At 51.4% G+C, this 50,675-nt stretch carries 42 protein-coding genes, 1 tRNA gene and 1 pseudogene (1 of these 44 only partly in view); 31 read left to right on the top strand and 13 right to left on the bottom strand.

Annotated features, from left to right (window positions below; all coding sequences use genetic code 11):
* Window positions 1-56: 56 nt before the first annotated feature.
* Window positions 57-1,382: a type III secretion system effector NleA gene (nleA, locus tag HEN33_RS08480; protein WP_001025672.1), complete on the bottom strand. Its 1,326-nt coding sequence runs from the start codon at window positions 1,380-1,382 to the stop codon at window positions 57-59.
* A 572-nt stretch (window positions 1,383-1,954) separates the two neighbouring features.
* On the opposite strand from nleA, the pseudogene HEN33_RS27080 reads away from it, so the two are divergent.
* The 4 genes and pseudogenes from HEN33_RS27080 to HEN33_RS08460 form a co-directional block, all read left to right on the top strand.
* A pseudogene (locus tag HEN33_RS27080) lies at window positions 1,955-2,044 on the top strand (DUF1175 family protein); the annotation flags it as partial.
* A 23-nt stretch (window positions 2,045-2,067) separates the two neighbouring features.
* Window positions 2,068-6,582 carry an MG2 domain-containing protein gene (locus HEN33_RS08470; protein ID WP_183083423.1) on the top strand — a complete coding sequence of 1,505 codons (4,515 nt, stop codon included), beginning with the start codon at window positions 2,068-2,070 and terminating at the stop codon, window positions 6,580-6,582.
* Window positions 6,583-8,232 (top strand): DUF2300 domain-containing protein, encoded by a 1,650-nt coding sequence (locus HEN33_RS08465; RefSeq protein WP_176263204.1) that lies wholly within the window; start codon window positions 6,583-6,585, stop codon window positions 8,230-8,232.
* Between the two features lie 4 nt (window positions 8,233-8,236).
* Window positions 8,237-9,013, top strand: a complete 777-nt coding sequence (locus HEN33_RS08460; protein WP_032184657.1) for a YfaP family protein — start codon at window positions 8,237-8,239, stop codon at window positions 9,011-9,013.
* Between the two features lie 9 nt (window positions 9,014-9,022).
* On the opposite strand, the gene HEN33_RS26800 is transcribed toward HEN33_RS08460, so the two are convergent.
* A complete protein-coding gene (locus HEN33_RS26800) occupies window positions 9,023-9,148 on the bottom strand; it encodes a hypothetical protein (RefSeq protein ID WP_255233127.1) in 126 nt (41 codons plus the stop codon).
* Window positions 9,149-9,287: 139 nt separating this feature from the next.
* Here HEN33_RS26800 and rcsC point away from each other — a divergent pair, with 139 nt between their 5' ends.
* Window positions 9,288-12,137: a two-component system sensor histidine kinase RcsC gene (rcsC, locus tag HEN33_RS08455; RefSeq protein WP_032303395.1), complete on the top strand. Its 2,850-nt coding sequence runs from the start codon at window positions 9,288-9,290 to the stop codon at window positions 12,135-12,137.
* A 198-nt stretch (window positions 12,138-12,335) separates the two neighbouring features.
* On the opposite strand, the gene rcsB is transcribed toward rcsC, so the two are convergent.
* Both rcsB and rcsD read right to left on the bottom strand, forming a co-directional pair.
* Entirely contained in the window at window positions 12,336-12,986 is a 651-nt protein-coding gene (gene rcsB / locus HEN33_RS08450) for a response regulator transcription factor RcsB (protein ID WP_001061917.1), read from the bottom strand.
* A gap of 16 nt (window positions 12,987-13,002) precedes the next feature.
* Window positions 13,003-15,675, bottom strand: coding sequence for a phosphotransferase RcsD (gene rcsD, locus HEN33_RS08445; RefSeq protein ID WP_176263205.1), 2,673 nt, complete (start codon window positions 15,673-15,675; stop codon window positions 13,003-13,005).
* A gap of 738 nt (window positions 15,676-16,413) precedes the next feature.
* Between rcsD and ompC the strand changes: the two genes are divergently transcribed.
* From ompC to mqo, 6 genes are all read left to right on the top strand, one after another.
* Entirely contained in the window at window positions 16,414-17,517 is a 1,104-nt protein-coding gene (gene ompC / locus HEN33_RS08440; RefSeq protein ID WP_000865555.1) for a porin OmpC, read from the top strand.
* Window positions 17,518-17,628: 111 nt separating this feature from the next.
* Window positions 17,629-18,684, top strand: coding sequence for an FAD:protein FMN transferase ApbE (gene apbE / locus HEN33_RS08435; RefSeq protein ID WP_096251351.1), 1,056 nt, complete (start codon window positions 17,629-17,631; stop codon window positions 18,682-18,684).
* 73 nt (window positions 18,685-18,757) lie between these two features.
* Window positions 18,758-19,822, top strand: a complete 1,065-nt coding sequence (ada, locus tag HEN33_RS08430; RefSeq protein WP_176263656.1) for a bifunctional DNA-binding transcriptional regulator/O6-methylguanine-DNA methyltransferase Ada — start codon at window positions 18,758-18,760, stop codon at window positions 19,820-19,822.
* Window positions 19,822-20,472, top strand: coding sequence for a DNA oxidative demethylase AlkB (gene alkB / locus HEN33_RS08425; RefSeq protein WP_176263657.1), 651 nt, complete (start codon window positions 19,822-19,824; stop codon window positions 20,470-20,472). Before ada ends, alkB begins: the two co-directional genes overlap by 1 nt.
* Before the next feature lie 75 nt (window positions 20,473-20,547).
* Complete coding sequence (yojI, locus tag HEN33_RS08420) at window positions 20,548-22,191, top strand: microcin J25 efflux ABC transporter YojI (protein WP_176263658.1); 1,644 nt, start codon at window positions 20,548-20,550, stop codon at window positions 22,189-22,191.
* A gap of 217 nt (window positions 22,192-22,408) precedes the next feature.
* Window positions 22,409-24,055 carry a malate dehydrogenase (quinone) gene (gene mqo, locus HEN33_RS08415; RefSeq protein WP_176263659.1) on the top strand — a complete coding sequence of 549 codons (1,647 nt, stop codon included), beginning with the start codon at window positions 22,409-22,411 and terminating at the stop codon, window positions 24,053-24,055.
* Window positions 24,056-24,204: 149 nt separating this feature from the next.
* On the opposite strand, the gene eco is transcribed toward mqo, so the two are convergent.
* Complete coding sequence (eco, locus tag HEN33_RS08410; RefSeq protein ID WP_000849212.1) at window positions 24,205-24,693, bottom strand: serine protease inhibitor ecotin; 489 nt, start codon at window positions 24,691-24,693, stop codon at window positions 24,205-24,207.
* Between the two features lie 133 nt (window positions 24,694-24,826).
* A complete protein-coding gene (locus HEN33_RS26795) occupies window positions 24,827-24,991 on the bottom strand; it encodes a hypothetical protein (protein ID WP_032269211.1) in 165 nt (54 codons plus the stop codon).
* A gap of 108 nt (window positions 24,992-25,099) precedes the next feature.
* Here HEN33_RS26795 and napF point away from each other — a divergent pair, with 108 nt between their 5' ends.
* From napF to ccmH, 15 genes are read left to right on the top strand one after another with little or no spacing between them, the layout of a single operon-like run.
* Window positions 25,100-25,594: a ferredoxin-type protein NapF gene (gene napF, locus HEN33_RS08405; protein ID WP_000686723.1), complete on the top strand. Its 495-nt coding sequence runs from the start codon at window positions 25,100-25,102 to the stop codon at window positions 25,592-25,594.
* Window positions 25,584-25,847: a chaperone NapD gene (gene napD / locus HEN33_RS08400; RefSeq protein WP_000557378.1), complete on the top strand. Its 264-nt coding sequence runs from the start codon at window positions 25,584-25,586 to the stop codon at window positions 25,845-25,847. Before napF ends, napD begins: the two co-directional genes overlap by 11 nt.
* Entirely contained in the window at window positions 25,844-28,330 is a 2,487-nt protein-coding gene (napA, locus tag HEN33_RS08395; protein WP_176263395.1) for a periplasmic nitrate reductase subunit alpha, read from the top strand. Before napD ends, napA begins: the two co-directional genes overlap by 4 nt.
* 6 nt (window positions 28,331-28,336) lie before the next feature.
* The gene (gene napG / locus HEN33_RS08390) at window positions 28,337-29,032 is read left to right on the top strand and encodes a ferredoxin-type protein NapG (protein ID WP_000091291.1); all 696 of its coding nucleotides are present in this window, start codon (window positions 28,337-28,339) and stop codon (window positions 29,030-29,032) included.
* Window positions 29,019-29,882 (top strand): quinol dehydrogenase ferredoxin subunit NapH, encoded by an 864-nt coding sequence (gene napH, locus HEN33_RS08385; protein ID WP_176263394.1) that lies wholly within the window; start codon window positions 29,019-29,021, stop codon window positions 29,880-29,882. Before napG ends, napH begins: the two co-directional genes overlap by 14 nt.
* On the top strand, window positions 29,879-30,328 hold the full coding sequence (napB, locus tag HEN33_RS08380) for a nitrate reductase cytochrome c-type subunit (protein WP_000835174.1): 450 nt from the start codon (window positions 29,879-29,881) through the stop codon (window positions 30,326-30,328). The genes napH and napB overlap by 4 nt, the downstream gene beginning before the upstream one ends.
* Window positions 30,329-30,337: 9 nt before the next feature.
* Window positions 30,338-30,940 (top strand): cytochrome c-type protein NapC, encoded by a 603-nt coding sequence (gene napC / locus HEN33_RS08375; protein ID WP_000528376.1) that lies wholly within the window; start codon window positions 30,338-30,340, stop codon window positions 30,938-30,940.
* Window positions 30,941-30,952: 12 nt separating this feature from the next.
* On the top strand, window positions 30,953-31,576 hold the full coding sequence (gene ccmA / locus HEN33_RS08370) for a cytochrome c biogenesis heme-transporting ATPase CcmA (protein ID WP_105276855.1): 624 nt from the start codon (window positions 30,953-30,955) through the stop codon (window positions 31,574-31,576).
* Window positions 31,573-32,235: a heme exporter protein CcmB gene (ccmB, locus tag HEN33_RS08365; protein WP_176263396.1), complete on the top strand. Its 663-nt coding sequence runs from the start codon at window positions 31,573-31,575 to the stop codon at window positions 32,233-32,235. Before ccmA ends, ccmB begins: the two co-directional genes overlap by 4 nt.
* Before the next feature lie 41 nt (window positions 32,236-32,276).
* The gene (gene ccmC, locus HEN33_RS08360) at window positions 32,277-33,014 is read left to right on the top strand and encodes a heme exporter protein CcmC (RefSeq protein ID WP_001295447.1); all 738 of its coding nucleotides are present in this window, start codon (window positions 32,277-32,279) and stop codon (window positions 33,012-33,014) included.
* Window positions 33,011-33,220 (top strand): heme exporter protein CcmD, encoded by a 210-nt coding sequence (gene ccmD, locus HEN33_RS08355; RefSeq protein ID WP_000186536.1) that lies wholly within the window; start codon window positions 33,011-33,013, stop codon window positions 33,218-33,220. Before ccmC ends, ccmD begins: the two co-directional genes overlap by 4 nt.
* Window positions 33,217-33,696 (top strand): cytochrome c maturation protein CcmE, encoded by a 480-nt coding sequence (gene ccmE, locus HEN33_RS08350; protein WP_176263393.1) that lies wholly within the window; start codon window positions 33,217-33,219, stop codon window positions 33,694-33,696. Before ccmD ends, ccmE begins: the two co-directional genes overlap by 4 nt.
* A complete protein-coding gene (gene ccmF, locus HEN33_RS08345; RefSeq protein WP_000982447.1) occupies window positions 33,693-35,636 on the top strand; it encodes a cytochrome c-type biogenesis heme lyase CcmF in 1,944 nt (647 codons plus the stop codon). The genes ccmE and ccmF overlap by 4 nt, the downstream gene beginning before the upstream one ends.
* Window positions 35,633-36,190 carry a thiol:disulfide interchange protein DsbE gene (dsbE, locus tag HEN33_RS08340; RefSeq protein ID WP_000824445.1) on the top strand — a complete coding sequence of 186 codons (558 nt, stop codon included), beginning with the start codon at window positions 35,633-35,635 and terminating at the stop codon, window positions 36,188-36,190. The genes ccmF and dsbE overlap by 4 nt, the downstream gene beginning before the upstream one ends.
* Window positions 36,187-37,239, top strand: a complete 1,053-nt coding sequence (ccmH, locus tag HEN33_RS08335; protein ID WP_176263392.1) for a cytochrome c-type biogenesis thiol:disulfide oxidoreductase CcmH — start codon at window positions 36,187-36,189, stop codon at window positions 37,237-37,239. Before dsbE ends, ccmH begins: the two co-directional genes overlap by 4 nt.
* A 212-nt stretch (window positions 37,240-37,451) precedes the next feature.
* Here the strand turns inward: ccmH and narP are convergent, their stop codons facing one another.
* Entirely contained in the window at window positions 37,452-38,099 is a 648-nt protein-coding gene (gene narP / locus HEN33_RS08330; protein WP_001113637.1) for a nitrate/nitrite response regulator protein NarP, read from the bottom strand.
* Between the two features lie 319 nt (window positions 38,100-38,418).
* Between narP and yejO the strand changes: the two genes are divergently transcribed.
* Window positions 38,419-41,013, top strand: a complete 2,595-nt coding sequence (yejO, locus tag HEN33_RS08325) for an autotransporter YejO (protein WP_176263391.1) — start codon at window positions 38,419-38,421, stop codon at window positions 41,011-41,013.
* A gap of 101 nt (window positions 41,014-41,114) precedes the next feature.
* On the opposite strand, the gene HEN33_RS08320 is transcribed toward yejO, so the two are convergent.
* The 3 genes from HEN33_RS08320 to HEN33_RS08310 all read right to left on the bottom strand — a co-directional run bounded on the left by HEN33_RS08320 (window position 41,115) and on the right by HEN33_RS08310 (window position 43,273).
* A tRNA-Pro gene (locus HEN33_RS08320) sits at window positions 41,115-41,191 on the bottom strand.
* 74 nt (window positions 41,192-41,265) lie between these two features.
* Window positions 41,266-43,026 carry an LPS biosynthesis-modulating metalloenzyme YejM gene (gene yejM / locus HEN33_RS08315; protein WP_176263390.1) on the bottom strand — a complete coding sequence of 587 codons (1,761 nt, stop codon included), beginning with the start codon at window positions 43,024-43,026 and terminating at the stop codon, window positions 41,266-41,268.
* 19 nt (window positions 43,027-43,045) lie between these two features.
* Window positions 43,046-43,273: a YejL family protein gene (locus HEN33_RS08310; protein WP_001135667.1), complete on the bottom strand. Its 228-nt coding sequence runs from the start codon at window positions 43,271-43,273 to the stop codon at window positions 43,046-43,048.
* A 181-nt stretch (window positions 43,274-43,454) separates the two neighbouring features.
* Here HEN33_RS08310 and yejK point away from each other — a divergent pair, with 181 nt between their 5' ends.
* Window positions 43,455-44,462: a nucleoid-associated protein YejK gene (yejK, locus tag HEN33_RS08305; protein ID WP_000050789.1), complete on the top strand. Its 1,008-nt coding sequence runs from the start codon at window positions 43,455-43,457 to the stop codon at window positions 44,460-44,462.
* Between the two features lie 140 nt (window positions 44,463-44,602).
* On the opposite strand, the gene rplY is transcribed toward yejK, so the two are convergent.
* The gene (gene rplY / locus HEN33_RS08300) at window positions 44,603-44,887 is read right to left on the bottom strand and encodes a 50S ribosomal protein L25 (protein WP_000494197.1); all 285 of its coding nucleotides are present in this window, start codon (window positions 44,885-44,887) and stop codon (window positions 44,603-44,605) included.
* 124 nt (window positions 44,888-45,011) lie between these two features.
* Window positions 45,012-46,772 (bottom strand): DEAD/DEAH box helicase, encoded by a 1,761-nt coding sequence (locus HEN33_RS08295; RefSeq protein ID WP_176263389.1) that lies wholly within the window; start codon window positions 46,770-46,772, stop codon window positions 45,012-45,014.
* 149 nt (window positions 46,773-46,921) lie between these two features.
* Between HEN33_RS08295 and rsuA the strand changes: the two genes are divergently transcribed.
* The 3 genes from rsuA (at window position 46,922) to HEN33_RS08280 (ending at window position 49,512) form a co-directional block, all read left to right on the top strand.
* Window positions 46,922-47,617, top strand: coding sequence for a 16S rRNA pseudouridine(516) synthase RsuA (gene rsuA / locus HEN33_RS08290; protein ID WP_175118844.1), 696 nt, complete (start codon window positions 46,922-46,924; stop codon window positions 47,615-47,617).
* A gap of 27 nt (window positions 47,618-47,644) precedes the next feature.
* On the top strand, window positions 47,645-48,835 hold the full coding sequence (gene bcr / locus HEN33_RS08285; RefSeq protein ID WP_000213385.1) for a multidrug efflux MFS transporter Bcr: 1,191 nt from the start codon (window positions 47,645-47,647) through the stop codon (window positions 48,833-48,835).
* Window positions 48,836-49,167: 332 nt separating this feature from the next.
* Window positions 49,168-49,512: a YejG family protein gene (locus tag HEN33_RS08280; protein ID WP_000202798.1), complete on the top strand. Its 345-nt coding sequence runs from the start codon at window positions 49,168-49,170 to the stop codon at window positions 49,510-49,512.
* A gap of 3 nt (window positions 49,513-49,515) precedes the next feature.
* Here HEN33_RS08280 and yejF read toward each other — a convergent pair whose 3' ends face one another.
* Window positions 49,516-50,675, bottom strand: the 3' portion of a protein-coding gene (gene yejF, locus HEN33_RS08275) for a microcin C ABC transporter ATP-binding protein YejF (protein WP_160523892.1). It continues 430 nt past the right edge of the window; 1,160 of the gene's 1,590 nt are visible here — the last part of the coding sequence; its start codon lies beyond the right edge, outside the window; its stop codon occupies window positions 49,516-49,518.

The raw sequence follows: 50,675 nt of genomic DNA, 5'->3' as shown, positions 1-50,675 counted from the left end.
ATTAATAATAGCTGCCATCCATTTCAGCTATTATTTTAAAATAAACAAGTTAAAGCTTAGACTCTTGTTTCTTGGATTATATCAAAGATATCAACATGATTTGATGGATTATGATGTGGTAAGCCATTGCTTTCGATATCGATTACCACATCCTCTGGATTTGGATGCCGCTGTCCAACAGGGATACCTTCTTCCATTGCGCGTATATCAGCACCTGTGGCATGTTCAATATCTGCTTTATTGGGGAAAATAGCTCCTTCTCTTGCGTGCCACCATATACGAGGATAGTCAGTGAATCTAGCTACTTCAAACTCGGCCTTGTTTAAATCGGCAGCCCCCAGTGTCGCACCAGCCCACCATAAAATAGTGTCTGGCTTTAATCCAGGGGTATTATACTGTATGGCATGCCCTGCTGCTTGCCCAACCATTGCACCGATATGAGGACTTAACATTGGATCTGTACTAGCAAATCTGGATACTGCAAATCCCCCTAAAGCACCAAGCGCATTTGCGGCAGCATTGGTAAGAACGGCATATTTAGTATTAGGGTTATCTAAATCCCACTTGAAATGTGCGCCAAACTCCAGCCCTAGAGTTGCCTGTAATGGAGATGCACCATATTTAAAATCTGCTTCTCCCGGTCTGATAACCCACTCCTCCGTGTAATTTGCTTTCGGCCCATCAGGAGTAAGTGGTGTTTCTCCAACAAGCTTCCATCCATTTTCAGTTTTGACTATAGGAAGTTCTACACCATGATTACGAACCACTTGAGCTGTTAATCCAAACCATGGTATTGGGTCTTTTGGCTCGGTGGTTACCGTCGAAGTAGTGGCTGATGTTCCAGTCGATGCAATAGTCGACACTGCAGTGGTTGATATATTACTGTTGCTTAATGCATTTTTTAACGGGCCAGGAAGGTCTTTAAAATTAAAACCTATTTCATCATGCAGAGGGAATATCTGTAAAAAATAATTACCTGATGTAGGATGAATATCTGGTTTTACAATGTTTAGCTGGACACCATATTTACCAGAGATGCCTGAAACGGAACTAGGTATCTCTAATGCCATTTGGGTAACATTGAATAAACCAAACATATCCAATGTTTTTTTTCCTATGGATCCTTCTTCAAGGTGAGGAGCTATATATTCGTCTAGCCCTGAGAGCAGACCTTTATCTTTTATCAAGCTCAGTAGAGCTGTTGTTTCACCGCATTCCGGTGCATGTTGCTGTATATCATCTGGAATATTAACAACAAATCCAGCTTGGCATCCTAGAGGTAATTCGGATTGCGGTATTTGTGTAGAGGGTATTTGTTCTGTTTGATGATGTTGATTGTTTTGTGAGGTGATTCCAGATTGTATGGTCGGTTGAATGTTCATAATAAATCCTTATTACATGTTTATATCCATTAATAATATCAATCCATTGATACTATTAGTGTCACATATCCGATGTGGACAGCTTTAATATATAACTGTTTGAATGCTTGATTGATGTGACTTAGATCTCAAAATTAAGTTGTTAAATTTACCAGTTTATCGCTTGAACACTTAAAATAAATTATAAATGTTTCTGTTATTGTTTTTTATAGTTTAAATTATTGTTGGTTGTATAAGCTGATTACATTTTTACTCTAAGTGTTATAAATATTTTATACTGATATTAGTCTTATTATATATTTTTTTAATGAAAATGAGCATAAAACTAAGACATATAATGCTTGGCAGCTTTATGCTCTTCTGATTGGCTGTATGTTTGATGACAAAAAATTAGCGCAAGAGGACAAAAAATCACCTTGCGCTAATGCTCTGTCTCAGGTCACTAATCACATCTAACTCATTGATTAATTGTGACTCTAAATGTAGTGTTTTGTCGCGTTTTGCAGTCTATCATTTAATCAATTGTATAAATAACATAATGATTTTTAATGTGTTTTTGTGATTTTATCCTCCTTCTGACATGGAAGGACACCCGATGGATACCCAACGATTCCAATCCCAATTTCATTGGCATTTATCGTTTAAATTTTCTGGCGCGATAGCAGCGTGCTTGTGCCTGTCTCTTGTGGGAACAGGGCTTGCTAATGCTGATGATTCGCTTCCTTCCAGTAACTATGCGCCGCCCGCCGGGGGAACATTCTTTTTGCTCGCTGACAGCAGTTTTAGCAGCAGTGAAGAGGCGAAAGTGCGACTGGAAGCGCCGGGGCGTGATTATCGGCGTTACCAGATGGAAGAGTACGGCGGCGTGGACGTTCGCCTGTATCGTATTCCTGACCCGATGGCATTTTTGCGCCAGCAGAAAAACCTGCATCGCATTGTGGTGCAACCGCAATATCTGGGCGACGGGCTGAACAATACGCTAACCTGGCTGTGGGATAACTGGTATGGCAAATCTCGCCGTGTAATGCAGCGTACTTTCTCTTCTCAGTCACGGCAGAATGTGACTCAGGCGTTACCCGAATTACAGCTCGGTAATGCCATTGTTAAACCTTCCCGTTATGTACAGAACAGCCAGTTTTCACCGCTGAAAAAATATCCACTGGTGGAACAGTTCCGCTATCCACTATGGCAGGCAAAACCGGTCGAGCCGCAGCAAGGGGTAAAACTGGAAGGCGCATCCAGCAATTTCATCTCGCCGCAGCCGGGCAACATCTATATTCCTCTCGGCAAACAAGAGCCGGGACTGTATCTCGTCGAAGCGATGGTCGGTGGGTATCGGGCAACGACGGTGGTGTTTGTTTCCGATACCGTGGCGCTTAGCAAAGTGTCAGGCAACGAACTTCTGGTGTGGACTGCTGGCAAAAAACAGGGTGAAGCGAAGCCAGGCTCAGAGATCCTGTGGACTGACGGTCTTGGCGTGATGACTCGTGGTGTGACCGATGACAGCGGTACCTTGCAGTTACAACATATATCGCCGGAACGTTCATACATTCTGGGTAAAGATGCAGAAGGCGGCGTTTTTGTCTCAGAGAATTTTTTCTACGAAAGTGAAATCTACAATACCCGCTTGTATATCTTTACTGATCGCCCGCTATATCGCGCAGGCGATCGTGTCGATGTTAAAGTGATGGGCCGCGAGTTCCACGATCCGTTGCATTCATCCCCTATCGTCAGCGCACCGGCGAAACTTTCAGTGCTGGATGCTAATGGCAGCCTGTTGCAAACCGTCAATGTCACGCTGGATGCGCGTAATGGCGGGCAGGGGAGTTTCCGCCTGCCAGAAAATGCCGTTGCCGGAGGTTATGAATTACGTCTTGCTTACCGCAATCAGGTCTATAGCAGTAGTTTTCGCGTAGCCAACTATATCAAGCCACATTTTGAGATTGGTTTAGCTCTCGACAAAAAAGAGTTCAAAACAGGCGAAGCGGTTAGCGGCAAACTGCAACTGCTTTACCCGGATGGCGAGCCGGTAAAAGATGCCCGCGTGCAGTTAAGTTTGCGCGCTCAGCAATTATCAATGGTCGGTAACGATTTGCGTTATGCCGGACGTTTCCCGGTGTCGCTGGAAGGCAGTGAAACGGTTTCCGACGATAATGGTCATGTGGCGTTAAATCTCCCCGCCGCCGATAAACCAAGCCGTTATTTGTTAACTGTCTCCGCCAGTGACGGCGCGGCGTATCGTGTCACCACCACCAAAGAGATCCTCATTGAACGTGGTCTGGCGCATTACACTTTGAGCACCGCCGCACAATACAGCAATAGCGGTGAATCGGTTGTTTTCCGTTATGCTGCGCTGGAATCTTCAAAACAGGTTCCTGTTACGTATGAGTGGTTGCGTCTGGAAGACCGCACGAGCCACAGCGGAGATCTACCTTCTGGCGGCAAATCCTTTACCGTCAATTTCGATAAACCAGGCAACTACAACCTGACGTTACGCGATAAAGACGGCTTAATTCTCGCTGGGTTAAGCCATGCCGTCAGCGGTAAGGGCTGCACGGCGCATACTGGTACGGTAGATATCGTGGCGGATAAAACGCTGTACCAGCCAGGCGAAACCGCGAAAATGCTGATTACCTTCCCGGAGCCAATTGATGAAGCGTTATTGACGCTGGAACGCGATCGCGTGGAACAGCAGTCGCTGCTATCGCATCCGGCAAACTGGCTGACGTTACAACGTTTAAACGATACCCAGTATGAAGCCCGCGTACCGGTGAGCAATTCCTTTGCGCCTAACATCACTTTTTCGGTGCTGTATACCCGTAACGGTCAGTACAGTTTTCAGAACGCCGGGATCAAAGTTGCCGTTCCCCAGTTGGATATTCGGGTGAAAACGGACAAAACCCATTACCAGCCAGGTGAACTGGTCAATGTCGAATTAACCTCGTTGCTGAAAGGTAAACCAGTTTCTGCGCAGTTAACGGTTGGCGTGGTCGATGAAATGATCTACGCGCTGCAACCGGAAATCGCGCCGAATATCGGCAAATTTTTCTATCCGCTGGGGCGTAACAATGTGCGCACCAGTTCCAGCCTGTCATTTATCAGCTACGACCAGGCGCTCTCCAGCGAACCTGTTGCGCCTGGCGCGACTAACCGCAGCGAGCGGCGAGTGAAAATGCTGGAACGTCCACGGCGTGAAGAGGTGGATACCGCTGCCTGGATGCCGTCACTCACAACCGATAAACAAGGCAAAGCGTATTTCACGTTCCTGATGCCTGATTCATTAACCCGCTGGCGCATCACCGCGCGTGGGATGAACGGCGACGGGCTGGTCGGGCAGGGGCGTGCTTATTTGCGTTCGGAAAAAAATCTCTACATGAAGTGGAGTATGCCAACGGTATATCGCATGGGTGACAAACCGGCGGCAGGACTGTTTATCTTCAGTCAGCAGGATAACGAACCGGTGGCGCTGGTGACTAAATTTTCAGGCGCGGAGGTGCGTCAGACGCTGACGTTGCATAAAGGGGCGAATTATATTTCGCTGACGCAGAATATTCAGCAATCTGGCTTGTTAAGTGCAGAACTCCAACAAAATGGGCAAGTGCAGGACAGTATTAGCACAAAACTGTCTTTTGTGGATAACAGCTGGCCCGTTGAACAGCAGAAAAACGTCATGCTCGGCGGTGGCGATAACGCGCTGATGTTGCCCGAGCAGGCGAGCAATATCCGGCTACAAAGTAGCGAAACGCCGCAGGAGATTTTCCGTAACAATCTTGATGCGTTAGTCGATGAACCGTGGGGTGGCGTGATCAACACCGGTAGCCGTCTGATCACGCTCAGTCTCGCCTGGCGTTCACTTGCCGATCATCAAAGTGCCGCCGCTAACGACATTCGTCAGATGATTCAGGATAACCGTTTGCGGCTGATGCAACTGGCGGGGCCAGGAGCGCGCTTTACCTGGTGGGGTGAAGATGGCAATGGCGACGCATTCCTCACGGCATGGGCATGGTATGCCGACTGGCAGGCCAGTCAGGCGCTCGGCGTAACGCAACAACCGGAATACTGGCAGCATATGCTCGACAGCTACGCGGAGCAGGCGGATAACATGCCGTTATTGCATCGGGCGCTGGTGCTGGCGTGGGCGCAGGAGATGAATCTGCCGTGCAAAACGTTGTTGAAAGGGTTGGACGAAGCTATCGCCCGGCGCGGAACTAAAACTAAAGATTTCTCTGAGGCAGACACCAGCGATATCAATGACAGTCTGATCCTCGATACACCTGAATCTCCACTGGCAGATGCGGTGGCAAACGTCTTAACCATGACGTTGCTGAAAAAAGCGCAGTTGAAGTCCACTGTGATGCCACAGGTTCAGCAATATGCATGGGATAAAGCGGCAAACAGTAACCAGCCGCTGGCGCACACGGTTGTGCTGCTCAATAGCGGAGGCGACGCCACCCAGGCTGCCGCTATTTTAAGTGGTTTAACCGCTGAGCAATCCACCATTGAGCGCGCGCTGGCAATGAACTGGCTGGCGAAATATATGGCGACGATGCCTCCGGTTACGTTACCTGCTCCTGCGGGCGCATGGGCCAAACATAAGTTAACCGGAGGGGGTGAATACTGGCGTTGGGTTGGTCAGGGCGTGCCGGATATTCTCTCTTTTGGTGACGAATTACCGCCGCAAAACGTGCAGGTTCGCTGGCGTGAACCGGCAAAAACGGCTCAACAAAGTAACATTCCGGTGACCGTTGAACGACAGTTGTATCGGCTTATCCCGGGTGAAGAGGATATGAACTTTACCTTACAGCCTGTCAACAGCAATGAGATTGACAGCGATGCGCTGTATCTCGATGAAATCACGCTTACCAGCGAGCAAGATGCAACTCTGCGCTACGGCCAGGTAGAAGTACCGCTGCCGCCGGGAGCCGATGTTGAGCGTACAACCTGGGGCATTTCGGTCAATAAACCGAATGCCGGAAAACAGCAAGGACAACTGCTGGAAAAAGCGCGCAATGAAATGGGCGAACTGGCCTATATGGTGCCGGTAAAAGAACTGACGGGAACGGTCACCTTCCGCCATTTGCTGCGTTTCTCGCAAAAAGGGCAATTCGTTCTGCCGCCTGCCCGTTATGTGCGTTCCTATGCACCTGCACAGCAAAGTGTTGCGGTAGGGAGCGAATGGACCGGGATGCAGGTGAAATAAGTGAACTGGCACAGAATCGTCTGGCTATTAGCGTTGGTTACTCTGCCAACGCTGGCGGAGGAAACGCCGTTACAACTGGCGCTGCGGGGCGCGCAACACGATCAACTGTATCAGCTGTCGTCATCAGGCGTGACCAAAGTCTCGGCATTACCTGACACACTCACCACGCCGTTAGGGAGTTTGTGGAAACTGTATGTTTACGCCTGGCTGGAGGATACCCATCAACCGGAGCAGCCCTACCAGTGTCGCGGAAACTCCCCGGAAGAGGTTTATTGTTGTCAGGCTGGGGAGAGCATAACGCGCGATACCGCGCTGGTACGCTCCTGTGGACTCTATTTTGCGCCGCAACGGTTGCATATTGGTGCAGATGTTTGGGGGCAATACTGGCAACAGCGTCAGGCACCTGCGTGGTTAGCGTCTCTTCCGACGCTGAAGCCAGAAACCTCGGTAACGGTTAAATCGCTGCTTGATTCATTAGCGACGTTACCCGCGCAAAACAAAGCTCAGGAAGTCTTACTGGATGTGGTGCTGGACGAGGCGAAAATCGGTGTCGCATCCATGCTCGGTAGTCGGTTACGGGTGAAAACCTGGAGCTGGTTTGCCGATGATAAGCAGGAAATCCGTCAGGGTGGTTTTGCTGGCTGGTTAACCGATGGTACACCGCTGTGGGTTACTGGCAGCGGCACCAGCAAAACGGTACTGACCCGTTATGCGACGGTACTTAATCGGATTTTGCCAGTGCCGACGCAAGTTGCCAGTGGGCAATGTGTAGAGGTGGAGCTGTTTGCCCGCTATCCGCTGAAGAAAATCACAGTGGAAAAGAGTTCGACGGCAGTAAAACCCGGCGTACTTAATGGGCGCTATCGTGTGACGTTTACCAATGGTAACCACATTACGTTTGTCAGCCACGGTGAGACGACCTTACTGAGCGAAAAGGGCAAACTGAAATTGCAGTCGCATCTTGATCGTGAAGAGTACGTTGCCAGAGTACTGGACCGCGAGGCGAAAAGTACGCCCCCTGAGGCAGCGAAAGCTATGACCGTGGCGATTCGCACTTTCTTACAGCAAAACGCCAATCGGGAAGGCGATTGCCTGAACATCCCCGACAGCAGTGCCACGCAGCGTGTTTCTGCTTCGCCAGCTACCACGGGGGCGCGAATGATGACCGCCTGGACGCAGGATCTCATCTATGCGGGCGACCCGGTCCATTATCACGGCAGTCGCGCTACCGAAGGGACGCTTTCCTGGAGGCAAGCCACCGCCCAGGCGGGGCAGGGAGAGCGTTACGATCAGATACTCGCGTTTGCTTATCCCGACAATAGCCTTAGCCGCTGGGGAGGGCCACGCTCAACCTGCCAGTTATTACCTAAAGCGAAGGCCTGGCTGGCGAAAAAAATGCCGCAGTGGCGGGGTATGTTACAAGGCGAGACGGGGTACAACGAACCAGACGTGTTTGCGGTCTGCCGTTTAGTCTCAGGTTTCCCCTATACCGATCGGCAGCAGAAACGGCTGTTTATTCGTAACTTCTTTACGCTTCAGGATCGGCTTGATTTAACCCATGAGTATCTGCACCTGGCCTTTGATGGTTATCCCACCGGGCTTGATGAGAACTATATCGAAACGCTGACCCGACAATTATTAATGGACTAATGCTATGCGAAAGATTTTTTTTCCGTTGTTACTGGTGGCGCTTTCGCCTGTCGCTCACAGTGAAGGTGTACAGGAAGTCGAGATTGATGCACCGCTCTCTGGCTGGCATCCTGCGGATGGTGAAGATGCCAGCTTTTCACAATCGATCAATTACCCCGCGTCGTCCGTCAACATGGCAGATGATCAAAATATCTCAGCGCAGATCCGCGGCAAAATAAAGAATTATGCGGCGGCGGGTAAAGTTCAGCAGGGCCGGTTGGTGGTCAACGGTGCCAGTATGCCGCAGAGAATTGAATCCGATGGTTCATTTGCACGCCCTTATATTTTCACTGAAGGCAGCAACAGCGTGCAGGTCATCAGCCCAGATGGGCGAAGTCGACAAAAAATGCAGTTTTACTCAACGCCGGGGGCTGGAGTGATTCGCGCGCGTTTACGGCTGGTTCTCTCGTGGGATACGGACAATACCGACCTCGATCTTCATGTTGTCACGCCGGATGGTGAACACGCCTGGTACGGTAACACGGTGCTGAAAAACAGTGGTGCACTGGATATGGATGTCACGACGGGGTACGGACCGGAGATTTTCGCCATGCCAGCGCCAGTTCACGGGCGCTATCAGGTATATATCAACTACTATGGCGGACGCAGTGAAACGGAATTGACGACCGCCCAACTGACGCTGATCACCGATGAAGGATCGGTTAATGAGAAACAGGAAACATTTATTGTACCGATGCGTAATGCTGGCGAACTGACGCTGGTGAAAAGTTTTGACTGGTGATCCATCCTTTCACACAACCTGGCTCTCTCTTTTTTCAGATAAGACTGCTGGGCGATCTGCCGACGCCAGGATATAACCATTAACAAGCGTCGGCAGATTGGTCATTTCTTGTTGTTCGTACTGAAAACTGTCCATTTACTCCGGCTTTCCTGATTAAGGCAATGGTTTCTAAGCGATACGCATTATTGCAATGGTGACAGAACATTGCGGTAACACGCTTTTACCGCTACCTTAACCACACTCCATCGGTCACCTGAGGCGGAGCTTCGCCCCTTTGAAATACCTTGCTTCTTTTCGTACAACCCTGAAAGCCTCGCGCTACATGTTCAGAGCATTGGCGTTAGTGCTCTGGCTGTTGATTGCTTTTTCATCCGTTTTTTACATCGTTAATGCGTTGCATCAGCGAGAATCGGAAATTCGTCAGGAATTTAATCTGAGTTCCGATCAGGCTCAGCGCTTTATTCAACGCACCTCTGATGTGATGAAAGAGCTGAAGTACATCGCTGAAAATCGCTTATCGGCAGAAAACGGTGTGCTTTCGCCGCGTGGACGAGAAACGCAGGCAGATGTGCCTGTGTTTGAACCACTGTTTGCCGACTCCGATTGTTCCGCAATGAGTAACACCTGGCGAGGTTCTCTGGAGTCATTGGCGTGGTTTATGCGCTACTGGCGCGATAATTTCTCTGCGGCTTACGATCTCAACCGGGTATTTTTAATCGGCAGCGATAACCTCTGCATGGCCAATTTCGGTCTGCGTGATATGCCAGTGGAACGCGACACCGCGTTGAAAGCTTTGCATGAACGCATCAATAAATATCGAAATGCACCACAAGATGATAGCGGCAGTAACCTCTACTGGATCAGCGAAGGTCCGCGCCCTGGCGTCGGGTATTTTTACGCATTAACGCCAGTTTATCTGGCGAACCGGTTGCAGGCGCTTTTAGGTGTTGAGCAGACCATCAGGATGGAGAACTTCTTCTTACCTGGTACGTTGCCGATGGGGGTAACCATTCTTGATGAAAATGGTCATACCCTGATTTCGCTTACCGGACCGGAAAGCAAGATTAAGAGCGATCCTCGCTGGATGCAGGAACGTTCCTGGTTTGGCTATACGGAAGGGTTCCGGGAGCTGGTGCTGAAGAAAAATCTGCCACCCTCATCGCTAAGCATCGTTTATTCGGTGCCGGTTGATAAGGTGCTGGAGCGCATTCGCATGTTGATCCTTAACGCGATTTTACTGAATGTGCTTGCCGGAGCCGCGTTGTTTACTCTCGCACGGATGTACGAGCGGCGTATATTCATTCCGGCGGAAAGCGACGCCCTGCGACTGGAAGAACATGAGCAGTTTAATCGCAAGATTGTCGCCTCCGCGCCAGTGGGTATCTGCATTTTGCGTACCGCTGATGGCGTTAATATTTTAAGTAACGAACTTGCGCATACCTATCTCAATATGCTTACGCATGAGGATCGCCAACGACTGACGCAAATTATCTGTGGTCAGCAGGTCAATTTTGTTGATGTCCTGACCAGCAACAATACCAATCTGCAAATCAGCTTCGTCCATTCGCGCTATCGTAATGAAAACGTGGCTATTTGTGTGCTGGTGGATGTTTCTTCGCGCGTGAAGATGGAAGAGTCGTTGCAGGAGATGGCACAAGCAGCGGAACAGGCGAGCCAGTCAAAATCGATGTTCCTTGCCACCGTCAGTCATGAGCTGCGAACGCCGCTGTATGGCATTATCGGTAACCTGGATCTGTTGCAAACCAAAGAGCTGCCAAAAGGCGTCGATCGTCTGGTGACGGCAATGAACAACTCTTCCAGCCTGTTGTTGAAAATTATCAGCGATATTCTCGATTTCTCGAAAATTGAATCAGAACAGTTGAAGATCGAACCGCGTGAGTTTTCACCGCGTGAAGTGATGAACCACATCACCGCCAACTATTTACCGCTGGTGGTACGCAAGCAGTTAGGCTTGTACTGCTTTATTGAACCGGATGTGCCAGTGGCCTTAAATGGCGACCCGATGCGTTTACAGCAGGTCATCTCCAACCTGTTGAGTAACGCCATAAAATTCACCGATACCGGCTGTATAGTTCTGCATGTTCGCGCTGATGGCGATTATCTCTCTATCCGCGTTCGCGATACCGGCGTAGGGATTCCGGCGAAAGAAGTGGTGCGCTTGTTTGATCCCTTCTTCCAGGTCGGCACGGGCGTACAGCGTAACTTCCAGGGGACTGGTCTGGGTCTGGCGATTTGTGAAAAACTGATCAGCATGATGGACGGCGACATCTCGGTAGATTCAGAACCGGGAATGGGCAGCCAGTTTACCGTGCGTATTCCGTTGTACGGCGCTCAGTACCCGCAGAAAAAAGGCGTGGAAGGGTTGAGTGGTAAACGCTGCTGGCTGGCGGTCCGCAATGCGTCGCTCTGTCAGTTCCTGGAAACCAGTTTGCAGCGCAGCGGCATCGTCGTTACAACATACGAAGGGCAGGAACCAACTCCCGAAGATGTGTTAATCACCGACGAGGTAGTGAGCAAAAAATGGCAGGGTAGAGCGGTAGTGACCTTCTGTCGTCGCCATATTGGTATTCCGCTGGAGAAAGCGCCAGGGGAGTGGGTACACAGTGTGGCTGCACCGCATGAGCTACCGGCATTGTTGGCGCGTATTTATTTGATCGAGATGGAGAGCGATGATCCTGCTAACGCTCTGCCGTCGACGGACAAAGCGGTCAGCGATAACGACGATATGATGATTCTGGTCGTGGATGATCATCCGATTAACCGGCGTCTGCTTGCAGATCAGTTGGGATCGTTGGGCTATCAATGTAAAACCGCGAATGATGGCGTCGATGCGCTTAATGTACTTAGCAAGAATCATATTGATATCGTGCTTAGCGACGTCAACATGCCAAATATGGATGGTTACCGCTTGACGCAACGTATTCGTCAGTTGGGGCTGACGTTGCCGGTAATCGGAGTAACAGCTAATGCGCTGGCTGAAGAGAAGCAGCGGTGTCTGGAGTCCGGTATGGACAGCTGCCTGTCGAAGCCGGTAACGCTGGATGTGATAAAACAGACGCTGACGGTATATGCCGAGAGGGTCAGGAAATCGCGGGAATCGTAGGCTTATAAGACATTTACGCCGCATCTGGCATTCAGTGCAAATGCCAAATGCGACGCTGGTGCGTCTTATCTGGCCTACTTTGTTGTAATCCATTGAAATAATGGGAATCGTAGGCCGGATAAGGCGTTTACGCCGCATCCGGCATTCAGTGCAAATGCCAGATGCGACGCTGACGCGTCTTATCTGGCCTACAGATGATTAGTCTTTATCTGCCGGACTTAAGGTCACAGAAGAGAGATAATTCAGCAGAGCAATATCGTTCTCGACACCCAGCTTCATCATCGCAGATTTCTTCTGGCTACTGATGGTTTTGATACTGCGGTTCAGCTTTTTAGCGATCTCGGTCACCAGGAAACCTTCCGCAAACAGGCGCAGAACTTCACTCTCTTTTGGCGAGAGACGCTTGTCACCATAACCGCCAGCACTGATTTTTTCTAACAGGCGAGAAACGCTTTCCGGGGTAAATTTCTTCCCTTTCTGCAGCGCGGCGAGAGCTTTCGGCAGATCGGTCGGTGCACCTTGTTTCAGCACGATCCCTTCGATATCCAGATCCAATACCGCACTAAGAATCGCCGGGTTGTTGTTCATGGTCAGAACGATGATCGACAGGCTTGGGAAATGGCGCTTGATGTACTTGATTAAGGTAATTCCATCGCCGTACTTATCGCCAGGCATGGAGAGATCGGTAATCAACACATGCGCATCCAGTTTCGGCAGGTTGTTGATCAGTGCTGTAGAGTCTTCAAATTCGCCGACAACATTCACCCACTCAATTTGCTCAAGTGATTTGCGAATACCGAACAAGACTATCGGATGGTCATCGGCAATAATTACGTTCATATTGTTCATGTAATAGGCTACCTTGCTACAGCAAGCTCTTGACATAACTGTCAATGTCGCTGATGTATTTTTCTATTCCTGGAACATCCTTCTCACGAATCAGATGTTCCAGCGTTTCACATAACTGCTTGCCGGGTACCAGATTTAGCATGGCAAATACGCCTTTAAGACGATGAGCCGTTTGGGCTAACGCAGCAAAGTCACTGGTTGCTGCTTCAGTATACAGCCTCTTAACATCATCCGGTACTGTGTCTACAAAGAGCGCATAATAGCCGCTGGCATGGAGTTGCGCATTTTCATCTCCGCCCAGAGGCGATTCTGTCACCTCTTCCTGCGCCAGTTGCACTTCAATTAATTGTAAGACCGCTTCCTGCATAGCGTTGCTCATATTGAAGTTGACGCACAATTGACCAGGTCCAATTTCCCGTACGCCAGACTCATCATCGCTTAAAAGCAAGCCAGAGGCAGTAAGATTAGACGGATTATCCGTTAAAAAGATATCATAATCTTGACTAATTAATCTTTCATCGGGTGTGATACAGGTTGCACCCCAATTTTCTAACTGGCGAGTGACAATATTCCGAATTTCTGCCGAAGTAACATCCACCATTATGCAGACATCATCCAGTAATCGTTCTTCTTCCTCTTCAACTTCCGGGTCAGCTGTGAGCATTTTGATATGCACAGAGTAGCGTGTACCAAGCCCATCCCGCGTTTTGATGTTTAAATGACCGCCCAGTTTACGTGCCAGTTGATCGCTCAGCCAGAATGCCAGCGGGTCCGCCTTGCCATAGCGATCGTTTTGGGTCTGGTTGATGAACGGGAAGTGCAAATTATCCATTTCATGAATGCTTACGCCTTCTCCGGTGTCCAGAATGCGGAACGTAAGGCGGTCTTCGGAGGACTCATCCTGATCAACCTCAAGGGTGATTTTTCCCAATTGCGTTGAGGTCACGGCATATTGCATCAGTAGCAGCAAAATACGTTGTAAGGCATCGCGATCGCCGCGGCGCATATCGTGTGCTTTCAGATGATTGTTAATCAGCAGTTGCAGACCTTTACGCTTGATGGCAGGCAACACTGAAGGCACAACTTCATCAATCAAATCCTGCACAGAGAACAGCACCGTCTCACTTTTCCAGCTATCGTCCGCAAGCATGTTCGCTAACTGTATTTCATCGACCAGCCGCACCAGCACATCTGCCTGATTCGCCAGTTGTTTGCTTTCCGGGGCATTGAGTTTAGCCGCGCTCTCTGCCAGGGACTGTGCGGGTTCTTTCAGCGCATCGCCAATGTTTTTCATAAAGGTCATCCGCCCCTGCTGGTTTTTCTCATACAGACGCTGCGCCTGCTTGAGTTTCTTGTTTACCAGCACTTCGCGATCCTGATCGCGAATAATGAAAATTTGTGTGCGCGGCGCAACCTGGCTGCGGAACATGCGGATCTCATACAGCTCGTTATTGATCGTCGCCTGAATAATCCCCTGATGCTGTTCCGCCATGGTGGTGATGTTTTGCAGATTCAAATGCGGCAGCAAATGATCGGCAATTTTGTTACTTATGACTGTGCGGTTCGATTCCTGATCGTGAACCAGCAGGCCGAGCGGCAGCAGTGAGACTATCTCTTCATTAATTGCCCGTAAAATGCGCAATTCGTTATTGACCGCCGTGCTGGGGACGCTTTCTGTACTGCGGCTGGAGAAATGGCGGAATGTGGTATAGCCAAATAACGCCAGCGCCAGCAAACCGATGTTCAGCAGCAGTGGCAGCAGAATGTTTTGCAACGTATCCAGCAATAAGGTGCCATAAGGAACCTGCCAGACCAGGCGCATATCGGTAGAGTTGAGTGCCGAGGAGATTTCAATCTTCGTACTGTTAAAGTGGATACTGACGCTATCCGTCCCTTCTTTCTCATTATCATTATTTCCCGTTGCCGTTGTGTCTGGCTCAAGGCGGAAACTGTCCAACGACATCCCTGGTGGAATCAAATCATTAATCGGCAGATCAAAAGCCACGACCGTTGCCAGATGTCCCGGCTGGTTGAACGTGGTACGCAAGGTAAAGTAATGACCGTTCTGCCAGGCCAGGCGGCGCAGGTTAGAAAAACTTTCGCGTTCATCGAGCGCGTTGGCCTGTTGCAACATCTCTGCGCGACGTGAATCAACAATGTCGCTGACGGTCGATTCTTTAAATCCGGAGGTGAGATCTTTGAGGGGCAGGGTCGAGATCAGTACCAGACTGTTATCCTGACCATTCAGGTAATACATCGACCACGGTATATTTTCTGCGCCCCATAACGTGTCCAGATAGGTGGACATCCGTTGAGTCATCTCAAGCGTTGAGTTGTCGTGAGAGCCAAAGATTAACGCTTCCGTTTTGCGGCGTGGTTTTTCCAGATAGTAGACATCCTGTTTCAGGCGCGTCTCTTGTAAACCTTCGCCGGAGGAGGGGGAGGTCGTCGCGGCAATGTTGTCGTAGATCTGCCAGGTCACGTAACGCCAGGTATCGACGCGCTTTTGGATTGCGTGGGTAATGTCGACAATCTGGTAACTTTTATCTTTCAGCCAGGCGTTAACGGCGCTTTGCACCATTACACCCATCGTCACCAGTAACACAATGATCAACAGTAAAAAGAAGCGGGTAATGCTCCCCGGTAGGAGTGAAAAGCGGGTCGTGGCCGTTGTCTCTTTCTGACGCATTCGTGTTTATGACCTGTTAAAACTTCGCGAAGTGATAGGGCAGTATAAAGGGTACAGTGTGAAATTCCAGACTCTTACCTGATTGATGATTCTCTATTCTCCCGTGATATTTATCATCCTGCATTGGGGGAAATAGATGTACAAGCGCCATTTTGCTGTACAAATAACCTACAAAAAGCCTAACGAAATTAATTGCAAATAAACGAAGATTGCTGGAAATTATGCTGATGTTAATTATTTGTGAAATAGTTAACAAGCGTTATAGTTTTTCTGTGGTAGCACAGAATAATGAAAAGTGTGTAAAGAAGGGTAAAAAAAACCGGATGCGAGGCATCCGGTTGAAATAGGGGTAAACAGACATTCAGAAATGAATGACGGTAATAAATAAAGTTAATGATGATAGCGGGAGATATTCTAGTTGCGAGTGAAGGTTTTGTTTTGACATTCAGTGCTGTCAAATACTTAAGAATAAGTTATTGATTTTAACCTTGAATTATTATTGCTTGATGTTAGGTGCTTATTTCGCCATTCCGCAATAATCTTAAAAAGTTCCCTTGTATTTACATTCTGAAACATCTATAGCGATAAATGAAACATCTTAAAAGTTTTAGTATCATATTCGTGTTGGATTATTCTGCATTTTTGGGGAGAATGGACTTGCCGACTGATTAATGAGGGTTAATCAGTATGCAGTGGCATAAAAAAGCAAATAAAGGCATATAACAGAGGGTTAATAACATGAAAGTTAAAGTACTGTCCCTCCTGGTCCCAGCTCTGCTGGTAGCAGGCGCAGCAAACGCTGCTGAAGTTTACAACAAAGACGGCAACAAATTAGATCTGTACGGTAAAGTAGACGGCCTGCACTATTTCTCTGACGACAAGTCTGTAGATGGCGACCAGACCTACATGCGTCTTGGCTTCAAAGGTGAAACTCAGGTTACTGACCAACTGACCGGTTACGGCCAGTGGGAATATCAGATCCAGGGCAACAGCGCTGAAAACGAAAACAACTCCTGGACCCGTGTGGCATTCGCAGGTCTGAAATTCCAGGATGTGGGTTCTTTCGACTACGGTCGTAACTACGGCGTTGTATATGACGTAACTTCCTGGACCGACGTACTGCCAGAATTCGGTGGCGACACTTACGGTTCTGACAACTTCATGCAGCAGCGTGGTAACGGCTTCGCGACCTACCGTAACACTGACTTCTTCGGTCTGGTTGACGGCCTGAACTTTGCTGTTCAGTACCAGGGTAAAAACGGTAGCGTAAGCGGCGAAGGCATGACCAACAACGGTCGTGAAGCACTGCGTCAGAACGGCGACGGCGTTGGCGGTTCTATCACTTATGATTACGAAGGCTTCGGTATCGGTGGTGCGATCTCCAGCTCCAAACGTACTGACGATCAGAACAGCCCGCTGTACATCGGTAACGGCGACCGTGCTGAAACCTACACTGGTGGTCTGAAATACGACGCTAACAACATCTACCTGGCTGCTCAGTACACCCAGACCTACAACGCAACTCGCGTAGGTTCCCTGGGTTGGGCGAACAAAGCACAGAACTTCGAAGCTGTTGCTCAGTACCAGTTCGACTTCGGTCTGCGTCCGTCCCTGGCTTACCTGCAGTCTAAAGGTAAAAACCTGGGTGTCATCAATGGTCGTAACTACGACGACGAAGATATCCTGAAATATGTTGATGTTGGTGCTACTTACTACTTCAACAAAAACATGTCCACCTATGTTGACTACAAAATCAACCTGCTGGACGACAACCAGTTCACTCGTGACGCTGGCATCAACACTGATAACATCGTAGCTCTGGGTCTGGTTTACCAGTTCTAATCTCGATTGATATCGAACAAAGGGCCTGCGGGCCCTTTTTTCATTGTTTTCAGCGTACAAACACAGTTTTTTGGTGTACTCTTGCGACCGTTCGCATGAGGATAATCACGTATGGAAATAAGCTTTACCCGCGTGGCACTGCTGGCTGCCGCGCTCTTCTTTGTTGGTTGCGATCAAAAACCACAACCCGCCAAAACCCACGCTATTGAAGTTACCGTTCTCGAAGGCAAAACCATGGGTACCTTCTGGCGTGCCAGCATTCCGGGCATTGACGCCAAACGCAGTGCCGAACTTAAAGAAAAGATTCAGACCCAGCTGGACGCTGACGATCAGCTGCTTTCGACCTATAAAAAAGATTCCGCGCTGATGCGATTTAACGACTCGCAAAGTTTATCGCCGTGGCCGGTAAGTGAAGCGATGGCCGATATCGTCACTACCTCGCTGCGCATTGGCGCAAGGACCGATGGTGCGATGGATATAACCGTCGGGCCGCTGGTGAATCTGTGGGGCTTTGGCCCGGAACAACAGCCGGTTCAAATTCCGAGCCAGGAACAGATCGATGCGATGAAAGCCAAAACCGGCTTACAGCACCTGACGGTCATTAATCAGTCGCATCAGCAATATCTGCAAAAAGACCTGCCGGATTTATATGTCGATCTCTCCACCGTCGGCGAAGGCTATGCGGCGGATCATCTGGCACGCTTGATGGAGCAGGAAGGGATTTCCCGCTATCTGGTGTCGGTGGGCGGCGCGCTGAACAGCCGTGGTATGAACGGTGCAGGCCAGCCGTGGCGGGTAGCGATTCAAAAACCAACTGATAAAGAAAACGCGGTTCAGGCCGTGGTGGATATCAACGGTCATGGCATTAGCACCTCTGGCAGCTACCGTAACTATTACGAACTGGACGGCAAACGTCTTTCCCATGTTATCGATCCGCAAACCGGGCGTCCCATCGAACACAATCTGGTATCCGTGACGGTGATTGCCCCGACGGCGCTGGAAGCCGACGCCTGGGATACTGGCTTAATGGTGCTTGGGCCGGAGAAAGCCAAAGAAGTCGTTCGCCGGGAAGGGCTGGCGGTTTATATGATCACCAAAGAGGGCGATAGCTTTAAAACCTGGATGTCGCCGCAGTTTAAAAGCTTCCTTATCAGCGAAAAAAATTAAAGCGCAAGATTGTTGGTTTTTGCGTGATGGTGACCGGGCAGACTAAAGGCTATCCTTAACCAGGGAGCTGATTATGAAAAACGCCACATGCTTAACTGACGATCAACGCTGGCAATCTGTCTTAGCCCGCGACCCGAACGCCGACGGCGAATTCGTTTTCGCCGTGCGCACCACGGGTATCTTTTGCCGTCCGTCTTGCCGAGCCAGACATGCCTTGCGGGAAAATGTCTCCTTCTACGCAAATGCCAGCGAGGCACTCGCCGCCGGATTTCGCCCCTGCAAACGTTGTCAGCCAGACAAAGCCAATCCCCGGCAACATCGCCTTGATAAAATTACCCACGCCTGCCGACTTCTGGAACAGGAAACGCCTGTAACGCTGGAAACCTTAGCCGACCAGGTGGCGATGAGCCCGTTCCATCTGCATCGGTTGTTTAAAGCGACTACCGGAATGACGCCTAAAGCCTGGCAACAGGCCTGGCGCGCTCGCCGTTTGCGTGAATCGCTGGCGAAAGGGGAGAGCGTGACGACGTCTATTCTTAACGCCGGATTCCCCGACAGCAGCAGTTACTACCGCAAAGCTGACGAAACGCTGGGCATGACGGCTAAACAATTCCGTCATGGTGGCGAAAATCTGGCGGTGCGTTACGCGCTGGCTGATTGTGAGCTGGGCCGTTGCCTGGTGGCAGAAAGCGAGCGGGGGATTTGCGCGATATTGCTGGGCGATGATGACGCGACGCTAATCAGCGAGTTGCAGCAGATGTTTCCCGCTGCCGACAACGCGCCTGCCGATCTGCCGTTTCAGCAACATGTGCGTGAAGTGATCGCCAGCCTCAATCAACGCGATACGCCGCTGACGTTACCGCTGGACATTCGCGGCACTGCTTTTCAGCAACAAGTCTGGCAGGCACTGCGCACGATACCTTGTGGTGAAACCGTCAGTTATCAGCAACTGGCGAACGCCATCGGCAAACCGAAAGCGGTACGGGCCGTTGCCAGCGCCTGTGCAGCCAACAAGCTCGCTATCGTAATACCCTGTCATCGGGTAGTCCGTGGTGATGGCACACTTTCCGGTTACCGCTGGGGCGTGTCGCGCAAAGCGCAACTGCTGCGCCGTGAAGCTGAAAATGAGGAGAGGTAATGTTGGATCTGTTTGCCGATGCTGAACCGTGGCAAGAACCACTGGCGGCTGGAGCGGTGATTTTGCGCCGTTTTGCTTTTAACGTTGCGGAACAACTGATCCGCGATATTAATGACGTTGCCAGCCAGTCGCCGTTTCGCCAGATGGTCACCCCCGGGGGATATACCATGTCGGTGGCAATGACCAACTGTGGGCATCTGGGCTGGACGACCAATCGGCAAGGTTATCTCTATTCGCCCATTGATCCGCAAACAAATAAACCGTGGCCCGCCATGCCGCAGAGTTTTCATAATTTATGTCAACGTGCGGCGACGGCGGCGGGCTATCCAGATTTCCAGCCAGATGCTTGTCTTATCAACCGCTACGCTCCTGGCGCGAAACTGTCGCTGCATCAGGATAAAGACGAACCGGATCTGCGCGCGCCGATTGTTTCTGTTTCTCTGGGCTTACCCGCGATTTTTCAATTTGGTGGCCTGAAACGAAATGATCCGCTCAAACGTTTATTGCTGGAACATGGCGATGTGGTGGTATGGGGCGGTGAATCGCGGCTGTTTTATCACGGCATTCAACCGTTGAAAGCGGGCTTTCATCCACTCACCGCCGACTGCCGCTACAACCTGACATTCCGTCAGGCAGGTAAAAAAGAATAAAAATAAGAATTATTATTGCTGTGCGCGCGGAGATGTTTAAACTGCGGGCTGTAATTCATTGTCCGGGTTTTCTGCATGGAACTTCTTGTACTTGTCTGGCGGCAGTATCGCTGGCCATTTATCAGTGTGATGGCGCTAAGCCTCGCCAGTGCGGCATTAGGCATTGGCTTAATTGCTTTTATCAATCAGCGCCTTATCGAAACGGCGGATACCAGTCTGCTGGTATTGCCAGAATTTCTGGGTTTATTGCTGCTGTTGATGGCCGTCACTCTCGGATCGCAACTGGCGCTCACCACTTTGGGGCATCACTTCGTTTACCGACTGCGTAGTGAATTTATCAAGCGGATTCTGGATACCCATGTCGAGCGCATTGAACAACTTGGTAGCGCCTCACTGCTGGCAGGGTTAACCAGCGATGTGCGCAATATCACTATTGCGTTTGTTCGTCTGCCAGAACTGGTGCAGGGGATCATTCTCACTATCGGTTCGGCGGCGTATCTGTGGATGCTGTCGGGCAAAATGTTGCTGGTAACGGCGATCTGGATGGCAATTACCATCTGGGGCGGTTTTGTGCTGGTGGCGCGGGTGTACAAACATATGGCGACCCTGCGTGAAACCGAAGACAAGCTGTACACGGATTTTCAAACCGTACTCGAAGGGCGCAAAGAGCTGACGCTGAATCGCGAGCGCGCCGAGTACGTGTTTAACAACCTTTACATTCCTGATGCGCAAGAGTATCGCCATCATATTATCCGCGCAGACACCTTCCATCTTAGTGCCGTGAACTGGTCAAACATCATGATGCTGGGCGCAATCGGCCTGGTGTTCTGGATGGCAAACAGCCTCGGTTGGGCTGATACCAATGTTGCCGCAACCTATTCGTTGACGCTGTTGTTCTTGCGTACACCGCTGCTTTCGGCGGTTGGCGCATTACCGACGCTGCTGACGGCGCAGGTGGCGTTTAACAAGCTGAACAAATTCGCACTCGCGCCTTTCAAAGCAGAGTTTCCGCGCCCACAGGCGTTTCCCAACTGGCAAACGCTGGAGCTGCGTAACGTGACGTTTGCTTATCAGGATAACGCGTTTTCCGTTGGGCCGATTAACCTCACCATCAAACGTGGCGAGCTGCTGTTTCTGATTGGCGGCAACGGTAGCGGAAAATCGACACTGGCCATGTTGCTGACGGGCTTGTATCAGCCACAAAGCGGCGAAATCTTGCTGGATGGCAAACCTGTCAGCGGCGAACAACCGGAAGATTATCGCAAACTGTTTTCGGCAGTGTTTACCGATGTCTGGCTGTTCGATCAACTGCTGGGGCCGGAGGGTCAACCCGCTAACCCGCAACTGATTGAGAAGTGGCTGGCGCAACTGAAAATGGCTCATAAGCTTGAGTTAAGCAACGGGCGTATTGTTAACCTGAAGTTATCAAAAGGGCAGAAAAAACGCGTGGCGCTGTTGCTGGCGCTGGCAGAAGAACGCGATATTATCCTGCTGGATGAATGGGCGGCGGATCAGGACCCACACTTCCGTCGTGAGTTTTATCAGGTGCTGCTGCCGCTGATGCAGGAGATGGGTAAAACGATTTTCGCCATCAGTCATGATGATCATTACTTTATCCACGCTGACCGCCTGCTGGAAATGCGCAACGGGCTACTTAGCGAGCTGACAGGCGAAGAGCGCGATGCTGCTTCGCGTGATGCCGTTGCCCGGACGGCATAATATTTCGACGCTGACCTGGCGGACTGCTGCCGCCAGGTCAATATTCTAAAAAAACCTTCGTTTCTAATAACCCTATAATTAATCAACGAAATTATAATGTTTCTAAAATTAGAATATAATTTATAAACATTATTTAAATGTTGTTACTTAAGTGTTACCGTTGATGCCGCGCAAATCTCACCTGCAATAAAGCGACTAAAAGTAAGGCATTAACAAGATGAAAAAAGTGACTGCCATGCTCTTCTCGATGGCCGTGGGGCTTAATGCCGTTTCGATGACGGCAAAAGCGAAAGCGTCCGAGGAGCAGGAAACTGATGTACTGTTGATTGGCGGCGGCATTATGAGCGCCACGTTGGGGACCTATTTACGCGAGCTGGAGCCTGAATGGTCGATGACCATGGTGGAGCGCCTGGAGGGTGTCGCGCAGGAGAGTTCGAACGGCTGGAACAACGCCGGAACCGGGCATTCTGCACTGATGGAACTCAATTACACCCCGCAAAACGCCGATGGCAGCATCAGTATTGAAAAAGCAGTCGCCATTAACGAAGCATTTCAGATTTCCCGCCAGTTCTGGGCGCACCAGGTCGAGCGCGGTGTACTGCGTACTCCGCGTTCATTTATCAATACCGTTCCGCACATGAGTTTTGTCTGGGGCGAGGATAACGTCAATTTCCTGCGCGCCCGTTACGCCGCATTGCAACAAAGCTCGCTGTTTCGTGGCATGCGTTACTCTGAAGATCACGCGCAGATCAAGGAGTGGGCACCATTAGTGATGGAAGGGCGCGATCCGCAACAGAAAGTGGCGGCTACGCGCACAGAAATTGGCACAGATGTGAACTACGGCGAGATCACCCGCCAGTTGATCGCCTCCTTACAGAAGAGATCTAACTTCTCGCTGCAACTCAGCAGCGAAGTCCGCGCCCTAAAGCGTAATGACGATAACAGCTGGACCGTCACCGTTGCCGATCTGAAAAACGGCACTGCACAGAACATCCGCGCCAAATTTGTCTTTATCGGCGCGGGCGGTGCGGCGCTGAAACTGTTACAGGAATCGGGGATTCCGGAGGCGAAAGACTACGCCGGTTTCCCGGTGGGCGGACAGTTCCTTGTTTCGGAAAACCCGGACGTGGTTAATCACCATCTGGCGAAGGTTTACGGTAAAGCATCCGTTGGCGCACCACCGATGTCGGTTCCGCATATCGATACCCGTGTTCTTGACGGTAAACGCGTCGTGCTGTTTGGGCCATTTGCCACCTTCTCAACCAAATTCCTCAAAAACGGTTCATTGTGGGATCTGATGAGTTCCACCACCACCTCAAACGTGATGCCGATGATGCACGTTGGGCTGGATAATTTCGATCTGGTGAAATATCTGGTGAGTCAGGTGATGTTGAGTGAAGAGGATCGTTTTGAAGCGTTGAAAGAGTACTATCCGCAGGCGAAAAAAGAGGACTGGCGTTTGTGGCAAGCGGGGCAGCGCGTGCAGATTATCAAGCGTGATGCCGAGAAAGGTGGCGTACTGCGTCTGGGTACCGAAGTGGTCAGCGACCAACAAGGGACTATTGCCGCGCTGCTGGGGGCATCGCCAGGGGCGTCAACCGCCGCGCCGATTATGTTGAATCTGCTGGAAAAAGTATTTGGCGATCGCGTTTCAAGCCCACAATGGCAGGCCACGCTGAAAGCGATTGTTCCGTCTTATGGACGCAAGCTGAATGGTGATGTGGAGGCAACCGAACGCGAGTTGCAGTACACCAGCGAAGTGCTGGGGCTGAAATACGACAAGCCGCAGGTGGCGGACAGTACGCCGAAACCGCAGTTGAAACCGCAACCCGTTCAAAAAGAAGTGGCGGATATTGCGTTGTGATGATGTGCCACATCCGGCATGGTATGCCGGATGTGGCGTATGCAGATAAGACGCGCCAGCGTCGCATCAGGCAACCGGCTCGGGCATTAGATGTCGGATGCGGCGTGACCGCCTTATCCGACCTACGGGGTGCCGCACTTCACGGCAGTTTAGCGGACTACCGCGTTGTCAATTTTCTCTTCCGCCTTCCAGATGCGGTATTTCACATCTACATTGTCTGGCGTATACACCACGATCGGCAGCTTGCTGTTGTAACGCAGCATTCCAGCATCGCCCAGATACGCGGTGACAAATTTCTTCTCTTTCTTGCCATCCGGGCAGGCCATCATCGTGGAAACCGGCGAGCTAACTTTATCAAAGACGTAATAATCATAGCCCCAGCCTTCCAGCGTTTTGCTTTCCAGCTTCCCGCCGAGACGATGCAAATTGCAATCGACTTCCAGCGTCTGACCGATTAACAGTTCTACTTTCAGGGTAGATTCATCTTCTTGCGGGGTTAACTGAATCACCTGACGCTTCATGCCTTTTTCAGCTTGCGGATAAGGCGCGATTTTTTCCAGTGGCTGGACGCTCTCTGCCGCCCAGGCGGAAGTGGTAGCGAAAGCGGCAAACAATACTGCAGGTAGAATGGTCTTCATTGTTGTATTCCCTTCGTCATTTATAGGTTTTCACCGATGATGTCGCTGAAGGTTAACATATTCATCAGATTTATTAATTTGCTTTATGAATAACTTAAAGAACATTCAGACAATTTTACCTGCTCTTTTAGTGTTAAATTCTGACGAGAGAACAAACCAGTAGAAATATCTCTGGTGAATTAATCGCTATATAAATATGTTTATAACCATTTGAAATGTGAGCAAAAGCCCGTTTTTGCCACGCTTCCCGCCACTCTTTTGATCCTGCTACAGGTTTTACCTCGATCGGGGTATGCATCTTTGACACATCCTTTAATATCTTAGCGGCTATAAAAATGGCTTATTAATTATGCGGTTTATTTGGTCGCTCTCAATTTTCGGAGCGCGTTAATGATGGAAGGTCAATGTGAAGATTGATGCATCCCGTCGGGGCATACTCACTGGTCGCTGGCGCAAAGCCAGTAACGGTATCCGTCCGCCCTGGTCCGGTGATGAATCTCATTTTCTGACCCATTGCACCCGCTGTGACGCCTGTATTAATGCTTGTGAAAACAACATTCTGCAACGCGGCGCGGGGGGCTATCCGAGCGTTAATTTCAAAAATAACGAGTGCAGCTTCTGTTATGCCTGCGCGCAAGCTTGCCCCGAATCGCTATTTTCTCCGCGCCACACCAGGGCCTGGGATTTGCAGTTCACCATTGGGGACGCGTGCCTGGCGTATCAGTCAGTTGAATGCCGTCGCTGTCAGGATAGCTGTGAGCCAATGGCAATTATCTTTCGCCCGACGCTCTCCGGGATCTACCAGCCGCAACTTAATAGCCAACTTTGCAACGGATGTGGAGCATGTGCAGCCAGCTGTCCGGTATCAGCCATAACTGCGGAGTATCTCCATGCACACTAACTGGCAAGTTTGCAGCCTGGTCGTGCAGGCCAAAAGCGAACGAATTTCAGACATCAGCACCCAACTGAACGCCTTTCCCGGCTGTGAAGTCGCTGTCAGCGACGCGCCGAGCGGTCAGTTGATTGTGGTGGTGGAAGCAGAAGACAGCGAAACGCTGATCCAAACCATTGAGTCAGTACGCAACGTAGAGGGCGTGCTGGCGGTGTCGCTGGTTTATCACCAGCAGGAAGAGCAAGGTGAGGAAACACCATGAAACTCAGTCGTCGTAGCTTTATGAAAGCTAACGCCGTTGCGGCCGCTGCGGCGGCTGCCGGTCTCAGCGTGCCGGGCGTTGCCCGCGCCGTTGTTGGTCAGCAGGAAGCCATTAAATGGGATAAAGCACCATGCCGTTTCTGCGGTACTGGTTGTGGCGTTCTGGTCGGAACGCAGCAGGGGCGTGTGGTGGCCTGTCAGGGCGACCCGGACGCACCGGTTAACCGTGGCCTGAACTGCATTAAGGGCTATTTCCTGCCCAAAATCATGTACGGTAAAGACCGTTTGACGCAGCCGCTTCTGCGTATGAAAAACGGTAAATATGACAAAGAAGGCGAGTTCACCCCAATCACCTGGGATCAAGCCTTCGATGTGATGGAAGAAAAATTCAAAACTTCCCTGAAAGAAAAAGGGCCGGAATCGATCGGTATGTTCGGTTCTGGTCAGTGGACTATCTGGGAAGGTTATGCCGCGTCCAAGCTGTTCAAAGCGGGCTTCCGTTCGAACAACATCGACCCGAACGCGCGTCACTGTATGGCGTCGGCGGTAGTTGGCTTTATGCGTACCTTTGGTATGGATGAGCCGATGGGCTGCTATGACGACATCGAACAGGCTGACGCGTTTGTGCTGTGGGGCGCTAACATGGCGGAGATGCACCCGATTCTCTGGTCGCGCATCACCAACCGTCGTCTCTCTAACCAGAACGTCACCGTGGCGGTGCTTTCTACCTACCAGCATCGTAGCTTCGAGCTGGCGGATAACGGCATCATCTTTACGCCACAGTCTGACCTGGTGATCCTGAACTACATCGCCAACTATATCATTCAAAACAACGCGATAAATCAGGACTTCTTTAGCAAACACGTTAACCTGCGCAAAGGGGCGACGGACATCGGCTACGGTTTACGTCCGACCCATCCGCTGGAAAAAGCAGCGAAGAATCCAGGTTCTGACGCTTCCGAGCCGATGAGCTTTGAAGATTACAAAGCCTTCGTTGCTGAGTATACGCTGGAAAAAACCGCTGAAATGACCGGCGTGCCGAAAGACCAGTTAGAACAACTGGCGCAGCTGTATGCCGATCCGAACAAGAAAGTCATCTCCTACTGGACGATGGGCTTCAACCAGCATACCCGTGGCGTGTGGGCCAACAACCTGGTCTACAACCTGCACCTGCTGACTGGCAAAATTTCTCAGCCGGGTTGCGGTCCGTTCTCCCTGACCGGGCAGCCTTCCGCGTGCGGTACTGCGCGAGAAGTGGGCACCTTTGCTCACCGTCTGCCTGCGGACATGGTGGTGACCAATGAGAAACACCGTGATATCTGCGAGAAGAAGTGGAATATCCCGAGCGGCACCATTCCGGCGAAAATCGGCCTGCACGCGGTGGCACAGGACCGTGCGCTGAAAGACGGCAAACTGAATGTTTACTGGACCATGTGTACCAACAACATGCAAGCCGGGCCGAACATTAATGAAGAGCGTATGCCGGGCTGGCGCGATCCGCGCAACTTTATCATCGTTTCCGATCCGTATCCGACAGTCAGTGCGCTGGCAGCCGACTTGATCCTGCCGACCGCAATGTGGGTAGAAAAAGAGGGTGCTTACGGTAACGCCGAACGCCGTACTCAATTCTGGCGTCAGCAGGTACAGGCACCGGGCGAAGCGAAATCGGATCTCTGGCAGTTAGTTCAGTTCTCCCGCCGCTTCAAAACTGAAGAAGTGTGGCCGGAAGAGTTGCTGGCGAAGAAACCGGAACTGCGTGGCAAAACGCTGTATGAGGTTCTGTATGCCACCCCGGAAGTGAGCAAATTCCCGGTATCCGAACTGGCAGAAGATCAGTTGAACGATGAATCCCGCGAGCTGGGCTTCTATCTGCAAAAAGGGCTGTTCGAAGAGTATGCATGGTTTGGTCGCGGTCACGGTCACGATCTCGCGCCGTTCGATGACTACCACAAAGCGCGCGGTCTGCGCTGGCCGGTGGTTAACGGTAAAGAAACGCAGTGGCGTTATAGCGAAGGTAACGACCCGTACGTGAAAGCGGGTGAAGGCTACAAGTTCTACGGTAAACCGGATGGCAAAGCGGTGATCTTCGCACTGCCGTTCGAACCGGCGGCGGAAGCACCGGATGAAGAGTACGACCTGTGGCTCTCTACCGGACGCGTCCTGGAGCACTGGCATACCGGCAGTATGACTCGCCGTGTACCGGAACTGCACCGCGCCTTCCCGGAAGCAGTCCTGTTTATTCATCCGCTGGATGCGAAAGCGCGCGATCTGCGTCGTGGCGACAAAGTGAAAGTGGTTTCTCGCCGTGGCGAAGTCATCTCGATTGTTGAAACGCGCGGTCGTAACCGCCCGCCGCAGGGCCTGGTGTATATGCCGTTCTTCGACGCCGCACAGCTGGTTAACAAACTGACGCTGGATGCGACCGATCCGCTCTCGAAAGAGACGGACTTCAAGAAGTGTGCGGTCAAACTGGAGAAGGTGTAAGCCATTATGTCCCGGTCAGCGAAACCTCAAAATGGTCGCCGCCGCTTTCTGCGCGATGTCGTTCGCACAGCTGGCGGGCTGGCTGCCGTGGGTGTGGCGCTGGGGTTACAACAGCAAACCGCACGTGCATCTGGCGTGCGGTTGCGCCCGCCCGGAGCCATAAACGAGAACGCCTTTGCCAGTGCCTGCGTACGTTGCGGTCAGTGTGTTCAGGCTTGCCCTTACGACACCTTAAAACTGGCGACACTGGCCTCTGGCCTGTCGGCAGGTACGCCGTACTTTGTCGCGCGGGATATTCCTTGCGAAATGTGTGAGGACATTCCGTGCGCCAAAGTGTGCCCGAGCGGTGCGCTGGATCGAGAGATCGAATCGATCGACGACGCGCGGATGGGGCTGGCGGTGCTGGTGGATCAGGAGAACTGCCTCAACTTTCAGGGGCTGCGCTGCGATGTTTGCTATCGCGAATGCCCGAAAATTGATGAGGCAATCACCCTGGAGCTGGAGCGTAACACGCGTACCGGTAAGCACGCTCGTTTTCTGCCGACGGTTCACAGCGACGCCTGTACCGGCTGCGGTAAGTGCGAAAAAGTGTGCGTGCTGGAACAACCCGCAATCAAGGTGTTACCGCTGTCACTGGCGAAAGGGGAGTTAGGTCACCATTACCGCTTCGGCTGGCTGGAGGGGAACAATGGCAAATCGTAAACGTGACGCCGGGCGCGAGGCGCTGGAGAAAAAAGGCTGGTGGCGCAGCCACCGTTGGCTGGTGTTGCGTCGCCTTTGTCAGTTCTTCGTGCTGGGGATGTTTTTGAGCGGCCCGTGGTTTGGTGTGTGGATCTTGCACGGCAACTACAGCAGTAGCTTGTTATTCGACACCGTTCCACTGACCGATCCGCTGATGACGTTGCAAAGTCTTGTCAGCGGTCATCTGCCTGCCACGGTGGCGCTGACCGGTGCGGTGATTATCACCGTGCTCTACGCCCTGGCAGGAAAGCGATTATTTTGCAGCTGGGTCTGCCCGCTGAACCCGATTACCGATTTAGCGAACTGGTTACGCAGGCGTTTTGACCTCAATCAGTCTGCGACGATCCCACGCCACATTCGCTACGTGCTGTTGGTGGTCATTCTGGTGGGTTCGGCCTTAACCGGCACGCTCATCTGGGAATGGATCAACCCCGTTTCCCTGATGGGGCGCAGCCTGGTAATGGGATTCGGCAGCGGCGCGCTGCTTATTCTCGCGCTGTTTTTATTTGATCTACTGGTCGTTGAACACGGCTGGTGCGGGCACATTTGTCCGGTTGGCGCGCTGTATGGCGTGTTGGGTAGCAAAGGTGTGATTACCGTTGCGGCCACCGATCGGCAGAAATGTAACCGCTGTATGGATTGTTTTCATGTTTGCCCGGAACCGCATGTGCTACGTGCCCCGGTGCTGGATGAACAAAGCCCGGTGCAGGTCACCAGCCGCGATTGCATGACGTGCGGTCGCTGCGTGGATGTCTGTTCTGAGGATGTATTTACAATAACTACACGATGGAGTTCGGGAGCGAAATCATGAAAAGCCATGACCTGAAGAAAGCGCTGTGTCAATGGACGGCGATGCTGGCCCTGGTGGTAAGCGGCGCGGTTTGGGCGGCTAATGGCGTCGATTTTAGCCAGTCGCCGGAAGTATCCGGGACGCAGGAAGGGGCCATTCGGATGCCAAAAGAGCAGGATCGGATGCCGCTGAACTATGTGAATCAGCCGCCAATGATCCCGCATAGCGTTGAAGGTTATCAGGTAACGACCAATACCAACCGCTGCTTGCAGTGCCACGGTGTCGAAAGCTATCGCACCACTGGCGCGCCGCGTATCAGTCCTACTCACTTTATGGACAGTGACGGCAAAGTGGGCGCAGAAGTGGCTCCGCGTCGTTATTTCTGTCTGCAATGTCACGTACCGCAGGCCGATACCGCGCCAATCGTGGGGAATACCTTTACCCCATCAAAAGGTTACGGGAAATAAGAGGTTATTATGGGAAATTCTGACCGTAAGCCTGGTCTGATTAAGCGCCTGTGGAAATGGTGGCGTACCCCCAGCCGTCTGGCGCTAGGGACGCTGCTGTTGATCGGTTTTGTCGGCGGCATCGTTTTCTGGGGCGGCTTTAACACCGGGATGGAAAAAGCCAATACCGAAGAGTTCTGCATTAGCTGCCACGAAATGCGTAACACGGTGTATCAGGAATACATGGATTCCGTGCACTACAACAACCGTAGCGGCGTCCGTGCGACCTGTCCGGATTGTCACGTTCCGCACGAGTTTGTGCCGAAGATGATACGCAAGCTCAAAGCAAGTAAAGAGCTGTATGGTAAAATTTTTGGCGTTATTGACACGCCGCAGAAATTTGAAGCTCATCGCCTGACGATGGCACAGAATGAGTGGCGGCGCATGAAGGACAATAACTCGCAGGAGTGTCGTAACTGTCACAACTTCGAGTATATGGATACAACCGCCCAGAAATCAGTTGCCGCTAAGATGCACGACCAGGCGGTGAAAGATGGGCAAACCTGTATTGATTGCCATAAAGGGATAGCGCACAAGCTGCCCGATATGCGCGAAGTCGAGCCAGGTTTTTAACAGGGTTATTGCGTGGGTATGCTTGAAGCCAGAGAGTTACTTTGCGAGCGGGATGAACGAACCTTATTTAGTGGCTTGTCATTTACGCTGAACGCAGGCGAGTGGGTACAAATCACCGGTAGCAACGGCGCGGGGAAGACAACGCTTCTCCGTTTGCTGACGGGGTTGTCTCGCCCTGACGCAGGCGAGGTTCTCTGGCAAGGGCAGCCCTTGCATCAGGTACGCGACAGCTACCATCAAAACCTGTTATGGATAGGCCATCAGCCGGGGATCAAAACCCGGCTGACGGCGTTAGAAAATCTGCACTTTTATCATCGCGATGGCGATACCGCACAATGTCTGGAAGCCCTGGCGCAGGCCGGGCTTGCCGGATTCGAAGATATTCCTGTAAATCAACTTTCTGCCGGGCAACAACGCCGCGTCGCTTTAGCGCGTCTGTGGCTGACCCGTGCCACGTTGTGGATACTCGACGAACCTTTTACCGCGATTGACGTTAACGGCGTCGATCGTCTGACCCAGCGTATGGCGCAGCATACAGAGCAGGGGGGGATTGTGATTCTGACTACCCACCAGCCGCTCAACGTTGCTGAAAGTAAAATCCGCCGCATTTCACTGACGAAAACGAGGGACGAATAATGTTCTGGCGAATTTTCCGTCTTGAGCTGCGCGTAGCGTTTCGTCATAGCGCCGAAATCGCCAACCCGCTGTGGTTCTTCCTGATTGTTATTACCCTTTTTCCGCTCAGTATCGGTCCGGAGCCGCAACTGCTCGCGCGTATTGCCCCTGGCATTATCTGGGTTGCAGCGCTGCTTTCATCCTTGCTGGCACTGGAACGACTGTTCCGTGACGATTTGCAGGACGGCAGTCTTGAACAATTGATGTTGTTGCCGTTACCCTTGCCCGCCGTTGTGCTGGCGAAGGTGATGGCGCACTGGATGGTAACAGGTCTGCCGTTGCTCATCCTTTCGCCTCTGGTAGCAATGCTACTGGGAATGGATGTTTATGGCTGGCAAGTGATGGCGCTGACGCTGCTGCTGGGAACCCCAACGCTTGGTTTTCTCGGTGCACCGGGCGTGGCGCTGACAGTGGGACTTAAACGCGGTGGTGTGCTGCTCAGCATACTGGTGTTACCGCTGACTATCCCATTGCTCATCTTTGCCACCGCCGCGATGGACGCGGCTTCGATGCATTTGCCCGTTGACGGGTATCTGTCAATTTTAGGCGCGTTGCTGGCAGGCACCGCGACATTAAGTCCTTTTGCGACGGCGGCAGCGTTACGAATCAGCATTCAATAACGCTGGATTACTGATTTTTGTTCGAGTCTGGTATCGAAACTATGTGGAAAACACTGCATCAACTGGCGATCCCACCACGGCTGTATCAAATCTGTGGCTGGTTTATACCGTGGCTGGCAATTGCCAGTGTGGTCGTGCTTACCGTCGGCTGGATCTGGGGATTCGGCTTTGCTCCGGCTGATTATCAGCAGGGAAATAGCTACCGCATTATCTACCTGCATGTGCCTGCGGCAATCTGGTCGATGGGCATTTATGCCTCGATGGCGGTGGCGGCGTTTATTGGCCTTGTCTGGCAGATGAAAATGGCCAACCTGGCGGTCGCGGCGATGGCTCCCATTGGTGCCGTGTTTACCTTTATTGCCCTTGTCACCGGCTCTGCATGGGGAAAACCGATGTGGGGCACCTGGTGGGTATGGGACGCACGTCTGACTTCTGAACTGGTGCTGCTGTTTCTGTATGTTGGTGTGATTGCCCTGTGGCACGCCTTCGACGACCGCCGTCTGGCGGGCCGAGCGGCAGGTATTCTGGTGCTGATTGGCGTGGTGAACCTGCCGATTATTCATTACTCCGTGGAGTGGTGGAACACCCTGCATCAGGGATCAACGCGGATGCAGCAAAGTATCGATCCGGCGATGCGTTCGCCGCTGCGCTGGTCGATTTTTGGCTTCCTGCTGCTGTCTGCCACGCTGACGCTGATGCGGATGCGTAATTTAATTTTGCTGATGGAAAAACGCCGTCCGTGGGTGAGTGAACTGATACTGAAAAGAGGCCGTAAATGACCCCTGCATTTGCTTCCTGGAATGAATTTTTCGCAATGGGCGGTTACGCCTTTTTTGTCTGGCTGGCGGTGGTGATGACCGTTATTCCGCTGGTGGTTTTGGTCGTGCACTCCGTGTTGCAGCATCGCGCAATTCTGCGTGGCGTGGCGCAACAGCGGGCGCGTGAGGCGCGTTTACGTGCAGCGCAACAGCAGGAGGCTGCATGAATATTCGCCGTAAAAACCGCTTGTGGATTGCCTGTGCCGTGCTGGCGGGGCTGGCGCTGACTATCGGTCTGGTGCTATATGCGCTGCGCTCGAATATCGATCTTTTTTATACGCCGGGGGAAATTCTCTACGGCAAGCGTGAAACTCAGCAGATGCCGGAAGTCGGGCAGCGTCTGCGCGTTGGCGGGATGGTGATGCCGGGTAGCATACAGCGCGATCCCAATTCGCTGAAAGTAACGTTCACCATTTACGACGCTGAAGGTTCAGTAGATGTATCTTATGAAGGCATTTTGCCGGATCTGTTCCGTGAAGGGCAGGGCGTAGTGGTGCAGGGCGAACTGGAAAAAGGTAATCATATCCTCGCGAAAGAAGTACTGGCGAAACACGATGAAAACTACACGCCGCCAGAAGTCGAGAAAGCGATGGAAGCTAATCACCGTCGCCCGGCGAGTGTTTATAAGGACCCAGCATCATGATGCCAGAAATTGGTAACGGACTGCTATGCCTGGCGCTAGGAATTGCGCTGTTGCTGTCCGTGTATCCGCTATGGGGCGTGGCGCGCGGGGATGCTCGCATGATGGCTTCTTCGCGCTTGTTTGCCTGGCTGCTATTTATGTCTGTGGCTGGCGCATTTCTGGTGCTGGTCAATGCTTTCGTGGTGAATGACTTTACTGTCACCTATGTTGCCAGCAACTCCAATACCCAGCTTCCGGTGTGGTATCGCGTAGCGGCAACCTGGGGTGCGCATGAAGGCTCGCTACTGCTGTGGGTGCTGCTGATGAGCGGCTGGACATTTGCGGTAGCGATTTTTAGTCAGCGTATTCCGCTGGATATTGTGGCCCGTGTACTGGCGATAATGGGGATGGTCAGTGTCGGCTTTTTGCTGTTCATTCTCTTTACCTCTAACCCGTTCTCACGCACGTTGCCGAACTTCCCGATTGAAGGGCGCGATCTTAACCCGCTGTTGCAGGATCCAGGGCTGATCTTCCATCCGCCTCTGCTCTATATGGGGTACGTCGGTTTCTCGGTGGCGTTTGCTTTTGCCATTGCTTCTTTGCTGAGTGGGCGTCTGGACAGCACTTACGCACGCTTTACCCGTCCGTGGACGCTGGCGGCGTGGATCTTCCTGACGCTCGGCATTGTGCTCGGTTCCGCATGGGCCTATTACGAACTCGGCTGGGGCGGCTGGTGGTTCTGGGATCCGGTAGAAAACGCCTCATTTATGCCGTGGTTGGTGGGTACTGCGCTGATGCACTCGCTGGCGGTCACTGAACAACGCGCCAGCTTCAAAGCGTGGACATTACTGCTGGCAATCAGTGCCTTCTCGTTGTGTCTGTTGGGGACTTTCCTCGTGCGTTCCGGCGTGCTGGTATCGGTACACGCGTTTGCGTCTGATCCGGCGCGCGGTATGTTTATCCTCGCTTTTATGGTGCTGGTGATTGGCGGTTCGCTGCTGCTGTTTGCCGCGCGTGGACACAAAGTTCGCTCACGCGTAAACAATGCGCTGTGGTCGCGGGAATCTCTGCTGTTAGCGAACAACGTTTTGCTGGTCGCCGCAATGCTGGTGGTATTGCTGGGGACGCTGCTGCCGCTGGTGCACAAGCAACTGGGACTGGGCAGCATTTCGATTGGCGAACCGTTCTTCAACACCATGTTTACCTGGCTGATGGTGCCGTTTGCGCTACTGCTGGGTGTCGGTCCTCTGGTGCGCTGGGGGCGCGATCGCCCACGTAAAATCCGCAATTTATTGATTATCGCCTTCATCTCTACGCTGGTGCTGTCTCTGCTGTTGCCGTGGCTGTTCGAAAGCAAAGTTGTGGCGATGACGGTGCTCGGCCTGGCAATGGCCTGCTGGATTGCGGTGCTGGCAATTGCGGAAGCTGCGCTGCGTATTTCACGCGGCACGAAAACCACCTTCAGTTATTGGGGCATGGTGGCGGCTCACCTGGGGCTGGCAGTGACAATTGTTGGTATTGCCTTTAGCCAGAACTATAGCGTTGAGCGTGATGTGCGCATGAAGTCCGGCGATAGCGTCGATATTCATGAATATCGCTTCACCTTCCGTGATGTCAAAGAGGTGACTGGCCCGAACTGGCGCGGCGGTGTGGCGACTATCGGCGTAACGCGCGATGGCAAGCCGGAAACGGTGCTGTATGCGGAAAAACGTTATTACAACACTGCAGGGTCGATGATGACCGAAGCGGCGATTGACGGCGGCATCACGCGTGATCTGTACGCCGCGCTCGGTGAAGAGCTGGAAAACGGCGCGTGGGCCGTGCGTCTTTACTACAAACCGTTTGTTCGCTGGATTTGGGCGGGCGGGCTGATGATGGCGTTGGGCGGGCTGCTGTGCCTGTTTGATCCTCGCTATCGTAAGCGCGTAAGCCCGCAAAAAACTGCGCCGGAGGCTGTATGAAGCGCAAAGTATTGTTAATTCCTTTGATTATCTTCCTGGCGATTGCCGCGGCGTTGCTGTGGCAGCTGGCACGTAATGCCGAAGGGGATGATCCGACCAATCTGGAATCGGCGCTCATTGGCAAGCCGGTGCCAAAGTTTCGCCTCGAATCACTGGACAATCCGGGGCAGTTTTATCAGGCGGATGTGCTGACTCAGGGCAAACCAGTGCTGCTTAACGTCTGGGCGACCTGGTGTCCGACCTGCCGCGCGGAACATCAATATCTGAATCAGCTTTCTGCGCAGGGCATCCGCGTGGTCGGCATGAACTATAAAGACGATCGCCAGAAGGCAATCAGCTGGCTGAAAGAGCTGGGCAATCCTTACGCACTAAGCCTGTTTGATGGCGACGGCATGTTAGGGCTGGATCTCGGTGTCTATGGCGCGCCAGAAACGTTCCTCATCGACGGCAACGGCATCATTCGCTATCGCCATGCGGGTGATCTCAATCCCCGCGTCTGGCAAGAAGAGATCAAGCCGCTGTGGGAGAAATACAGTAAGGAGGCCGCACAATGAGGTTTTTATTGGGCGTGCTGATGCTGATGATCTCCGGCTCAGCGCTGGCGACCATCGACGTGTTGCAGTTTAAAGATGAAGCACAGGAACAACAGTTTCGTCAGCTTACTGAAGAACTGCGCTGCCCGAAATGCCAGAACAACAGCATTGCCGATTCCAACTCGATGATTGCCACCGACCTGCGCCAGAAAGTGTACGAACTGATGCAGGAAGGTAAAAGTAAGAAAGAGATTGTCGATTATATGGTGGCGCGTTACGGCAACTTCGTCACTTACGACCCGCCGTTAACGCCGCTGACCGTTCTGCTGTGGCTGCTACCGGTGGTGGCTATTGGCATTGGCGGTTGGGTTATTTACTCCCGCTCGCGGCGTCGGGTACGCGTGGTGCAGGAAGAGTTTCCTGAACAAAGCGTGCCGGAAGGTAAGCGTGCCGGATATGTTGTTTATCTGCCGGGTATTGTGGTGGCGTTAATTGTGGCTGGCGTCAGCTACTACCAGACTGGCAATTATCAGCAGGTGAAAATTTGGCAGCAGGCCACGGCACAGGCGCCGGCGTTACTGGACAGAGCGCTGGATCCGAAAGCCGATCCGCTCAACGAAGAAGAGATGTCCCGCCTTGCGCTGGGGATGCGTACCCAACTGCAAAAAAATCCGGGAGATATAGAAGGCTGGATTATGTTGGGACGCGTTGGCATGGCGCTGGGTAACGCCAGTATCGCCACCGATGCATACGCCACTGCGTATCGCCTCGATCCGAAGAACAGTGATGCCGCACTCGGATACGCTGAAGCGTTGACACGTTCATCTGATCCCAATGACAACCGCCTGGGTGGTGAACTGCTACGCCAATTGGTGAGAACGGACCATAGCAATATTCGTGTATTAAGCATGTATGCGTTTAATGCCTTTGAGCAGCAGCGATTTGGCGAAGCCGTTGCCGCGTGGGAGATGATGTTGAAACTCTTACCTGCCAACGATACTCGCCGTGCGGTGATTGAACGCAGTATCGCGCAGGCGATGCAACACTTATCACCACAGGAGAGTAAATAAGAACAAGCCCGATGGTGATGCCATCGGTCCAGACTGATGGCAAAGTGCGCTTTGTTTATGCCAGATGCGGCGTAAACGCCTTATTCAGCCTACAAAATCGTGCGAACTCAATACATTGCTCGATCCGCGTAGGCCTGATAAGCGTAGCGCATCAGGCCGTTTTGCGTTTGTCATCAATATCAGCCCGAGGATAAATCCATCGGGCTATTTTTTTATTGTGCCCCACGTTGTTGCAGGAACAGAATAGTGGCCGCCACGCGTGAGCGGACATTGAGTTTACGCAGCAGATTACGGATATGGACTTTTACCGTCTGCTCGGAAATATTCAACACCGAGGCAATCTGTTTATTTGACAGCCCCTGTGCCAGCTCGTGCAGAACATCCAGCTCGCGCTCCGTCAGCACGCTGAAGGGGTCTTCTTCCGCGCCAAACATTTCACGTTCACGTAAGTACTGATTGACGCGTTCGCTAAAGACTTTGCTGCCTTTCGCTCCGGCACGAATCGCTTCCAGCAACACTTCCGGGTCGCTGTCTTTCAACAGATAACCGTCTGCGCCTGCGTCTATCAGCGCAAAGACATCGCTGGAGGCATCTGATACGGTCAGGATAATAATTTGCGCGGTAACGCCATCCCTGCGCAAGGCATTGAGGGTATCCAGGCCACTCATACCTTTCATATTGAGATCCAGCAAGATCACGTCGATATCCAGTCTATTCGCCAGATCGATAGCACTTGCGCCGTCGCCCGCTTCGGCGACCACTTCAAAGCCAGGATCAAGCTCCAGTAACTGACGAACACCGCGTCGCATAAGTGGATGATCATCCACAATCATCACCTGAAAAGGCGTTGCTTCAGGCATAGTAGTCTCCTGAGGTTTTATTAGAATCATTATGTTTGAGCGTAGCGTTGGAAACGCTACCAGGCGCGTGAATGTTACCCCATTTTATGTATGGACATGTAGTGAAAAGTACAGCTCAGTAGTTCACCCTCGCATCATTTTCATTATAAGTATGGAATTTTGCATCAACTTCCCATCAAGAAAAACAACTAAAAAATCAATCACAATACATGTGCATTTCTTTAAACAGTTTTTAAAAACTGACTCCGGGTATGGCGCTATGGGTATTTTCAGTACCCAATGCTTTTGACAGCAATTAATTTCATAGGATGAAAGATTAATGCATCACTCTGGTTCTGTTTCTCTTTGTCGTTCCGCAATATCTGTTCTGGTGGCTACAGCGTTATATTCACCCATAGCATTGGCATCAACTGTTGAGTATGGTGAGACAGTTGATGGTGTTGTCCTGGAAAAAGATATCCAGCTGGTTTATGGGACCGCCAATAATACGAAAATCAATCCTGGCGGAGAACAGCATATAAAAGAATTTGGTGTAAGTAGTAATACTGAAATTAACGGAGGGTATCAGTACATTGAAATGAATGGCACCGCAGAATACTCCGTATTAAATGATGGTTATCAAATTGTTCAAATGGGTGGCGCGGCAAACCAGACTACCCTCAATAATGGTGTGCTACAGGTTTATGGCGCAGCGAATGATCCCACGATTAAAGGCGGGCGCTTAATCGTTGAAACCGAAGGCATTGCCATCTTCGCCGTTATCGAAAAGGGAGGACTACTGGAGATTAAAGATGGCGGATTGGCATTTGCGGTAGATCAAAAAGCAGGCGGTGCAATCAAAACAACCACGCGGGCCATGGAGGTATTCGGAACAAACCGTCTCGGTCAGTTCGATATCAAGGATGGTATTGCTAATAATATGTTGTTGGAAAACGGCGGAAGTTTGCGAGTTGAAGAAAATGACTTCGCTTATAATACTACTGTGGATAACGGCGGTTTACTGGAGGTTATGGATGGCGGGACTGCAACTGGCGTTGATAAAAAAGCAGGCGGAAAATTAATTGTTTCAACGAATGCGCTGGAAGTGAGTGGTACAAACAGTAAAGGCCAATTTAGCATAAAAGATGGCGTGTCTAAAAATTATGAACTGGATGACGGTTCCGGGCTAATTGTTATGGAGGGCACTCAGGCAATTGACACTATCCTTGATGAGCATGCAACCATGCAATCGTTGGGAAGAGATACTGGTACGAGAGTGCAGGCACATGCAGTTTATGATCTTGGTCGGTCAGTGCAGAATGGAAGCATAAAATATTCCTCAAATGCCATATCTGAAAATATGGTTATCGATAATGGTCGCGCTAATGTCTGGACTGGCACAATGGTTAACGTAACAGTCAGAGGAAATGAGGGCATTATTGATGCAATGGCGCTGGAATTAAATTTTTATACACCGGCTACATTATTAGGTGACGTGGTGGTTTCTGATGGTGCATCTTTAAGAACGCATGGCGCAGTGGATACCAGTAAAGCAGATGTTTCTATCGAAGAGAGTTTTTGGGCTATTATTGCCGATATCAATAATATAAACCAAAACACCCGTCTCAATTTAGCAAACCTGGTGATGTCAGACGGAACTGTCGTTATGATGGCTGAGCCAGCAACTCGCTCAACCGTGACGGCAAGTGCGGAAAATTTCACTACGTTGACCACTAATACCCTGTCGGGAAACGGCAATTTTTATATGCGCACCGATATGGCCAATCACCAGAGCGATCAGCTTAACGTCACCGATCAGGCAACAGGTAATTTCAAAATCTTCGTTACGGACACCGGTGCCAGCCCGGCAGCAGGTGATAGCCTTACACTGGTAACAACGGGCGGCGGTGATGCTGCATTTACGTTGGGCAATGCCGGAGGCATTGTTGATATCGGTACGTATGAATATACCTTGCTGGATAATGGCAACCATAGCTGGAGTCTGGCAGAGAATCGCGCGCAAATTACCCCTTCAACCACTGATGTGCTGAATATGGCGGCAGCACAACCGCTGGTATTTGATGCAGAACTGGACACCGTGCGTGAGCGTCTTGGTAGCGTAAAAGGCGTTAATTACGATACGGCGATGTGGAGTTCGGCAATTAACACCCGCAACAACGTGATCACTGATGCGGGAGCTGGCTTTGAGCAAACATTGACGGGGCTGACGCTCGGTATCGATAGCCATTTCTCCCGTGAAGAAAGCAGCACAATTCGCGGCTTGTTCTTTGGTTACTCTCATTCTGATATTGGTTTTGATCGCGGCGGCAAAGGCAATATTGATAGCTACACCCTGGGGGCTTATGCCGGTTGGGAGCATCAGAACGGTGCCTATGTTGATGGGGTGGTGAAAGTTGACCGTTTTGCCAACACCATCCATGGCAAGATGAGTAATGGGGCAACAGCGTTTGGCGATTACAATAGTAACGGCGCGGGTGCTCATGTTGAGAGCGGGTTCCGTTGGGTTGACGGATTGTGGAGTGTTAGACCCTATCTCGCCTTTACCGGCTTTACCACAGATGGTCAGGACTACACGTTATCAAACGGCATGCGCGCGGATGTGGGAAATACCCGCATATTACGCGCTGAAGCGGGAACGGCGGTAAGCTATCACATGGACCTGCAAAACGGTACGACGCTGGAACCCTGGCTGAAAGCCGCCGTACGTCAGGAATACGCCGATTCTAACCAGGTGAATGTTAATGACGACGGCAAATTTAATAACGATGTGGCTGGAACCCGTGGCGTTTATCAGGTTGGGATAAGGTCATCGTTTACCCCGACGTTAAGCGGTCATTTGTCAGTCAGCTATGGCAATGGCGCGGGGGTAGAATCACCGTGGAATACCCAGGCGGGTGTCGTCTGGACGTTCTGATAACAGAAAATAAACAGGCCGTAATGTGTCGCGGTCTGTTTATCAAATTAATCGCAGATATAAAAAAACCAACCGCAATAGGTTGGTTTTCTTGGGATTTTTGGTCGGCACGAGAGGATTTGAACCTCCGACCCCCGACACCCCATGACGGTGCGCTACCAGGCTGCGCTACGTGCCGACTCGTGGCTGCTAATACTACCGTTTTCCACAACGAATGCAAGTAAGATATTTCGCTAACTGATTTATAATTAATCAGTTAGCGATAAAACGCTTCTCGTCTGTCAGCACCTGCAATAACAAACTTAACTGTGGTTTTTCATCTTTCACTCTTTCACCACGTAAGTTGTAAGTACGGTATTTACCGTTATTGTTCAGCACCAGCGTCTTTTTCGGGGTGGTAATTGCCAGCGTATCTTTATCCGCAGCGGTAACCCAGTAATGACGGCGTTGAGGGTTGAACAAATCCTGACCTTGCGAATATTCGCTGGCAGGTGTGCTGACATGTAGCAGGCGTTGCATCAGCGTCGTCATCAGATCGGTATGATCGGTCAGCGCATTAATACGCTGCGCCGGCGTGCCTGGCCAGTGAATCACTAATGGTACCTGCAGATGACCGTGGGACCAGTTAAAGGTTTCTTCCTCTTCGCTCAGCGGAATACCCCGGCCGGCAGTGATAATCACCACCGTATTGTCCAGTTTGCCAGAATCACGCAGTGCATTGAGCACGCGGTTGATCTGGTCATCGACATTGCCTGCCGCCCGACTATATTTCCGTGCAAATGCCTGCTGATTGCTGTCGTCAATGTTAGTGCCATTGAAAGAGACCCACGAGAACCAGCGGTTATCTTCTTGTGCGTAGCGGCCCAGCCAGTTGATCCACTGCGTGGCGGTCTGCTCGTCGGATTGGGTACGTACGCTCGGCATCGAGAAATCTGACAACAATGCCTGGCGATACAGCGGGCTGGTAAAGCCATCTGACGAGAATAACCCCAGCTGATAGCCTTGCTGATTAAGCGCAGTAATTAACGCCGCAGGCGTACGGGTCGACAGAATGCCGTCCATAAAGCTTGGCGAGATGCCATAGAACAGGCCAAAGATGCCGTTGTCTGTAGTGTTGCCGGAGCTCATATGGCGCGTGAACGAAATATTTTGCTCAGCAAAACCTGCCAGCGCAGGCATCTGCTTCTCGAAGCGTGAGTAGTTCAGGCCATCGACAGTAATCAACAGCACATTCTGCCCGGTGCCCATATCGCGATAGCGCAGCTCGCTTAACGGATACTGAACGGAAACGGCGTCTGGATTGCCTTGCTCAATAAGACGGCGTTGATACTCCTGCGCATCAAGCAGACCATGCTTCTCAAGAAAACGTCGCGCCGTCATCGGGTACGAAAGCGGCAGGTTAGCGCGCTGCATGGTGATCGGGCGATAGAAGTTGGCATCGGCCCAGATATACACCACATGCGAGGCAATAAAAGCGATAAATAAGAATGCGGCCAGCGGGCGCGCGAAGCGCCGACGACGCGTCAGGCTGCGTAGCTTTTGCCAGCTCCACGTCGCAAACACCAGTTCAAGCAATAAAATAACCGGCACGCTAATGAACATCAGCTGCCAGTCGCGCGCCATCTCATTTTCGTCTGGGTTGATAACCAACTGCCAGACGATGGGATTAAGATGGAGATGGAAACGAGTAAAGACTTCGCTATCGATCAGTAATAGCGTCATTCCCGCCGTTGCTAAAATGACGGACAAAAACCTCATCAGCCTCTGGGAGCCGACGATAAAAGTCAGCGGGAAGAGGATCAGCAAGTAGGTGGCGAACACCAGGAAGCTGAAATGGCCGATAATGCTTACGTAGGAATAAATGCGACCAGCAAGCGTTGTCGGCCAGTCGGCGATAAACAGGTAACGGCTGCCAATGACGAGCGAAAGCAGAATATTGAACAGTGCAAACCAGTGCCCCCAACTGACCATCTGGGAGACTTTTTCACGGTAGCGCTGACGATGAGTTACCATAACCTGTTATCTGTTTCCCTTAGTGCGCTTTGTCTTCGTTGATAGAGGACTGTAAGGCGCGGGCAAAAGAGTTGGCAATTGCCTGGCGTTGGGCCGGGGCAATGCTGGTGTTGATAAGGTTAGTGACCATGTTGCCTAACACCATCAGGGAAAGGTCGGTCGGAGCCTTATGTTTTTCCAGTACGTTGAGCAGCTCTGCGAGCAATTGTTCAACCTGTTCATCACTGTAGCGGGAAATTTGTGGCATAAATCGAAATCAGTTAGTTGATGAAAGGGCAACATATTACCGTAGCAACGGTTTTTTTTCTGCTTTTTTATGCGTTAAATCATTCTCGTTACGCCGCCTTCTGTAAAATGACCGCCATCTTTTATTGCGTCGCTTTACCGGCGGTGGTTGAATACCTGCCGGTCTTAAAGGAGAGTTTATCATGAGTCTGGATATCAACCAGATTGCTCTGCACCAGCTTATCAAGCGTGATGAGCAGAACCTTGAGCTGGTGTTGCGCGATTCATTGCTGGAACCGACAGAAACCGTCGTTGAGATGGTGGCAGAACTGCATCGGGTCTATAGCGCCAAAAATAAAGCATACGGCTTGTTCAGCGAAGAGAGTGAACTGGCGCAGACGCTACGCTTACAGCGTCAGGGCGAAGAGGACTTTCTGGCCTTTAGCCGCGCGGCAACCGGTCGCCTGCGTGACGAATTAGCGAAATATCCTTTTGCTGACGGTGGCTTCGTGCTGTTTTGTCACTACCGTTATTTAGCTGTCGAATATCTGCTGGTGGCGGTTCTGAGCAACCTGAGCAGTATGCGCGTTAACGAAAATCTCGACATCAACCCGACCCATTATCTTGATATCAATCATGCGGATATTGTTGCGCGTATTGATTTAACCGAATGGGAAACCAATCCAGAGTCGACCCGGTATCTCACTTTCCTGAAAGGGCGAGTCGGGCGCAAAGTGGCCGATTTCTTCATGGACTTCCTCGGTGCCAGCGAAGGGTTGAACGCGAAAGCGCAAAACCGCGGATTATTGCAGGCGGTTGATGATTTCACTGCCGAAGCACAACTGGATAAAGCAGAACGGCAGAACGTGCGTCAGCAGGTCTACAGCTACTGTAATGAGCAATTGCAGGCGGGTGAAGAGATCGAGCTTGAATCGCTGTCGAAAGAGCTGGCGGGCGTCAGCGAAGTGAGCTTCACGGAATTTGCGGCTGAAAAAGGCTACGAACTTGAAGAGAGCTTCCCGGCAGACCGTAGCACGTTGCGTCAGTTGACGAAGTTTGCCGGTAGCGGTGGTGGCTTGACCATTAACTTTGATGCGATGCTGTTAGGTGAGCGCATTTTCTGGGACCCGGCGACCGATACCCTGACCATTAAAGGCACGCCGCCGAACTTGCGCGATCAATTGCAGCGCCGGACGTCTGGCGGCAATTAATCGGTTTGGTGTTATGAATGCCAGATGCGGCGTGAACGCCTTATCTGGCCTACAAAAAATAGCAATACCGTAATCAGGCATAATTTGCAGATACAAAAAACCCCGCCGGAGCGGGGTTTTTTTTACAACTTATTCAGCGATTAAGCGCGAACGAAGTCGATGTGCAGCAGCTTAGGTTTGTACGGGTGGCGCTGTACGTCCTGAGCTTTAACTTTGATTTCTTTACCGTCAACAACGATGGTCAGAACTTCGCTGTAGAATTCAGCTTTAACTTGCATGTTCATGACTTTGTCGTGATCCAGAGCAACAGCCAGCGGCGCTTCGTTGCCACCGTAGATGATTGCCGGGAATTTGTTAGCGGTACGCAGGCGGCGGCTCGCACCCTTACCCTGCTCGTTACGTACTTCTGCGTTGATAGTAAACATTTCTTTCTCTCTTAAATTAATCCTGCTACAGGCGACCCAGCAACAGGTAAGTGATCTGCTTTGCATATGCAAAAGCGGGCGAGATTCTATACTCAATCGCCTTGCACATCAATTAAAACTACCATTAACCGCGTAATTCGTGTGCCCGACGAAAACGACCTTCGTAATCAAACACTTTTTCGCGCACTTGCCAGTACTGGCCTTTCATTCGTGCGACGACGAAATCCGGATGGCGCAGCAACGCTTGTTGGGCGAGGATATCAGCAGCGGTGATCCAGCGCAGAGGGATGCCCGGTGTGCGCGTATGCGGGCGGATAAAAAGCTGCTCGAAGGCGGTACGCTGAGCGGGCGTTTGCAGACGGAAACGCTCACTCACATCCGCGCCGTCTTCATCGTAATAGGTGATTCTCAGCCATTCGCCTTTCTCGTCGTGCCCATGTTGCAAAGACATGCCGCTACAGCGTAATACCAGCGCGTCTTTCAGTCGTAGCGCCGCTTTTAACATATCATCCGGATCAACCAGAATGGTGTCACATTCGCGGCAGCGGCGGGCGGCAATATCATTTTCTGCGTTACATTGTGGGCAATTCTTAAAACGGAAGCGGAAGTCACACTGTTCGCGATGTCCGTCATCATCTTCGAACCATCCCTGACAACGACGACCAAAGTGTTCAATCAATGTCCCGTCAGCGGTCGTTTTCCCCCAAAAGGTGTTGGCAAAACCACAGGCAGGGCAGAAAACCTGTACCGGAACGTTGTCACTTTTGCCTTTCGGTGTACCAACTTCCGGCGCGTAGAGATCGTGAGGATTACCCGCATAATCAAGAATTAAGCAATCAGTCTTGCCTGGAGCCAGACGCAGACCGCGCCCGACAATTTGTTGGTAAAGACTCACCGATTCGGTAGGGCGCAGAATAGCAATAAGATCGACGTGCGGGGCGTCAAATCCGGTGGTCAGTACCGCGACGTTGACCAGATAGCGAAAACGCTGGGCTTTAAAATCTTCAATTAATACATCGCGTTCAGCGCCGGGCGTGTCGCCGGTAATAAGTGCTGCATCCTCAGCGGGCAGCAAGCCGACAATCTCTTTTGCGTGTTCGACTGTCGCAGCGAAAATCATCACCCCTTTGCGCGTTGCGGCGAACTCCATAATCTGGCTGATGATGTGCGGGGTAATACGTTGCTGTTTTTTCAGCTCGCGGTTGAGATCGGCTTCGCTGAACAGCCCGTTACTCTGTGCCTGCAATCGGCTGAAATCGTATTGCACTACTGGCATATCCAGTCGTTCTGGCTGCGTCAGATAGCCGTGTTTAATCATATAACGCAGCGGCAGCTCATAAATACAGTCGCGGAAAAGGGCTTTCTCATCGCCGCGTACCATGCCGTGATAATGAAACTGATAAATCCAGCCTTTGCCCAACCGAAAAGGCGTGGCAGTCAGCCCTAACAGGCGTAAGCGGGGATTCACTTTTGTCAGGTGAGTGAGGATTTGCTGATACTGGCTCTCTTCATCGTCACCAATACGATGGCATTCATCGACAATCAACAGTGAAAATTCACCCTGAAAGGCATCAAGGTTACGGGCGACCGATTGCACGCTGCCAAATACTACTTTACCGTGGCTCTCTTTACGCTTTAGCCCAGCGGCAAAGATATCGGCTTCCAGTCCCAGCGCCTGATATTTTGCATGGTTTTGCGCCACCAGCTCTTTAACGTGTGCCAGCACCAGCACACGACCACGCGCCAGCCGCGCCAGTTCCGCTATCACCAGGCTTTTACCGGCACCGGTGGGCAGCACGATAACGGCAGGGGTTTTATGACGACGAAAATGGTTGAGCGTGGCATCCACGGCTTCTTGCTGATATGGACGGAGTGTAAAAATCATGGTCTCGCGTAGGTAGATTATTCTGCTAATAGTATGCCACGGATCTTTTTCCCTTGAGGGAAGTTATTAGACCGCTATACTGGGCAGACAACAGTTCAGATTTTCGGGTCATTACCCGACCTCCGTTTTTTACAGGCAAAATCACACACATGCGACTTGATAAATTTATCGCACAGCAACTCGGCGTTAGCCGTGCTATTGCCGGGCGTGAAATCCGCGGCAATCGTGTCACCGTCGATGGCGAAATCGTCCGTAATGCAGCGTTCAAACTGCTCCCTGAACATGATGTCGCTTACGATGGCAACCCGCTGGCGCAGCAACACGGTCCACGTTACTTCATGCTCAATAAGCCTCAGGGCTATGTTTGCTCAACTGATGACCCGGATCACCCAACGGTGCTCTATTTTCTGGATGAACCTGTGGCGTGGAAACTGCATGCAGCAGGTCGACTGGATATCGATACCACCGGTCTGGTGCTGATGACTGATGATGGTCAGTGGTCGCACCGCATTACTTCTCCGCGCCATCATTGCGAGAAGACCTATCTGGTGACACTGGAATCACCCGTAGCTGACGATACGGCAGAGCAATTTGCTAAAGGCGTGCAGTTGCATAATGAAAAAGATCTCACTAAGCCTGCGGTATTGGAAGTGATCACCCCAACGCAGGTTCGTCTGACCATCAGCGAAGGGCGTTATCATCAGGTGAAACGCATGTTCGCCGCCGTGGGTAACCACGTGGTTGAGTTGCACCGAGAACGTATTGGCGGCATTACGTTGGATGCTGATTTAGCACCCGGTGAATATCGTCCATTAACTGAAGAAGAAGTTGCCAGCGTCGTCTAACACTTTTATGACTTTCAGGAGCCCGTTGTGACCACCCGACAGCATTCGTCGTTTGCTATTGTTTTTATCCTTGGCCTGCTGGCCATGTTGATGCCGCTGTCGATTGATATGTATCTGCCCGCGCTACCGGTAATTTCAGCGCAATTTGGCGTACCTGCGGGCAGTACGCAGATGACCCTCAGTACTTATATTCTGGGCTTTGCGTTGGGGCAGTTAATCTACGGGCCGATGGCAGACAGTTTCGGGCGTAAGCCGGTGGTTCTTGGCGGTACGCTGGTGTTTGCCGCCGCCGCGGTGGCGTGTGCGTTGGCACAAACCATCGATCAGCTGATTGTGATGCGTTTCTTCCACGGTCTGGCTGCGGCTGCGGCCAGCGTGGTTATCAACGCTTTAATGCGTGATATCTACCCGAAGGAAGAGTTCTCACGGATGATGTCGTTTGTCATGCTGGTGACGACCATTGCACCGCTGATGGCACCGATAGTTGGCGGCTGGGTGCTGGTGTGGCTGAGCTGGCATTACATCTTCTGGATCCTCGCCGTAGCGGCGATTCTGGCTTCGGCAATGATCTTCTTTCTGATCAAAGAAACCTTACCACCGGAGCGTCGCCAGCCTTTTCACATTCGTACCACTATTGGTAACTTTGCGGCGCTGTTTCGTCATAAGCGTGTCCTGAGTTATATGCTGGCCAGCGGTTTCAGCTTTGCCGGAATGTTCTCGTTCCTGAGCGCCGGACCGTTTGTCTACATTGAAATTAACCACGTCGCGCCGGAAAACTTTGGTTATTACTTTGCGCTAAACATTGTTTTCCTGTTCGTGATGACCATCTTTAACAGTCGCTTCGTCCGCCGTATTGGCGCGTTAAATATGTTCCGCTCGGGGTTGTGGATACAGTTTATTATGGCGGCGTGGATGGTCATCAGTGCGCTGCTGGGGCTGGGATTCTGGTCGCTGGTAGTTGGCGTTGCGGCGTTTGTGGGCTGCGTGTCGATGGTGTCATCTAATGCGATGGCGGTCATTCTTGATGAGTTTCCCCACATGGCGGGAACGGCATCTTCGCTGGCGGGCACCTTCCGTTTTGGTATAGGGGCAATTGTTGGCGCATTGCTTTCTCTTGCGACCTTTAACTCTGCATGGCCGATGATTTGGTCAATTGCATTCTGCGCAACCAGCTCCATTCTCTTCTGTCTGTACGCCAGTCGGCCGAAAAAACGGTGATCTATTGCACAACGAGGAAGCTAAAAGGCTTCCTTTGTTGATGCATGTCAACCACAAATCCATCATTCCCCCGATATATGTTTATTTTATGTAAAATCAATTTATGTAAAAAGTTACATCATTGTAGTTAAAAAGGTTGAGTTAGATCGCAGAAACGGGTACATATAGCCCCGCAAACGTGACCACGCCCGCAGATATTATTTAAATCAGAGCCATAGAGGCCACGCTGGCGAGGCATCAATCTTTACGATCTGTATAAAGACGGATTGTTGATGATGTGTTAAAATTGATGTAAACAAATTGTGAAGTAAATGTGCTTCCGGGGAAAATAAGTGACTTCATTACAACTCTCAATCGTCCATCGACTGCCGCAGAACTATCGCTGGTCTGCTGGTTTCGCAGGTTCGAAGGTTGAACCGATTCCGCAAAATGGACCGTGCGGTGACAACAGCCTGGTGGCGCTTAAATTGCTTAGCCCGGATGGTGATAATGCATGGTCGGTGATGTACAAACTAAGCCAGGCGTTAAGCGACATCGAAGTTCCATGCTCGGTACTGGAGTGTGAAGGTGAGCCGTGCCTGTTTGTAAATCGCCAGGACGAGTTTGCTGCAACATGCCGATTGAAAAATTTTGGTGTGGCAATTGCCGAACCCTTCTCAAACTACAATCCTTTTTAAGCGTCAGCTCAACGCCAGTAGCTGACGCGTATACTCCTGCTGCGGTGCGGCAAACACGCGCGCGCACGGTCCTTGTTCCACTACTTCCCCTTGTCGCAGTACGATAACCTGATGACATAACGCGCGGACAACGTGCAAATCGTGACTGATAAACAAATAGGCCAATTGATGCTTTTGTTGCAATGATTTCAATAGCGTCAATATTTGCGCCTGTACCGTTTTGTCGAGCGATGATGTTGGTTCATCAAGAATGATCAGCGAGGGCTTAAGAATTAACGCCCTGGCAATCGCAATACGTTGCCGCTGACCACCAGAGAACTCCGCCGGATAACGGTGGCGTGTTTCAGGATCTAATCCCACTTCATGCATCACGGCTATCACTTGTTGTTCGCGTTGCACGGCAGAAAGCATCGGCTGGTGAACCCGTAAACCTTCCTCGATAATTTGCAAAACGTTGAGTCGTGGGTTGAGCGAGGAGTTAGGATCCTGAAATACCACCTGAATGCGATGGCGAATAGGTAATAGCTGACGGCGGTTTAAATTTTGCAATGGCTGACCGTCAAAAACGATGCTGCCCTGAGAGTTAATCAGTCGCAGCAGCGCCAGTCCCGTCGTGCTTTTCCCGGAACCGGACTCGCCCACTAAACCCAGTGTTTCACCCGCCCGTAGCGTAAAACTGATGTTTTTCACCACCACATTATGATCCACAATGCGCTTCAAAATCCCTTTGCGAATGGGGAAGGCAACCTGAAGCTGTTCAACATCTAGCAACGTTGAGGCAGGTTCTGGCAATGGGACCGGGTCGCCTGATGGTTCACTGTTGAGTAGCTTTTGTGTGTAGGGATGAGTGGGTGAGGCAAATAGCGTAGCAGCGTTATTTTGCTCGACACAGCGACCGTTTTGCATTACCGCCACGCGGTGAGCCAGTTTTCTGACAATACTGAGGTTATGAGTAATAAACAGCATGCCCATATTCAGCTCGCCTTGCAGTTCGCGCAACAGCTGTAAAATCTGCGCCTGGACAGAGACGTCCAGCGCGGTGGTCGGTTCATCGGCAATTAATAATTCCGGTCGCGTTAACAGCGCCATCGCAATCATCACCCGCTGGCGTTCGCCGCCGGAGAGCTGATGCGGATAATCTGTCAGCCGTTTTGCCGCCTGGC

This window comes from Escherichia sp. 94.0001 (assembly GCF_013369155.2).
GTDB classification, from domain to species: domain Bacteria; phylum Pseudomonadota; class Gammaproteobacteria; order Enterobacterales; family Enterobacteriaceae; genus Escherichia; species Escherichia coli_F.
The sequence above is the reverse complement of the archived record's forward strand: the minus strand, read 5'-3'. Positions and strand labels throughout refer to the sequence as shown.

Bases quoted from the DNA above. Each gene is read 5' to 3' on its own strand.
- nleA (WP_001025672.1), bottom strand. From the start codon at position 1,382: ATGAACATTCAACCGACCATACAATCTGGAATCACCTCACAAAACAAT.
- HEN33_RS08460 (WP_032184657.1), top strand. From the start codon at position 8,237: ATGCGAAAGATTTTTTTTCCGTTGTTACTGGTGGCGCTTTCGCCTGTC.
- HEN33_RS26800 (WP_255233127.1), bottom strand. From the start codon at position 9,148: ATGGACAGTTTTCAGTACGAACAACAAGAAATGACCAATCTGCCGACG.
- rcsB (WP_001061917.1), bottom strand. From the start codon at position 12,986: ATGAACAATATGAACGTAATTATTGCCGATGACCATCCGATAGTCTTG.
- rcsD (WP_176263205.1), bottom strand. From the start codon at position 15,675: ATGCGTCAGAAAGAGACAACGGCCACGACCCGCTTTTCACTCCTACCG.
- ompC (WP_000865555.1), top strand. From the start codon at position 16,414: ATGAAAGTTAAAGTACTGTCCCTCCTGGTCCCAGCTCTGCTGGTAGCA.
- apbE (WP_096251351.1), top strand. From the start codon at position 17,629: ATGGAAATAAGCTTTACCCGCGTGGCACTGCTGGCTGCCGCGCTCTTC.
- ada (WP_176263656.1), top strand. From the start codon at position 18,758: ATGAAAAACGCCACATGCTTAACTGACGATCAACGCTGGCAATCTGTC.
- alkB (WP_176263657.1), top strand. From the start codon at position 19,822: ATGTTGGATCTGTTTGCCGATGCTGAACCGTGGCAAGAACCACTGGCG.
- yojI (WP_176263658.1), top strand. From the start codon at position 20,548: ATGGAACTTCTTGTACTTGTCTGGCGGCAGTATCGCTGGCCATTTATC.
- mqo (WP_176263659.1), top strand. From the start codon at position 22,409: ATGAAAAAAGTGACTGCCATGCTCTTCTCGATGGCCGTGGGGCTTAAT.
- eco (WP_000849212.1), bottom strand. From the start codon at position 24,693: ATGAAGACCATTCTACCTGCAGTATTGTTTGCCGCTTTCGCTACCACT.
- HEN33_RS26795 (WP_032269211.1), bottom strand. From the start codon at position 24,991: ATGCATACCCCGATCGAGGTAAAACCTGTAGCAGGATCAAAAGAGTGG.
- napD (WP_000557378.1), top strand. From the start codon at position 25,584: ATGCACACTAACTGGCAAGTTTGCAGCCTGGTCGTGCAGGCCAAAAGC.
- napA (WP_176263395.1), top strand. From the start codon at position 25,844: ATGAAACTCAGTCGTCGTAGCTTTATGAAAGCTAACGCCGTTGCGGCC.
- napG (WP_000091291.1), top strand. From the start codon at position 28,337: ATGTCCCGGTCAGCGAAACCTCAAAATGGTCGCCGCCGCTTTCTGCGC.
- napH (WP_176263394.1), top strand. From the start codon at position 29,019: ATGGCAAATCGTAAACGTGACGCCGGGCGCGAGGCGCTGGAGAAAAAA.
- napB (WP_000835174.1), top strand. From the start codon at position 29,879: ATGAAAAGCCATGACCTGAAGAAAGCGCTGTGTCAATGGACGGCGATG.
- napC (WP_000528376.1), top strand. From the start codon at position 30,338: ATGGGAAATTCTGACCGTAAGCCTGGTCTGATTAAGCGCCTGTGGAAA.
- ccmC (WP_001295447.1), top strand. From the start codon at position 32,277: ATGTGGAAAACACTGCATCAACTGGCGATCCCACCACGGCTGTATCAA.
- ccmD (WP_000186536.1), top strand. From the start codon at position 33,011: ATGACCCCTGCATTTGCTTCCTGGAATGAATTTTTCGCAATGGGCGGT.
- ccmE (WP_176263393.1), top strand. From the start codon at position 33,217: ATGAATATTCGCCGTAAAAACCGCTTGTGGATTGCCTGTGCCGTGCTG.
- ccmF (WP_000982447.1), top strand. From the start codon at position 33,693: ATGATGCCAGAAATTGGTAACGGACTGCTATGCCTGGCGCTAGGAATT.
- dsbE (WP_000824445.1), top strand. From the start codon at position 35,633: ATGAAGCGCAAAGTATTGTTAATTCCTTTGATTATCTTCCTGGCGATT.
- ccmH (WP_176263392.1), top strand. From the start codon at position 36,187: ATGAGGTTTTTATTGGGCGTGCTGATGCTGATGATCTCCGGCTCAGCG.
- narP (WP_001113637.1), bottom strand. From the start codon at position 38,099: ATGCCTGAAGCAACGCCTTTTCAGGTGATGATTGTGGATGATCATCCA.
- yejO (WP_176263391.1), top strand. From the start codon at position 38,419: ATGCATCACTCTGGTTCTGTTTCTCTTTGTCGTTCCGCAATATCTGTT.
- yejM (WP_176263390.1), bottom strand. From the start codon at position 43,026: ATGGTAACTCATCGTCAGCGCTACCGTGAAAAAGTCTCCCAGATGGTC.
- HEN33_RS08310 (WP_001135667.1), bottom strand. From the start codon at position 43,273: ATGCCACAAATTTCCCGCTACAGTGATGAACAGGTTGAACAATTGCTC.
- yejK (WP_000050789.1), top strand. From the start codon at position 43,455: ATGAGTCTGGATATCAACCAGATTGCTCTGCACCAGCTTATCAAGCGT.
- rplY (WP_000494197.1), bottom strand. From the start codon at position 44,887: ATGTTTACTATCAACGCAGAAGTACGTAACGAGCAGGGTAAGGGTGCG.
- HEN33_RS08295 (WP_176263389.1), bottom strand. From the start codon at position 46,772: ATGATTTTTACACTCCGTCCATATCAGCAAGAAGCCGTGGATGCCACG.
- rsuA (WP_175118844.1), top strand. From the start codon at position 46,922: ATGCGACTTGATAAATTTATCGCACAGCAACTCGGCGTTAGCCGTGCT.